Raw genomic sequence first — 55,908 nt, forward strand, 5'->3', positions numbered from 1 at the left:
CTGCGCTGCGCCTTCGAGGTTGTACAGCCGCACAGCGCTCGTCCAGCGCGCAAGCAGATTCGACAGCGGGGCAGGCAGTGAAGTCGCCAGTGCGGCGTCGCTCAGGCGGTCGTTCATGGGGAAGGCTCTGTGGGGAATGGCCGCGGATTCTGCAGCGCAACACCCCGATCCAACGCCTGAAAACAGTCTCTTACACCCTCACTCGCCCCTCAGGGGGTGCCACCCTCCCCTGGGTGTCGCGAGACCTCAACGGCTCAATGCGCCTGATCCCAATTCGGGCCCACCCCGACTTCGGCCAGCAGAGGCACCTTGAGTGCCGCCACGCCGGCCATCAGGCGCGGGATCTCGATGCGCGCCCATTCGAGTTCGGCCTCGGGCACTTCGAAAACGAGTTCGTCGTGCACCTGCATCACCATCAGCGTGCGCAACTGCTTCGCATCGAGTTCGGACTGCACCGCGATCATCGCGAGCTTGATGAGGTCGGCCGCGGTGCCCTGCATCGGCGCGTTGATGGCCTGGCGTTCGGCGCCGGCTTTGCGCGGGCCATTGCCTCCGTTGATCTCGGGCAGGTAGATGCGCCGGCCGAACAGCGTCTCGACATAGCCAAGGGCCTTGGCCGAGGCCTTGGTGTCGTCCATGTATTGCTTGACGCCCGGGTAGCGTGCGAAGTAGCGCTCGATGTACTGCGTGGCCGCATTGCGTTCGATGCCCAGGCTGGCCGCGAGGCCGAAGGCGCCCATGCCGTAGATGAGGCCGAAGTTGATGGTCTTGGCGTAGCGGCGCTGTTCGCTCGTCACGGACGCGGGCTCGATGCCGAAGACCTCGCTCGCAGTGGCCCGGTGCACGTCCATGCCTTCGGCAAAGGCCTTGAGCAGGTTCGCGTCACCGCTGATGTCGGCCATGATGCGCAGCTCGATCTGCGAGTAGTCGGCGCTGACGATCACATGCCCCGGTGGCGCGATGAACGCCTCGCGCACACGCCGGCCTTCGGCGGTGCGGATAGGGATGTTCTGCAGGTTGGGGTCGTTGCTCGAGAGCCGCCCCGTCACCGCCACCGCCTGGGCGTAGTTGGTGTGCACGCGTCCGGTATGGGGGTTGACCATCAGCGGCAGCTTGTCGGTGTAGGTGCCCTTCAATTTCGACAGCGAACGGTGCTCCAGCAGCTTCTGCGGCAGCGGGTAGTCCTCGGCGAGCTTGTCGAGCACCTCTTCGTCGGTGCTGGGCGCGCCGCTGGCGGTCTTCTTGATGACGGGCAGGCCGAGCTTGCCGAACAGGATTTCGCCGATCTGCTTGGGTGACCCCATGTTGAAGGGCTGCCCCGCGAGTTCGTGCGCCTCGCGTTCGAGTTGCATCATGCGTTCGCCCAACTGGTGGCTCTGCTGTGCGAGCAACTGGGTGTCGATCAGCACGCCGTTGCGCTCGATGCGCTGCAGGATGCCCGCCACCGGCAGCTCGATCTGCTCGTACACGTAGCGCAGGCCTTTCTCCGCCTCGACCTGCGGCCACAGGGTCTGGTGCACCTGCAGCGTCATCTCGCTGTCTTCGCACGAGTACTCGGAGGCCTTCTCGATCTCGACCTGCGCAAAAGGGATCTGGTGCGCGCCCTTGCCGCACACGTCTTCGTAACTCAGGCCGGCGCGGCCAAGATGGCGCTGCGCCAGGCTTTCCAGGCTGTGCGGCTTGTGGGCTTCGAGCACGTAGCTTTCGAGCAGGGTGTCGTGCACGTAGCCACGCACGGTGATGCCGGCGTTGGCTAGCACATGGGCGTCGTATTTGATGTTCTGGCCGAGCTTGGGGGCCTCCGCGTTCTCCAGCCAGGGCTTGAGGCGGGCGAGCACCATCTCCACTGGCAGCTGGTCGGGCGCGCCGGCGTAGCTGTGGCGCAGCGGGATGTAGGCCGCCTCGCCGGGGCTCGTGCTGAGCGAGAAGCCGACGATCTGCGCCACCATGCCGTCGAGCGAATCGGTCTCGGTGTCGAAGGCGGTGAGCGGGGCCGACTCGGCCTTCTTCGCCCAGGCCTCCAGCTCATCCAGCGTCAGCACGGTGGTGTAGCTGCGGTTGATGGCCTGCGGCGCGAGCATCGGCGTGGGGTTGTCGAGCATGGCAGCGGCTTCGCCCGCCGGCGCCGGAGCGCTCATCGACCCTTCGAGCTCGCGCTTCATGGTCTTGAAGCCATACCGCGTGAAGAACTCGAGCAGCGACGCCTTGTCGATCGGCTTGAGCGACAGAGCGTCGAACGATGGCCAGCCGGCCACGTGCTCGGCGAGATCGCAATCGGTCTTGACCGTGACGAGCTTGCGCCCGGTGGGCAGCCAGTCGAGTGCCTTGCGCAGGTTCTCGCCGGCCACGCCTTTCACCTTGTCGGCGGCGTCGATCACGCCATCGAGCGAACCATGCTCGGCGATCCATTTGGCGGCCGTCTTGGGGCCGACCTTCTCGACGCCCGGCACGTTGTCGACCGCATCGCCCATCAGGGTGAGGTAGTCGACGATGCGCTCGGGCGGCACGCCGAACTTCTCGGTCACGCCGGCCACGTCGAGCCGCTCATTGCTCATGGTGTTCATCAGCGTGACGTGCGCGTTGACGAGCTGCGCGAGATCCTTGTCACCGGTGCTGATGACGACTTTCTGCCCGGCCTTGGCAGCCAGTTCGGACAAGGTGCCGATCACGTCGTCGGCCTCCACGCCCGGCACGGTGAGCACCGGCCAGCCCAGCAGCTTGACCACCTCGTGGATCGGATCGATCTGCTTGACCAGGTCTTCGGGCATCGGTGCGCGCTGAGCCTTGTACTCCGGGTACCAGTCATCGCGGAAGGTCTTGCCCTTGGCATCGAACACGCACACCGCGTGCGAGGGCTTCACGTCCTGCAGCGCCTTTTTCATCATCGCCACCATGCCGTGCAGCGCCCCCGTGGGCACGCCCTCGGGCCCGCGCAGATCGGGGAGCGCGTGGTAGGCGCGGTAGAGGTAGCTGGAGCCGTCGACCAGCAGCAGAGGGCCGTCTGCGGGTGCGTCGTTGGGCAGGGTGGCATCGTTCATGGCGGCGATTGTCGTGGAAGCTTGTTGCCGCATCACCCGTGTGGGGGCTGCACCCGTCGGTGGGCTGTTCGGCGCGCTGCGGCAACCTTAGCCTGCGGACTTTCTTGTCGACAGACTGAACCCCATGTACGTTCCAAGCCGCCGCGCATTCCTGCTTGTTTGTGGTCTCACGCAATGGGTGGCCGCCCCGGCAATCGCAGGCGGCCGGCCACTGATGCTCGCCAACATCTACCGCACCGGATTGCCTCTCGACGACTACTGGGTCAGTGAGAAGTACGACGGCGTGCGCGCCTACTGGGATGGCCAGCAACTCTGGTCACGCCAAGGCCACCGTATCGCCACCCCGGCATGGTTCACTCGCGGCTGGCCTGCGCAGGCGCTCGACGGTGAACTCTGGGCGGGCCGCGGCCGCTTCACGGCCGCAAGTTCGGCGGCGGCGCGCGACGGCGCAGACATCGCGGCCTGGCGCGAACTGCGCTACATGGTGTTCGACCTGCCGTCGCACCCGGGCACCTTCAACGAGCGCCTGGCCGCCCTGCGCAGTTTGCTCGCCAATCCCGCGACGACGACGCTTCAACTTGTCTCGCAGCGCCGCGTGGCAAACGACGCAGCCCTGCAAGCGCTCATGCATGAGACGGTGAAAGCGGGCGGCGAAGGCCTGATGCTGCACCGCGGCGCGTCGTTCTACCGCGGCGAACGCAGCGACGACTTGCTCAAACTCAAGCCCCAGCTCGACGCCGAAGCGCGCGTGGTCGGCCATCTCCCCGGCAAAGGCAAGTACGAGGGCCTGCTTGGCGCGTTGCAGGTCGAGACACCGCAGGGTATGCGCTTCAGGCTGGGCAGCGGGTTGAGCGACGCCGAGCGCCGGTCACCACCGCCCATTGGCAGCGTCGTCACCTACCGCTACCGCGGCATGCACCCGAACGGCACGCCTCGCTTCGCCACGTTTCTGCGAGTCCACAGCTAACGTCAGCGCCTGCCCACCAGCCGCGGCACGACCGCCAGCACGCCAAGCGCGAGCACGGTGCTGATCAGCGCGGTCAGTTCACGGCCCAAGCCGCAGGCGAGGCCGATGGCCGCCGTCATCCACACGCCGGCGGCCGTGGTCAGGCCCTGCACCTGCTCTTCGGAGCGGTTCTTGATGATCGCGCCTGCACCGAGAAAGCCGATGCCAGCCACCACACCCTGGATCACGCGGCTCATGTCCGCCACCTGCATGCCGGCCTGCTGAGGCACGAGCACAAAGAGCGCGGCCCCCATCGCCACCAGCATGTGGGTTCGGATACCGGCGGCCTTGCCCTTGTGCTCGCGTTCGTAGCCCAGCGCACCGCCGAGCAACGCGGCCAGCAACAGGCGCAGCAGCAGCCGGGTGACGTGTTCCACATCGGTGATGTCCGAGAACTCCGCCTGGAGGGTATCGAGCACGCGTTGCCATTTGGTCATGCCGGTCACGTGGCATACGGCGTGCCATGGACAACGCCGCGTTCGCACCAGGCCTGCTGCCTACAATCGTCGACCATGAATTCCCCGCAACCGACCCTCGGCCTCACGCTGTACTGGCGCTGACATGGCAGTTTTTACTGAAGTCTCTTTCGACGAGGCCGCCGAACTGGTCGGCCGGCTGGGGATCGGCAACCTGAGTTCGCTCAAAGGCATCGCCTCGGGCATCGAGAACACCAACTACTTCGTCGACACCACCCAGGGCCGCTACGTGCTCACCGTGTTCGAGCGCCTGACCTTCGATCAGCTGCCGTTCTACCTGCACCTGATGAAGCACCTGGCGCACCACGAGATCCCTGTTCCAGACCCGCAGGCCGACGACCGTGGCGAGATCCTCCACAGCCTGCACGGCAAGCCCGCCGCGGTGGTGAACCGTCTGGCCGGCAGCCACCAGTTGGCGCCTGACGTGAGCCATTGCGAAAGCGTGGGCGCCATGCTCGCGCGCATGCACCTGGCGGGCATCGACTACACGCGGCACCAGCCCAACCTGCGCGGTCTCGGCTGGTGGACCGAGACGGTGCCGGTGGTGGCGCCGTACCTCACCGCAGACCAGCGCGCGCTCATCGAGAGCGAACTCGCCTTCCAGCAGCAACTCGGCGCTTCGGCGGCCTATGCCGCACTGCCGCGCGGCCCTGTGCACGCAGATCTGTTCCGCGACAACGTGATGTTCGAGGGCCACCAGCTCACCGGCTTCTTCGACTTCTACTTTGCGGGGGTCGACACCTTCCTGTTCGACATCGCCGTGTGCCTGAACGACTGGTGCACCGATCTGGAAAGCGGCCGCCTCGTCGAAGACCGCGCCATGGCCTTCGTTGCCGCCTACGACGCAGTGCGCGCGCTCAGCTCCGGCGAGCGCCGGCTGATGCCCGCCCTCATGCGGGCGGCGGCACTGCGCTTCTGGGTCTCGCGGCTGTGGGATTTCCACCTGCCGCGCGACGCCTCCATGCTCAAGCCACACGATCCCACGCACTTCGAGCGCGTGCTCACGCACAGGGTCGCTGAACCCTGGCACCCTGCCCTGGTCTGACGCCCCATGCAACTTCGCATCGTTCCTGCCAACCGTGGCGCACAGTGGGTGCGCCAGGGTTTTCGCATCTTCTTCTCGCGGCCGCTGTCGTTCATGGGCCTGTTCGGCGTGCTGCTGCTGGGCATGATCGTGTCGCAGTTCATCCCATGGGTCGGGCCGCTGCTGTTCTCGGCCTGCCTGCCGATCATCTCGCTGGGCTTCATGATGGGCACGCACCAGGCGCTCCAGGGCGGCTACCCCACCCCGCGCGTGTTCGCCGAGGTGCTCAAGGGCCCGCAGGCGCGCACGCTATGGAAGCTGGGCGCGATGTACGCGGCGTGCATGCTGGTGGTCTCGCTGGTCTATGCCGGCATCGATGGTGGCCGCATGCAGGCGCTGCAGGAGACCGCCATCGAAGGCAAGGCCTCACCCGAAGCCCTGGCCCAGCACTTCGCCGACGGGCGCCTGCAACTCGCCTTCCTGTGGTTCGCTGCAGCCACCGGCCTGCTCAGCGTTCCGTTCTGGCACGCGCCGGCGCTGGTGCACTGGGGCAGCCAGTCGGTGGGCAAGGCGATGTTCTTCAGCACCGTGGCCTGCTGGCGCAACAAAGGCGCGTTCCTGATGTACGGCCTGACCGGCGTGGGCCTCGTGATGGGCTTCGCGCTGGCGAGCTCGCTGGTCTTCTCCCTGCTGGGCTCGCCGGGCCTCGCCTCGATGGTGATGATGCCCGCCGTGCTCATGTTCACCGCCGTGTTCTACGCCTCGCTGTACTTCACGTTCACCGATTGCTTCGAGCCCGCACCCGTCACCGCACCACCCCCACCCGCCTTGCCCCCAGAGGAGCCCGCCCCATGAGCGCCACGCCGCAGAAGATCGCCCTCGTCACCGGGGCAGGCACCGGGATCGGCAAGGCCACCTCGCTGGCCTTGCTGCGCGCGGGCTACGGCGTGGTGCTCGCCGGGCGGCGCGCCGAGCCGCTTGAAAGGGCCGTGGCCGAGGCTGGCGCCCTGGGGGCCCACGCCTTGGCCGTGCCCACCGACGTGGGCCAACCCGAGTCGGTGAAGTCGCTGTTCGCGCAGGCCCATGCGCGCTTCGGGCGTCTCGACCTGCTGTTCAACAACGCCGGCAGCGGCACGCCCCCCATGCCGCTCGAAGACCTGAGCTACGAGCAATGGAAAGCGGTGGTCGATGTCAACCTCACCGGCGCGTTTCTGTGCACGCAGCAAGCCTTCAAGATCATGAAGGCGCAGACACCGCGAGGCGGGCGCATCATCAACAACGGCTCGATCTCGGCGCACGCACCCCGGCCGTTCACCGCCCCCTACACCTCCACCAAGCACGCGATCACGGGCCTGACCAAGGCGACCTCGCTCGACGGCCGCGCCTACGACATCGCCTGCGGCCAGATCGACATCGGCAATGCCGCCACCGACATGACCGAGCGCATGACCCGCGGCACCCTGCAGGCCAACGGGCAGATGATGGTCGAGCCGCGCATGGACGTCGAGCACGTGGCCGACGCCATCGTGCACATGGCCGCGCTGCCGCTCGAATCGAACGTGCAGTTCATGACCATCATGGCCACCAAGATGCCCTACGTCGGCCGGGGCTGATCGCCCATCGCACAAAAAATAGGCCGCGGGCTTGCGCCTGCGGCCAAAGCTCTTCTACTCTCGTTGTCCGGGCTCATCGCCCACGCAAAGCATAGGTTCCAGATTTGTCAGCCGCGTGACGGTGCCGATCTGCCCTCATACTTGTGCGTGGCCCGCTGAGGCCCCCCTCAACCTGGAGAAGGACTCGATGAGCAGCATTCACTTCATCGGCGGCGAAAAAGGCGGCGTCGGCAAATCCTTGATGGCGCGCGTGCTGGCCCAGTACATGATCGACAAGCAGCTGCCCTTCCTCGGGTTCGACACCGACCGCTCGCACGGCGCGCTGATGCGCTTCTACGCAGGCTACGCCTCGCCGGTGGTGGTGGATCGCTACGAGGCGCTCGACGCCATCATGGAGGCCACCGTCGACCAGCCGCAGCGCCGCATCCTCGTCGACCTGGCCGCGCAGACGCACGACCCGCTGGTGCGCTGGATGGACGACTCCGGCGTGCTCAACCTCGCCGATGAGATGGGGTCGAGCATCCACTACTGGCACGTGATGGACACCGGCAAGGATTCGGTCGACCTGCTCAAGCGCTTGCTCGACCGCTTCGGCCCGGCGCTCAAGTACGTGCTGGTGCGCAACCATGTGCGCGGCAGCGACTTCAGCGTGCTCGAGCAGTCGGGCGAGCAATCACGCGCCATGGCGCTGGGTGGCCAGGTGGTTTCCGTGCGCAAGCTGCACGACTCCGTGATCAACAAGATCGACGCCAGCAGCTCCAGCTTCTGGAAGGCCAAGACGCCCAGCGAAGTCGAAGGCCCCGCCGCGCTCGGCCTGATGGACCGCCAGCGCCTCAAGATGTGGCTGCGCGACGTCTACCGAGAAATCGACGAAGTCGAGATCTGAGCCGCCGTGAGGGATTAGCCCCGCGTGCGGCGCGGGGTGCGTGGCACGGCGTGGTCACCTCCCCCGCTCGATAACTCCATCCACTGCAGCGCCTCGACGTGCGCCATGAAGGCATCGAGGTAGGCCGGTGACAAGCCATGCAAGGTCTGCAGCGCGCGGCTGACGATGTGCGCCGAGTTCAGCGGGCCGGCCTGCGCGGGCACCTGGGCCAGCGCCTGGCGCAGGCGCTGTTCCACCCGCAGGCGTGACCAGGTGCCCTGGAACGCGACCACCGACTGCAGCGGCTTGGGCAGGGCCATGCGTGCACCTGCGGCCGGTGCGCCGCCCGGGGTGCGATCCAGGCGATGCACCAATTGCGACAGCGCTGACAGCGCCGACGCCTCAGGTTGTGGAGGTGCAGCTTGCGCGGCGCCAGCGTCCGACGCCTCGGCCAACAGGGCCTCCACGCGCTCGATCATCAATCGCCGCGCCTCTCCCTGCTGAGAAGCCACGCGGCCCGCCAACGCCGTGACCACACGGTGACGCACCGGGGGCATGTGCGGGCGCGCCGACTCCACGCGCGCCAACAGGTCGTCGCCGCTGCTCAGGGTCACTTGGGCGGCCCTTTCAGCGGGCCCTTCGGTGCCGGCATCGGCGCAATCTCGACGCGGCGGTTCAGCGCCCGCCCGGCCGACTCCTGATTGGAAGCGACAGGCCTTTCCGAGCCGAAGGCCGCCGCGAACACCGCGTTCGACGGAACGCCCGCGTCGATCAGACCGCGTGTCACGGTCAGGGCCCGCTGGGCCGACAGCTCCCAGTTGTCGGCGAACTTGGCGCGGGTGGTCTCGCGCATCTGCCGGTCATCGGTGAAGCCGCTGACCATCAGCACTTCTTCTCGCGCCACCAGGTAGGCGGCCAAGGGGCCGGCCAGGCTTTGCAGCAGTTGATGGCCTTCTGGCTGAAGCTCGGCCGAGTTGAAGGCGAACAGCACGCTGCCGCTGATGGCAATGCGCCCGTCGGTGAGGCTCACGCGGCCTGCCGCCAGCGGGATGGCCAAAGCGCGCTCCAGCGCCTCGCGCCGCTGCTGCTCGGCCTGGCGCTGCGCCACTTCGCTCTTGAGGCGCTCGGCCAGGTCGAGCTGTGTCGCCATCACAAAGACCAGGATCAGCACGAACGCGCCCAGCAGCCCGGCCATCAGGTCGCCGAACACGGCCCAGACCGTGCTCGTGGAGCCGCCTTCGACTTCGTCGAACTCATCGCGCACGGGGTCGTCGTCCAGCGTCATGCTGCGTCGGCCTCGGCGGGGCTGGCATTCGCCACCGGCGCGCGCCCGATCTGCTGCAGGTCTTCGACGATCTGCTTGTGCGAGCCGAGAGTGAGATCGACGATCTCGCGCGCCTGGGCCACGTAGTACGCGAGCTGCTCGTCGCTGCGCGCCATGCTCTGGCCGAGCGCGCCTTCGACGCGCTGCAACTGCGCCATCAACTGTTCACTCGAACGGCTGAAGTGGTCCACCGCCGCGCTGAAGCCTTCGCCCAGGCTCGCAACCTCGGCCGCGCCGACGGTGACTTGCGCTGCCACCTGCTCCAGCGAGCGCGACTCGGCCGCCACCGTCTCCTGGAAGCGCGCGCCGACGCGCTCGATCACGTCGGTGGTGCCCGACACCAACGCATCGATCGCGCTGCGTTGCTCGGTGCTCGCGTGGTTCACGGCATCGAGCAGGCCCGACAGCGTGGCCAGCAGGCGGTTGCGCTCTTCGATGGCGGCGTTGTCGCGCACCAGGCTGTCGCTGAGCGCGCCGCGCAGTTCGCCGATGACCTCGGCCGCAGCACGCGGGGCCTCGGAGGCCGATTGCACCAGGCGGCTGATCTCTTCGATCGTGGCCCGCGCGTGTGCCTCGGCTTGCGCGGTGATCGCCTGGGCCGTCGATTCGAGCGTGGTGCAGATCTGCTGCTGGCGCTCGGCCAAGGCCTGCTCACTGCGCTCGGCCTGCCGGCTCAGGGTGCCCGTGGTGGCCGCCAGGCCGTCGTGGAAGGCGGCGAGGCGTTCACGCTCGCGCGCCGTGGCATCGGCTTGGGCGGCCGCTTGCGCATCGGCCACGCCTTGCAGCAGCGCGGCTGCATGCGCCTCGAACGCCTTCTGCGTGCCCGACCAGCCGGATCGCGTGTGCTCGATCAGCGCCCCATGATCCTCGCGCTGGCGGGCCATGGCCTCGCCCCACGCGGCGCTCCAGCGGGCGGTGCTGTCGTCGAGCCGCGAGGCCACGCCATCGACCAGCGCGTCGGAACGGGTGGCGAAGGTCGATGCCACCTTGTCGAGTGCAGCCTGCAGGTCGCGGGCCGCCGCGGCGCCCTGCTCGCGCTGCGCGTCGAGCGCGCTCTGCCAGCGCGCTGCCATCGTGTCGCGCAGCGTGCCGGCCTCTCGCGCCAGGCCTTCCATCGTGGCCTGTACGGCGGGTTCGATGGCCGCGCCGGCGAGGCGAGCGCTGTCGGCCAGGCTGGTCTTCAGCGATTGATCGACCGAGGCGGCCAGGTCCCGATAGGTACGTTGCGTCTCGTCGTGGAACTTGCCTTGGCTCTCGAGCAAGCGCTCGTGCATGGCCTGGCCCTGCTGAGTGAGTTGCTCGACCAGGCCTTGCAGTTGCGATACCACCGTGGGCATCACGTCGGCCTGCGCTTGAAGCAGGCGCAGCGATTCGTCGCGCTGAATCGCCTGCCGGTGCGCCTGCGTGAACGGGTGCAAGGGCCCAGCCACCAACGCATCGAATTGCTGCACGCAACGCGCCCGTTCGCGCCGCGCCAGGGCCGACATCAGCCCGAGCATGGCGGAAGCCGCCACACCCGCGACCGAGCAGCCGAACGCCAGGCCCAGGCCCTGCACCGGTGCGGCCAGCGAGGCACGAATCGCCTCGACGTCAGTAGCGTGTTCGAGCGCAAGACCGGTTCCCTTGAGCGTCACCACCATGCCCAGAAACGTGCCGAGCATGCCCAGCAGCACGAGCAGGCCTGACAGGTAGGGCGTGAGCGCCGGGCCGGGGAGCGCCGCGCGGCCGCCCTCGACGCGCAGGCGCACGCTGGCATGCAGGCTCGGGTGGATCGGCGACAGCCATTCGGCCAGCGACGCAGGTGCCGGCGTGGCCGCCCGGATCGCCGCGCCCAGGCTGTCGCTCGCCTGCTGATAGCGATGCAGTTCGAACGCCCCGAGCAGGTAGAAGGCGCCGATCAACAGCACCAACGACAAGGCCAGCACGTGGCCGGGGAAGTAGCCCGCGCCCACCCAGGCCACGGCGATCAGGCCGGCTGCGAAGGCGGTGTGATGAAGAAGTCGGTTCATGGGGTCTCTTGCGGTGTGACCAGGCTGTCGAGCAGGCCGCGCGCAGGCATCAGGCGGTGCGCGAGTTCTGCCAGGAGGACACGTTCCATGTCCTGCCGGAAAGCCTGTGGCCAATGGGTGTCATCGGCGCCGGCGGCGGCGCGCGCCATCCGGTCGAAGTGGGATTGAAGCCGCAGCGGCACGAGGCCCAGCAGCGTGCGTTCGTGGGCGCTGAGCGCGCGGTCCATCACGGCGTCGATCGCGGCGAGTTGCGCGAGCGCTGGCGAGCGCTGCGAAAGCGCATCGCGCAGGCGCACGCGCAACGCGGCGATCGCGTCGTGCATTGCCTGTTGCTGCCCGTGGCAGTGGCGGCGGTGCGGGGCGAAGTCGGTCGGGCTCGAACCGGCGTCGTCGGGGCCTGCAGCGATCGATGCCGCCAGCGCCGCGCGTACGCGTTGGAAATCCGCCTCCTCGCTGACCGATGTGCTCGCTGCCGGGCTGCCATCGACACGGGCCGGGGCAGCATTCAGCGCGGTGGACAACGAGATCGCGTCTGCCCAGCCAAGCCAACGGCCCAGGCGCTCGGCAAAGGCCGGTGCGGTGTCGGGAGGAGGCGTCTCGGCCAGGCGGGCCAGGAGGCGGGTGAGCTCCGAACCGACCACGCCCGCGCGGGGAGACCCTTGCAGCATGGGTGCCAGTCGAAGTGCCTTGGAAAGGGGGCGCAGTTTACTACGCCCCCTCGCCCTCCCCCTGTCTGGGAGCACCCTTGCAGGGCCATTGCGGCGATGGCGGCGCGGCAACGCCCAGCCGTCGATTCGTGCCCTGCCACAAATGACCAAGGGGCCGCAGTCTCCTGCGGCCCCTTGGCGGCCCTTAGATCGGTTGACGGCTCGGCATCAGCTGCCGATGCGCCCCCCGTCGTTCTTGGTGATGGCGACGGTGGCCGAGCGCGGTCGCGCCGTCGTGGTACCTGCGGTGTCCTGGTAGCCGACATTGGCTGGCCAGTGGCTGCGGTAGCTCGCCGGGTTGGCCACGTTGGCCGCGGTGATCGTCTCGCCCGGGTGCTGAATGTTGGCGAACACCGTCAGGCCGTCGGGTGTCTCGGTGCAGCCCGTGAGTTCGCAATCGCCGGGGCCCACCAGGAAGCGCTTGAGCGTGGTGGCGCTCGGCCGCGTGCCGACGTAGGTGCGCACGTCCACATTCGCAGCGCCGGCCACGGGGTAGCTCAGCGTGGCCGCCGCGCCGTCGCCCACGGTGCCAGGCACGCCGATCAGCATCATGCAGTTCGTCGCGTCGGTATAGGAGCCGTCGTCGGTCTGGATGTACAGCAGCTTGGTGTTCTGGCTGAACCACAGGCCGTCCGGGCTGGAGAAGTCCTGGTCGTCCGTCAAGCCCGAGATGTTGACGCGGGCTGCGTACTCGGCATCGGTGAGCGTGGTGTTGGCGGCATCGCGTGCAGCCTGGGCGCCGAAGAGGTAGACGTCCCAGTTGAACCCGGTCGCAGCGGGTTCGCCGCCGCTCTCGCGCAGCCGGATGATGTGGCCGTTGACGTTGCCCGGCGACCCGGGTGCAGCGCCGGCGCGCGAGTCGGCGTAGCTGCGCGGGTTGGGTCCGTCCAGGCCGAGCTGCGTGCCGGTGGGCGCGAGCTTGCGGTTGCTGTTGTTGGTGAGCGTGTAGTAGATCTCGCCGCTCACCGGGCTCACGGCGCACCACTCGGGGCGGTCCATCTTGGTGGCGCCCACGGCGTCGGCCGCGAGGCGCGCGTTGATGACCACGTCGCCCTGGTCGGCGAAGGCGTAGCCCGCGTAACCGGCGATCGCGGCATTGGCGATGTTCAGTTCGATCCAGGTGCCGGTGCCGTCGGCGTTGAAGCGCGCGACGTACAGCTTGCCGCTGTCGAGGTACTTGTCGCCAGCGGCGATGCGGTCGGTGGCGTTCGCGTCGGCGGCGTCCCAGTTGGTGGCGGAGACGAACTTGTACATGTACTCGCCGATCGAGTCGTCGCCCATGTACACGGCCAGCGGCTTGCCCACCACGGGCTTGCCAAACGAGGCGCTCTCGTGGGCAAAGCGGCCCAGCGAGGTGCGCTTCTTGATCGCCTTGGTCTTGTCGTAGGGGTCGATCTCGACGATGTAGCCGTAGGTGTTCAGCTCGTTGCGGTAGTCGTCCACGCCATCAGCCGACGCACCGGTCTTGCTGATGTCCCAGCGGCGGTACTTGTCGTCGGCGCCCGAGGTCTCCCAGCCGTGGCGGCTGGCGGCGCCCTGCGCGCGGCCATACCGGTTGAGCGAGGCCACGCTCTTCGCGTCGCGCGCGGCGTTGTCGGCGGCGCCGCGGGTGAAGTAGCCGGCCCAGTTCTCCTCGCCGGTGAGGAAGCTGCCCCAGGGCGTGTAGCCCGTGCCGCAGTTGTTGATGGTGCCGCGCCCTCCCGTGCCGGCGGGCGAGTAAAGGGTGCGCATCAGCGCGTGGCCGCGAGCCACGCCCGACAACTGCACCGGCGTGAGCGGTGTCACGCGGCGGTTGTAGGCCGAGTCCTTGGCGTAGGCCCACTGCGTGCCGGTCTTGCGCACTTCGACCACCGACACGCCGTGCGCCGGGATCTCCTTGTCGGACTCCGACGCCGGGCGCGGGCGCGGGCTGCTGCCGTTGGCGTGGAGGAAGTTGTCGGTGAGCGCTTCGTGGTTCATGGCCAGCAGGCCGCGCGTGGACCCGTTGGCGTCGCGAGCGGTGCCCGCGGCGTTGAGGCCGAAGTACTCCATGCCGTCGTGGTGGTCGCCGGCGCGGTTGTCGTAGTCGGTGTCGGTGCCGTCGTTCTTGAAGGCCGGCGTGGTGGCGGTGAGCGGGTCGCCCAGCGCGTAGATGGCCGCGGCGGTGTAGCCGGCGGGCACGGTCACGGTGTCGGCCGTGCTCTTGGCCACGGCGGCGAAACCGAGCGAGGTGATGGCCGAGGGAGCCGCAGGTGCAGGCGCCGGTGCGGGTGCTTCCTCGTCATCGTTGCCGCCACAGGCCGCCAGGCTCCAGCTGCCCAGCACAGCCGTCGCGGCGGTGCCGACACCGCCGCGCAACAGATTGCGGCGGCTCAGGCGCGCATCGAGCACGCTCAGGAAACTCGGGTTCGCGCTGGTGTTGAGGTCTTCGTCGTCGGAGTGGGCCGCGGCGGCCGCGATGTGGCCCTCGTAGGGTTTGTTCAAGGTGTCCTCACAGGGTGTCTGAGCGATGCAATTTCTGCCAGCAGGCAGGCCGGCGGCAGCATATGAAGCGGGCATGTCGAAGCCATGACGAGAACGTGTCAGCTTCGTGACGCCGCTCGGCTGTGCCGCGCGGCCCCGTGCAGATCGGCCCGCGCGCTTCCCCGGCACGCAACGCGCCGGGGAGCGGACCCTCGAAGTGAATGCCTCAGGCGCCGACAGGCTTGCCGTCGGTGCGCCGCACGACGATCGTCGCCGAGCGCGGAGGCAGGGTGTTGCCCTGCACGTTCGAGGGCCAGGTGCCGCCCGGGTGCTGGATGTTGATGAAGAACGTGGTCAGATCGGGCGTGTAGGCCAGGCCTGTGATCTCGCATCCATCGGGCCCGACCAGGAAACGCGTGGAGCGCTTGGTGGCCTGGTCCACGTAGTACATCGCGTTGTTGCCGAAGGTGTTGGTGATGCTGGTGCCGGTGCCGGCGTCGGTCTGCACCCACAAGCGGCCCTGCGGGTCCACGCGGATGCCATCGGGGCTGGAGAAGCTGTCGCCGTTGATGTTGCCCTTCTGGTTGGCAGGTGTGAAGCGCGAGTCACCGCCCAGCAGGAACACCTCCCAGTTGAACGTGGTGGCCAGCGGCGAGTCACCGGTTTCCGCCCACTTGACGATGTGGCCGTGCGGGTTGGTCGCGCGCGGGTTGGCCGCGTCGGTCACCTGGCGGCTGCCGTTGTTGGTGAGCGTGACGTAGATCTTCTTGTCGGGCCCGACGGTGATCCACTCCGGGCGGTCCATCAGCGTCGCACCGGCCACGCGCGCGGCGGCCTTGGTGTTGATGAGCACATCGGCCTGCGTCGCGAAGTCGACGGTGCGCGGCGTCTGTGGGCCCTGGGTCACGTTGCCCGGGTCGGTCGCGCCAGGCACCAGGCCGTTCTGGCCCTGCACCAGTGCCACCCATTCGCCCGTGCCGTTGGCGTTGAACTTGGCGGCGTAGAGCGTGCCGCTGTCGAGCAGGTTGGCGTTGGCCGCGCGATCGTTCGGGTTGTACTTGGCCGAGCACACGAACTTGTAGATGCAGCCCGGCGTGCCGTCATCTCCCATGTAGATCGCCACGTCGTTGGCCGGGCTCAGCATGTAGGCCGTGTTCTCGTGGTCGAAGCGCCCGAGCGCCGTGCGCTTGACGGGCAGCCCGTTGAGCTGCGCCTGCGGGTCGATCTCGACCACCCAGCCGTAGCCTTCTTCGGGCTGCGTGGGATCGAGGTAGTTGTCGGTGGTCTCCTCGCACGTGAGGTAGGTACCCCACGGCGTGTTGCCGCTGGAGCAGTTATTGAGCGTGCCGACCACCGTGGGGCCCACGACCGATGCCGCCGGGCCACTCACGTTGAAGGTGGTGTTGCCGGTGTAGCGGCGGTTGTAGGCGGACCCTGCCTTCACGCGCCAGGTTCCGTTGGCAAGTTCGACCTCGATCACCGAAACGCCCACCGACGACAACACGATGCGCGTGGCTTCCGGCGTCACCGGGTTGGGCAGGGTGCCGCCCGCGAACAGGATGGCCGCGTCGGGCGCCTCGTGGTTGATGGCAAGCAGGCCACCGCGCTGCGGGTCGACGCCAGGGATGGCATAGAAGTGCATGCCGTCATGCTGGCCACCGGCAAAACGCTCGGTGCCGGCCGAATCCTGGAAGCTGCCGTTGAAGGCCACGGCGCCGGCGACGACTGCATCGCCCGCGCAGAACATCACATCGGCGGTGTAGCCAGTGGGCACCACAACCTGGTTTCCGGTGGTGGCCGAAACCTTGTCGAAGCGCACGCTGTAGTCCTGCGCTGCAGCGGCAGGCGCCGGGGCGGCATCATCGTCCCCGCCACCGCAGGCCACGAGCGGCAAGGCACCGAAGGCCGATGCGATGGTTGCGCCCAAGCTGCCCCTGAGCAGCGAACGGCGTTGCACGGTGGCCTTGTTCAAGACGTCTTCGAACATCTGGCCTGGCACATGGTCGACTTCGACACGGCCACGTGCGCGCGCCGCTTCGGCGCGAAGTCGATCGGTGATGTATGACATGGAAAGCTCTCCGGTTGAAAACCGGCGGATGCTAGGAACACGACGTGACGAAGGCGCGTCGGTTTCGTGACCGCCTTGTCACGCGCAGCCACAAGCCAGCGCTCACGCTTCAGCGATCCGGTGGCGCCCCTTGGTCGCACTTTCGGCACGGCAGCGATCGCCCGAGCACCGCCACGCGGCCCTCAGGCGTCACGACCCAGGGCCGGTTCTGCCAGGGCGGGTCGTGGCGCACATGCTGGTTGTGACCGCACTCCAGCTCGGCCACCCAATGCTGCTCGTCGTCTTGATGAAAGCCGGTGATCCTGCGATCCATCGGCTGAGCGCTACTCGATCGGCGTGAGCTTGGCCACGCTCAGCGCCAGCCACTTCATGCCGTGGCGGCCGAAGTTGATCTGCGCTCGGGCGTCGGCCCCTGTCCCTTCGAGCGTGACGATCACACCTTCACCGAACTTGGCATGGAACACCGACTGCCCGGTGCGCAGGGCCACGCCGTCCGAGGTCTGCACCTTGGGCGCCATGCTCCTGGGCACGGCCGGCGGGTTCGCGCCCGCGCCCACCATCGACTTGAGGCCCGATCCGCGCTCCCAGGCCGACTGGTATTCGCGCGCAAAGCCCGAACCGAAGCCCTGGTTGCGCGGTGTGATCCATCGCAGCGCGCTCTCGGGCAGCTCGTCGAAGAAGCGGCTCTTGATGTTGTAGCGGGTCTGGCCGTGGAGCATGCGCGTCTGGCTGAAGCTCAGGTACAGCCGCTTGCGCGCGCGGGTGATGGCCACGTACATCAGGCGGCGCTCCTCTTCCAGGCTCTTCAGGTCGGACATGCTGTTCTCGTGCGGGAACAGGCTTTCCTCCAGGCCGGTGATGAACACCGCGTCGAACTCCAGACCCTTGGCCGCGTGCACCGTCATGAGTTGCACCGCGTCCTGCCCGGCCTGCGCCTGGTTGTCGCCGGCTTCGAGCGATGCGTGCGTGAGAAAGGCCGCCAGCGGCGACATGATCTCGCCCGTTTCGGCATCGGGCGCCATCTCGACAGCCGCAGCTTCGCGGTGCTCGTCGATCGGCAGCGCGACCGCGTCCTTGCCGAACCCCTCTTGCGTGACGAAGGCCTCGGCCGCGTTGACGAGTTCCTCCAGGTTCTCGATGCGGTCCTGGCCTTCCTTGTCGGTCTTGTAGAAGTCGAGCAAGCCACTCTCATGCAACACGTGCTCGATGATCTGGCGCAGGTTGAGGCCCTTGGTCGCCTCGCGCATCGCATCGACCCGCGCAACAAACGCCTGCAGGTTGGCGCCGCCCTTGGCTGGCACCGCCCCCACGCTTTGCGCGAGGCTGCGCCCGCTCTGGCGCGCCACATCCTGCAATTGCTCGATGGTGCGCGCACCGATACCCCGCGTGGGGAAGTTCACCACCCGCAGAAAGCTGGTGTCGTCGTTAGCGTTCTCGATCAGGCGCAGGTAACTCAGCGCGTGCTTGACTTCGGCGCGCTCGAAGAAGCGCAGGCCGCCATACACCTTGTAGGGAACACCGGCATTGAAGAGCGCGCTCTCGATGACGCGGCTCTGCGCGTTGCTACGGTAGAGCACGGCGATGTTGCTGCGGTCGGTGCCATCGCGGTGCAACTGGCGCGCCTCGTCGACGAACCACTGCGCCTCGGAGAAATCGCTCGTGGCCTCGAACACGCGCACCGGCTCGCCCGGGCCGGCTTCGGTGCTCAGGTTCTTGCCGAGTCGATCGGCGTTGTGCGAGATCAGCTCGTTGGCGGCATCAAGAATGTTGCCGTACGAGCGGTAGTTGCGCTCCAGCTTGATCACCTGCTCGACGCCGAACTCCTGCTCGAAGGCCTTCATGTTGCCCACCTGCGCACCGCGAAATGCGTAGATGCTCTGGTCGTCGTCTCCCACCGCAAACACCGCCGTGTGCGGGCCGGCGAACATCTTCAGCCATGCGTACTGCAGGCGATTGGTGTCCTGGAACTCATCGACGAGGATGTGCCGGAACCGCATTCGGTAGTGCTCGCGCAGCGCAGCGTTGTCGCGCAGAAGCTCGTAGGTGCGCAGCATCAGCTCGGCGAAGTCGACCACGCCTTCGCGCTGGCACTGCTCTTCGTAGGCCTGGTAGACCTGCACCAACACGCGGCTCTGTTCGTCGCGCACCTCCACGTCCTTGGGGCGCAGGCCTTCTTCCTTGCTACCGGCGATGAACCAGGTCACCTGCTTGGGTACGTAGCGCTCTTCATCGAGGTTCATGCCCTTGATGACGCGCTTGACGGCGGAGAGTTGATCGCTCGAATCGAGAATCTGAAAGCCCTGCGGCAGGTTCGCGAGCCTCCAGTGCGCGCGAAGAAAACGGTTGCACAGCCCGTGGAAGGTGCCCACCCACATGCCGCGCACTGGCACGGGGAGCATGGCGCCCAGACGCGTAAGCATCTCTTTCGCAGCCTTGTTGGTGAAGGTGACGGCCATCACACCGCCTGGCGTGAGTTGTCCGTTCTGTATCAGCCAGGCGATTCGCGTGGTGAGCACGCGGGTCTTTCCCGATCCGGCGCCGGCGAGGATGAGCGCCGGCCGAGCCGGCAGCGTCACCGCGGCAAGTTGTTCGGGGTTCAGGCCGCGCAGCAGCGATGACCCGGTGGCGGCGGTTGTTTCTTCAATGGCAGACATCGCCGGATTCTAGGAACCCGGGGAACCAGCGTCTGTCAGGTGGGTTCAGGGGCGAGCCACGGCCTGCGCGAGCCGCCTGCGACGTGCCGCAGGTAGTCGGCACCGCCGGCGGGCAAGGTGACGTTGAAGCAGGCGCCTTCGCCGGGCCTGCCCTCGGCCGTCACCTGGCCGCCATGGCGCTCCACCACCCGGCGCACGATGGTCAGGCCCAGGCCGTGGCCTTCATAGCGCGCGCCGTGCAGCCGCACGAAGGGCGAGAACATGCCCTCGGCCGACGACGGATCGAAGCCCGGGCCGTTGTCGCGCACATGCAGGCGCACCACCTTGCCATCGCCGCTGCCGGTGATCTCGACCCGGGGCGCACTCGACTTGTGGCTGAACTTGAGTGCGTTGCCCAGCAGATTGCACAGCGCCACACGCAGCATGGCCTCGTCGGCCTGCACCTCGGGCAACGCAGCCACATTCACCGCCACGGGCGCGAGGCGCGGGTCGGCAAGCTTGAGTTGCGCCACCACGTCATCGACCAGCGGGCCCAGCGCGACCCGCGACAGCAACGGCGCCGCGCCCGACACGCGCGCCAGCGACAGCAGCGCGCCCATCATGCTCACCGACACCTCGGCCTGCTGCGTAATGGCCGGCAGCATGCGAAGTACGGCCGAGGTGTCACCGCGGCGCAGAGACTCGTCGGCCAATCGCGAGAGCTGAGCAATGCTGCCCACAGGGCCGCGCAAGTCATGCGCCACGTTGCGATTGAACGCGTCGAGCGCGTCGACCATCTGGCTCAACTCGTTGGTTCGCGTGGCCACTTGCGACTCGAGCGTGTTGTTGAGGACGGTCAGTGCCTCTTCGGCCCGCGCTCGGCGCTGCACCTCGCCTTCGAGGCTGCGGCGCCGCCGCAGCAGGCTCACGGTCAGCAGGGTCTGGCCGATCAGGGTGACGGGGAAGAGGCCCATCTGGCGCAGCAAGGTGGAGTTGGGGTCGACAACGAGATTGAACACCGCCAACCCAGGCATCGTGAGCAAGGCCAGGCCCAGCAGGCCGTGGCCCGCGCCGGGCTCGCGCCGCGCGCACCAGAATGACAGCAAGGCCAAGCCCAGCACATCGAGCATGAGAAGCAGGTTCGCCCAAGCCCGCGGCACCTGCAGCCATTGCTGCGAGACCGCGAGCACGAGCGACGCGGACATGGCCAACGGCAACAGCAAGGCCGGCAGCAACTTCTGTCGCAGGCTTGGCGCAAGCGGCAGATAGGCGACGAAGCCCGCACAAAGAAACGCCAGGCCCGCGATCACCATCAGCGGCCACAGGTTGTCCTCCATCTTCGGCCCGGTCGGCAGGTGCGGCGCGTCCAGTACGGCCCAGGCGGCAATGAACAACATCGAGAGCGAGAACGCCCCCATGCCGCGCTCGTGGTCCCGCCACCACAGCACCGCGTTCAGCACCCCCAGTAAGGCGAGCACGAAGGCGAACACATCGGGCCCGGTGTAGGTGAGCGTCTGGGGCATGGATGGAGCGGGTGGGTAGGGAGCCAAGCTTGCAAGCCATTGGTGGGGGCGTCAAGCGTGCAACTCCTTCCCTCTTTCACGGCGTTGACAGCACAGCCTGCGGGTCAGCGAAAGGCCGCCGCGAGGTGCGGCAGCTCGCGCGCGAAGGCGAGCCAACCTCGCATGAACCGTGGTCTTTGCCCTCTGCGCTCATGCTGCGCTTGCGTAGAATGCGTCACCGGGCCCAAATTTTGGTGCCCGGTTTTTTGTGCCCGCCCCATCCCCGCCGATGGGCTTCAAGGGCCACCGGGTTCCAAGTCAAGCGCTCGCAGCCATTGGGCCGCGCACTGCGTCTTCTTCGACATCAACGCGCCGCTCCTTCGATCTGTGACCTACACGTGTCCTTGACGACACAGGAGCCTGATATGGAAATCTTCGACTACGACAACATCCTCTTGCTGCCGCGCAAATGCCGCGTGGAAAGCCGCTCCGAGTGCGACGCCTCGGTCGAGTTCGGCAGCCGCACCTTCAAGCTGCCCGTGGTGCCGGCCAACATGAAGACGGTGGTCGACGAGCCCATCTCCGAATGGCTGGCCGCCAACGGGTACTTCTATGTGATGCACCGCTTCGACCTCGACAACGTGGCCTACGCGAAACGCATGCGCGAGAAGGGGCTGTTCGTGTCGATCAGCTCAGGCGTGAAGGCCGAGGACTACAAGGTCATCGACCGCCTGGCCGCCGAGGGCGTGGGCGCTGACTACATCACCATCGACATCGCACACGGCCACGCCGAGACGGTGCGCAAGATGATCGAGCACATCAAGCAAAAGCTCCCCAGCACTTTCGTGATCGCCGGCAACGTGGGCACGCCCGAGGCGGTGATCGACCTGGAAACCTGGGGGGCGGACGCCACCAAGGTGGGTATCGGCCCGGGCAAGGTATGCATCACCAAACTCAAGACCGGCTTCGGCACCGGGGGGTGGCAACTCTCGGCGCTCAAGTGGTGTGCTCGCGTGGCCACCAAGCCCATCATCGCCGACGGCGGCATCCGCGATCACGGCGACATCGCCAAGAGCGTTCGCTTCGGCGCCTGCATGGTGATGATCGGCTCGCTATTCGCCGGCCACGAAGACTCGCCCGGCAAGACGGTCGAGGTCGACGGCAAGCTTTTCAAGGAGTACTACGGCTCGGCCAGCGACTTCAACAAAGGTGAATACAAGCACGTCGAGGGCAAGCGCATCCTGGAGCCGGTGAAGGGCAAGCTCGCTGACACGCTGCGCGAGATGCGCGAAGACGTGCAAAGCTCCATCAGCTACGCCGGTGGCACGCGGCTCGCCGACATCCGCAAGGTGAACTACGTGATCCTGGGCGGCGACAACGCCGGCGAGCACCTGCTGATGTGATCGGCCCGATGGGGCTCGACGAAAGGTGGTGGCGCCCGCGCCCTGCTACAGGGCCACCGGGCCCGCCACGGCGGCCTTGCCGGCGCCTCGCGCCGGCTGCTGGCGCAGCCGCTCGACCGCCTGTTCGCTCAGTTCGATCTGCGACTTCATGAGGCTGTCGTTGCGACCCATGACCTCGCCGGCCTGGGTGCGGAAGGCGAGAACGGCGTCGACCGCCTTGTCGAACTGATCGAAGGCCTCGCGGATCTTGTCGATGCCGAGTTGGGGGTTGCTCGCGATTCGCGCGGTGTCGTCATCCTGGCGCCCCGCAACCGCTGCGCCCTCTGGCAACCAGTTGCGCCATGACGAGCCGGCGCCCTGGAGCGTCTCCATGGCGTCGAACGAATGCCCGGTCGCCCGGGCCACCGTCTGAACGACACCCAGCGTGCCGATCACGGTGCTGGCGACGCGGCCGCACCCGTTCATCAATTCGCGCCCGGTTTTCTTGAGCCCTTCGAGCGAGCGATAGCCGTTCACGCATACCGCCTGCTGGGCAAGGATCTGCGACAGCTTTTGCCTGGCGGGGCCGAGCACGTGCTCGCGCACCGTATCGGCTCGCGCGGGATCGGCGAGTTGGATATCGCCCAACTGGGCACTCAGCCGCGCCAGCATCACGCTCGTGAAATGGGCCGCCGCCGCCAGTTGCTGCATCGCCTGCCACAGCCTGGCGCGTGCCCCCTCGATGGAGACCACTTCGCGCTGCATCGCCTCTCGCGCGGCATGCAAGCGCGCCAGCCCTTGGTTCAAACGGGACCCGGCCTGCTCGACCTGGCGAAAGTACGGCTTGAGACGCGTGCCCGACGAAATCACGCCGAGGATCTTGTGCGGCGCCAACAGATCGCCCGCATGGCGAGGGTTCAACTTGCCGAACTCGGTACACATCTCGGTGATCGCGACGAACGCGGGTTCGTCGGAATCTCCCACGAACCTGCGCTGCGGCATGCGCCCCTGGATCAGGCGCGCGGCATGCGAGATCTCGGCGCGGCCGAGGGCCGCCACGCTGTCCAGCAGCAGTTGGAACGGTTCGCCGCCCAGCTCTGCCGCAAGAAGTGCTTCGACAAAGCGCACGACCTGGTCCTCGACGGCCACCACCGCACCTACCTCGAGCGGCACGGCCGCGCCGGCAGCTTCCGTCGACACTGGAACCACCGCCTCGGGCAGCGCCAGCTGGAAGTTGGGCACCTGTGGCGTGGCCACGGTGGGCGTGTCGTCAAAGTTGGCCATCGGGCAAGGTCTCTGTTGGAGCTCATGTTAGGGGCTGAGGTGTGCCGAGCGTGCGTTGCCCCCAGCAATTGCCGGGGTGACGGTGACGAACCTCACGGACATGTGTGCCCACGCGCTGCGCACCGCGGCCATCGGAGGCCGCCGCCTACAATTCCCGACTCCCCGCCCTATGCCTCACGGCGCCCTTGTCGCGCGCCCGAAGTCCGCCATGACCGAACTCGCCAAATCGTTTGAACCCACCGCCATCGAAGCCAAATGGGGGCCCCTGTGGGAGCAAAGCGGTGTCTACTCGCCGACGCTCGATCCGGCCAAGCCGTCATTCAGCATCCAGCTGCCGCCACCCAACGTCACCGGCACGCTGCACATGGGGCATGCGTTCAACCAGACGATCATGGACGCCCTCACGCGCTACCACCGCATGCGCGGCCACAACACGCTGTGGGTGCCGGGCACCGACCACGCCGGCATTGCCACGCAGATCGTGGTGGAGCGGCAACTGCAGGACAAGGGCAAGAGCCGCCACGATCTCGGCCGCAAGAATTTCGTCGCCAAGGTGTGGGAGTGGAAGGAAGCCTCCGGCTCGACCATCACCCAGCAGATGCGTCGCATGGGCGACTCGGTGTCGTGGCAGCACGAGTACTTCACGATGGACGAGAAGCTGTCGAAGGTGGTCACCGACACCTTCGTCAAGCTGTATGAAGAAGGCCTGATCTACCGCGGCAAGCGGCTGGTGAGCTGGGATCCGATCCTGAAGTCCGCAGTGTCGGACCTCGAGGTCGAGAGCGAAGAAGAAGACGGCTCGCTGTGGCACATCCGCTACCCGATCGAAGGTTCGGATGAATCGCTGGTCGTCGCCACCACGCGCCCCGAGACCATGCTCGGCGACACCGCGGTGATGGTTCACCCGAAAGACGATCGCTACACGCACCTCATCGGCAAGCAGGTGAAGCTGCCCATCACCGGCCGCCTGGTGCCGGTAATCGCTGACGACTACGTGGATAAGGAGTTCGGCACCGGCGTCGTGAAGGTGACGCCCGCGCACGACACCAACGACTACCAGGTGGGCCTGCGGCACAAGCTGCCCATGCTCACCATCTTAACGCTCGACGCGAAGGTGAACGACGAAGCCCCCGAGGCGTATCGCGGGCTCGATCGGTTCGTGGCCCGAAAGAAGATCGTCGAACAACTCGAAGCCGAAGGCCTGCTGGTCGAGGTCAAGAAGCACAAGCTGATGGTGCCGCGCTGCGCACGCACCGGCCAGATCATCGAGCCCATGCTGACCGACCAGTGGTTCGTGGCGATGACCAAGGCAGGCGCCCCTAAGGATGGAAGGCCGGGCAAGAGCATCGCGCAGGAAGCCATCGAGGCCGTGGAAACGGGCGAGGTGAAGTTCGTGCCCGAGAACTGGGTCAACACCTACAACCAGTGGATGAAGAACATCCAGGATTGGTGCATCTCGCGCCAGCTCTGGTGGGGCCACCAGATCCCGGCCTGGTACGGCGAGAACGGCGAACTCTTCGTGGCGCGCAGCGAAGACGAGGCAAACGCCAAGGCAAAGGCCGCTGGCTACACCGGCACGCTGCGCCGCGACGAAGACGTGCTCGACACCTGGTACTCGTCGGCACTCGTCCCCTTCTCCACGCTGGGCTGGCCGGAGAGGACGCTCGAGCAGGATCTCTTCCTGCCGTCTTCAGTGCTCGTCACCGGCTACGACATCATCTTCTTCTGGGTCGCCCGGATGATCATGATGACCAAGCACTTCACGGGCAAGGTGCCGTTCAAGCACGTCTACATCCACGGCCTGGTGCTCGATGCCCACGGCAAGAAGATGAGCAAGAGCGAGGGCAACGTGCTCGACCCGGTCGACCTGATCGATGGCATCGCGCTGGCACCGCTGCTCGACAAGCGGACGATCGGCCTGCGCAAGCCCGAGACCGCCCCAAAGGTGCGCAAGGCCACCGAGAAGGAGTTCCCGGACGGCATCCCCGGCTACGGGGCCGACGCACTGCGCTTCACTTTCGCCACGCTGGCGACCCTCGGCCGCAGCATCAATTTCGACAGCAAGCGCTGCGAGGGCTACCGCAACTTTTGCAACAAGCTCTGGAACGCGACCAAGTTCGTCTTGATGAACACCGAGGGCCACGACTGCGGCCTGAAAGAACACACCAAGGCCGAATGCGCGCCGGGCGGTGCGGCCCACGGGTACATGAGCTTCAGCCAGGCCGACCGATGGATCGCCAGCGAATTGCAGCGTGTGGAAGCCGCGGTCGCACAGGGCTTTGCCGAGTTCCGCCTCGACAACGTGGCCAACGCGCTCTACCAGTTCGTGTGGGATGAGTACTGCGACTGGTACATCGAGATCGCCAAGGTGCAGATCCAGAACGGCAACGAAGCGCAGCAACGCGCCACACGGCGAACGCTGATCCGCACGCTGGAAGCCACGCTGCGCCTGCTGCACCCTCTTGCGCCGTTCATCACCGCTGAGCTGTGGGACAGCGTGGCCACGATCGCCGGCCGCAAGAACGCCGAGACCATCGCCAGCGCCACTTACCCCGAAGCGCAGATCGATCGAATCGATGCCGCGGCAGATGCCTGGATGACTCAGTTGAAAGGCCTGGTGAGCGCGTGCCGGGCGCTGCGCGGCGAGATGGGGCTGTCACCCAGCGACCGTGTGCCGCTCTACGCCACGGGCGACAAGGATTTCCTCGACCAGGCAGCCCCGTTGCTCAAGACGCTGGGCAAGTTGGCCGAGGTCAAGGTGTTCGACGACGAAGCCGCCTTCAACGACACCACCAGCCAGTCACCCGTGGTGGTGAGCGGCGGGTCGCGGCTCGCGCTTCATGTGGAGATCGACGTGGCGGCCGAATCGGAACGCCTGGGCAAGGAGATCAAGCGCCTGGAAGCCGAGCTTGCCAAGGCACAAGGCAAGCTGTCGAACGAATCGTTCGTGGCGCGTGCACCGCAGGCCGTAGTCGATCAGGAGAAGCAGCGCATCGCCGATTTCACGGCTGCATTGGCTCGGCTGAAAGATCAGTTGGCACGCCTGGGTCGGTCGACCTGAATTCGCGCGGCGCTGGCGGCGTGGCCGCCAGCAGTTCGTCGATGCGCCGCGCCACGGCCCAGGCGCTGCGCAAGCGCGACTCCCGCGTGGTGCTTGCCACGCGCGGCGTGATCTGCAGGTTGTCCACGCCATTCAGCGGGCGCCCTTCGTCCAGCGCACCGGGCTCGAGGCTGTCCAGCCAGACCGCGGCCAGACGGCCGGCGTTCAACACGTCGGCCAGCACGCGCTCGTCGAACACCCCGGAGTGGGCCACGCTCACGATCACCTGGTTCGGTTTGCAGTAGGGCAGGAATCGCTCGCCCAAAAGCCCGTGGTAGCGGCTGAAGTAATTGAGTTGCACGCACACGGCGTCGCTGGTCTCGATCGACTCACGCAGGCTCAGTGGTGTCACGCGCCAACGGTCCCACACGCCGTCGCTCGCATGCAGGGACGGGTCGTATCCCACCACGCGTGAGCCAAAGCCACTCAGCATCTGCACCATGGCCTTCGCAGCCGGTGGCATGCCGATCAGCCCGACCGTGCACGCACCGAGCTCGCGGCCTACGCGCATGCCGTCGGCCCCTTCGACGGGCACGCGGCGCAACAGCGAGAGCAGCGCGCCGATCATGAACTCGGCCTCGGCCTGCGCCGTGGCGGTGAGGCTGCGAACCACTTCGACACCGGCACGCGAGCACGCGTCAAGATCGATGTTCTCGGCACCACCACTCACACGGCCCACCGCGCGCAGCACCGGCGCGTAGTGCAAAGTTGCGGCATCGACTGCTACGTTGGATGGCAGCACAAGAGCACGGACGTTGTAGAGCTGCTGCCGGAACTCGCGCGCGTCGCGGCTCAGCTCGGGTGCATACCGAACGGCGTGGCGCGAGGCGAGCCAGTGCACGACCTCGTCATCAAGCGCTTCGATGATCAGTACGTCCATGCCCCACTCATCCCCGGTGTGCGCCTCGGGCATGCCGAATGCCACAATGAATTCGAGAGACTTCGAGAACCTTCCCTAATCCCCAACTTTGATTGTAAGCAGATGTTAGTCACCAAAGCGATCTTCCCCGTGGCGGGTCTTGGGACCCGTTTCTTGCCTGCCACCAAAGCTCAACCCAAAGAGATGCTGCCAGTGGTCGACAAACCGCTGATCCAGTACGCCGTCGAAGAAGCCTATGCAGCAGGCGTGCGCGAGATGATCTTCGTGACCGGCCGCCACAAGCGCCCGATCGAAGATCACTTTGACATGACCTTCGAACTTGAAGTAGCCCTCGAACAAGCGGGCAAGCAAGATCTGCTCGACGTGGTGCACTCGGTCAAGCCAAAGGACATGGAGTGCATCTACGTTCGCCAGCCGCAGGCACTCGGCCTCGGGCATGCGGTTCTGTGCGGGCAACGCTTGATCGGCAACCACCCGTTTGCCGTGCTGCTGGCCGACGACCTCATGGTCGGCGACAAGCCGGTGCTGCAGCAGATGACCGAGCAGTTCGACGAATGGCGCGTGTCCATCCTGGCCGTGCAGGAAGTTCCTGCCGAGCACACCCGCCGCTACGGCATCGTCGATGGCACACCCGTCAACGACGTGCTGATGGATCTGAGCCGCATCGTCGAGAAGCCCGCTCCTGAGAATGCGCCCTCACGCCTGGGCGTGGCCGGTCGCTACATTCTCACGCCGGGTGTGTTCCATGAAATCGCGAACCAGCCTCGCGGTGTGGGCGGCGAGATCCAGCTCACCGACGGCATCGCCGGCTTGCTACGCAGAGAGAAGGTGTTCGCTTACCGCTACGACGGCAAGCGCTACGACTGCGGCAGCAAGGAAGGCTTCTTGCAAGCCAATGTGGAACTCGCCCTGAAGCACCCGCAACTCGGCGACGGTTTCCGCGAGTACCTGCGTTCGCTGGATATCTGAGCAATGCGGGTCGAGCCCGCTCCCAAGCGCCGTTGAATGCATGGGCCAACGCAGGTCGGCCCATGCGTACTTACCGTCGTCTCAGGTAGTGAATGAACTCGTCGTTGGCAGACGACTGCTCGACGAGTTCATTGCCCGTCTGGCGAGCAAACGCCTGGAAATCGCGCGTCGAACCCGGGTCGGTGGCAACCACCTTGAGCACTTCGCCGCTGTGCATGTCGGCCAGCGCCTTCTTCGCCTTCAGGATGGGCAGCGGGCAGTTCAGCCCGCGGGTGTCGAGTTCCTTGTGGAAATCCATCTCAGTCCTCCGCGCTGGGCCGGCGCGCCGGGAGATCCATCCATTGCGGCGTGATCCCGCACGATTTCAGCCAATCAGCCATCGCCTGGCCGGTGCCAGCGGGCCAGCACTTCACCTCGGCGGGCGGGATGATCTTGTACTCGGCCAGCTCGGGTGACAGCACGATCTCGCCGCGCGCCACCGCGTGGTAGGCGATGATCACCTGGTTCATGCGCTGGAAGTCGTAGACGCCGATCAGCTTGAGCGCATCGACCTGCAGCGAGGTCTCTTCGGCCACCTCGCGCGCGATGCCGCCTTGCGGCGTTTCACCGGCCTCCATGAAACCCGTGATGAGGCCGAAGAAGCGGCCCGGCCATGCCGCATTGCGGGCCAGCAGCACATGACCATCACGGTCTGCCAGTTCGATGACAGCGGCGAGTACCGGTGTCGGGTTGTTCCAGTGCGTCCACTGGCACGCCGGGCAGCGCGTGCGCAGCTTGGGGCCCCCGTCTTCGTCGAGGGAAAGCTGCTGCAGCGGTGTGGCGCAGTTGGGGCAGTAGTTGTACGCGTGCTTCATGGGCTTCAGGCAGGAAAGACGCCGGTTGAGAGATAGCGATCGCCGCGATCGCAAACCACGAATACGATGGTCGCGTTCTCGACTGTCTTGGCGATCTGCAGCGCCACGCAACACGCACCCGCTGCGGAGATGCCGGCGAACAGGCCCTCTTCGCGGGCCAGCCTGCGGGCCATGTCCTCGGCCTCGTCCTGCCCCACATTGACGGTTTCGTCGATGTAGGTCGGGTCGTAGATCTTGGGCATGTAGGCCTCGGGCCATTTGCGAATGCCCGGAATGCGCGAGCCCTCAGCCGGCTGCGCGCCAATCACGCGAACGGCTGCGTTCTTCTCTTTCAGGTAGCGCGAGGTGCCGGTGATGGTGCCTGTGGTGCCCATGGCGCTCACGAAGTGAGTGACGCGCCCGGCGGTGTCTTCCCAGATCTCGGGGCCGGTGGATTCATAGTGCACACGCGGGTTGTCGCCATTGGCGAACTGATCCAGCACGCGGCCCTTGCCATCGCGCTGCATCTGCTCGGCGAGATCGCGGGCGTACTCCATGCCGCCGCTGCGCGGGGTAAGGACGAGTTCGGCACCGAACGCCTTCATGGTCTGGGCGCGTTCGATGGACAGGTCCTCCGGCATGATCAACACCATGCGGTAGCCCCGAACGGCCGCGGCCATCGCGAGCGCAATGCCAGTGTTGCCGGAGGTCGCTTCGATGAGGGTGTCGCCCGGCTTGATGTCGCCGCGCTCTTCGGCACGCCGGATCATGCTGATGGCCGGGCGGTCTTTCACGGAACCACCGGGGTTGTTGCCCTCGAGCTTGCCGAGGATGACGTTGCCGCGCATCTCGTTGTCGGCGCCGGGGATGCGCATCAGGCGAACGAGCGGCGTGCGCCCGATCGCGTCTTCGATCGTCTTGTATTGCACCATGGTCTCTCCTGGCCTGATTGTGGCAGGGCCGATGGACGGGTGCAGTGAAGGGGAAGAAGGGGTGGTGCCTCGGGTCGGAATCGAACCGACACTCCTTGCGGAACGGGATTTTGAGTCCCGCGCGTCTACCAATTTCGCCACCGAGGCCGGTGAAGCAGAGGGCGCGATTTTGCCACAGCGTTCGATGGGCTCTTGATCAAACCGGGTACGCTTGCGGCTTTGTTCCTTCAGCAGTTCGCCGCATGCCCCCGATTCCACCCATCACGCAGTTCCTGATGCTGGCCTGCACCGCCATCTTCTGCCTGCAGCAGGTTTTCATGCCCGTGCAGTATCTGTTTGCACTGTTCCCCGTCAACAGCGGGCTGTTCTGGCCCTGGCAGGTTCTGAGCTACGCCTTCCTTCACGGCAGCGTCCTGCATCTGTTCTTCAACATGCTGGGCCTGTGGATGTTCGGCGCCGAGCTCGAAATGCTCTGGGGCCGTAAACGCTATCTGAGCTTGCTGGCGATCGGCGCCATCTTCGGCGGCCTGACCTTCGTGGTGGCCACCTGGTCGGGCGGCAACACGAGCCTGGTGGGTGCGTCGGGGTCGATCTACGCGCTGCTGATCGCAACCGCGATGTATTTCCCCGATCGCACAGTGATGCCGCTCTTTCCACCCATCCCGATGAAGATGAAGGTCTTCGTCGTGGTCTTCGGCGCGCTGGCATTGCTGATGAGCTGGAATGGCGACCTCGGCTCGCTCGCCCACCTCGGCGGCATGCTCGGCGGGTGGCTGACGATCCGCTACTGGCGCGGGCTCGCGCCCTTCAGTCGCAGGCGCTGACGAGCCCCTCGCGCACCGTCGGGTAGCGCAGTTTCAATCGCAGCTCGGTCTTGAGGCGCCGGTTGTCGAGCCGGCGCGACTCACTCATGAACGTCAGCTGCACCGGCGACAGCACAGCAGCCGCTTGGTCACGCGCGACGCGCGGTGGCCGTGGCAGGCCACACAGGTCGGCGGCGAGATCGAAGTAGTCACCCATCTTCATCTCGGTGTCGTCGCTCGCGTGCAGCACGCGTTGCGGCAAGCCGCGGTGGAGCGCAGCTACACAGGCACGCGCAAGGTCGTCTGCGTGGATGTGATTGGTGTAGACGTCGTCCTCGGGCGCAAGTACGGGCGTGCCGCGCTGCAGCCGCTCACGCGGGTGACCACCTCGCCGATCCGTGGCGTAGATGCCAGGGATTCGCAAGACCGTGGCCCTCACTCCACAGGCCAGCCCGTAGTGCAGGACCAGGCGTTCGGCATCCACCCGGCGCCGCGCACGATCAGTGGCTGGGCATACCGCACGTGTTTCGTCGAAGCGAGCGCCTTGCGCGTCGCCATACACACCACTGGTGCTTGCGTAGACGATGCGTCGCACCTGACCCTTGCGCGCCAACGCCTGCAGCAAATGAGCAGTGCGCGTGTCGATTGCGCCCTGGCCCGGGGGCGGCGCCAGATGCAACACCGCCTCAGCCAACCCCGCCAGACGGCCCAGGGTGCCTGGCTCGTCCAGATTGCCCAGCACAGGCACAGCACCTGATGCGCGCAGTTCGGGCACTCGATCAGGCGAGGACGTGAGCGCAAGCACGCGCCAATGCGCACGCAGGAGCCGCAGCACGCGCAGCCCCACATCGCCACACCCGATGATCAAGACCGAAGGACGTTTGAAGCGCGAGGTGCGCTGAGAGTGCAAGGGCATGAGGCAAGCGGGCAAAATCGCCGACTGTGCAATTGAGAAGTGTGGCTTGAGGTTATCCCATGACGTTTACCGTGACCGTGCTGCCCAGCGGCGTCAGTTTCACAGTCGATCGCGATGAGCCGATCCTCACCGCAGCCATCCGCCAAGGCGTGGGCCTGCCGTACGGCTGCCGCGACGGCGCATGCGGCTCTTGCAAGTGCAAGTTGGTCGCAGGGCGGGTGATCCATGGCACGCACCAGGTCAAAGCCCTGAGCCCCGCCGAGGAGGAGGCCGGTTTCACCCTCACCTGCCGCGCAGCGCCGCAAACCGATGTGACGCTCGAGGCGCGAACGGTGGCGGGCGCAGGTGAGTTTGCCGTGCGCAAGATGCCTTGCCGAGTCACGACGATCACGATGCCCGCCCCCGACGTGGCCGTGCTGCAGATGCAGCTGCCCGCAAACGATGCGCTGCAGTACCGGGCCGGTCAGTACGTCGAATTCGTTCTTCGAGATGGGCATCGCCGCAGCTACAGCATGGCCAACGCGCCTGGCACGCGCACCGACAAGCCGGGCATCGAACTGCACATCCGCCACATGCCCGGCGGGCTGTTCACCGACCATGTGTTCAGCGCGATGAAGGAGAAGGAAATCCTGCGCCTCGAAGGCCCGTTCGGCAGCTTCTTCTTGCGAGAAGACAGCGACAAGCCGATCGTGCTGCTGGCCAGCGGCACCGGCTTCGCGCCGGTCAAGGCCATCGTCGAGCACATGCAGCTCAAGGGCATCACGCGGCCCGCAGTGCTGTACTGGGGCTGCCGCAGCAAGACCGATCTCTATATGCACGACTGGTGCATCGAGGCAGCGAAAGCAATGCCCAATCTTCGCTACGTGCCCGTGCTGTCCGAGCCGCAGCCGCAAGATGCGTGGACGGGCCGCACCGGCTTCGTCCACCAGGCGGTGATGGCAGATCTGCCCGATCTTTCGGCGCACCAGATCTACGCCTGCGGCGCGCCGATCATGGTGGAGTCGGCCCAGCACGACTTTGTCGCGCATTGCAACCTGCCGCTCGACGAGTTCTTTGCCGACAGCTTCACCTCCGAAGCCGACAAGCATGGGGCGTGAGGCGCCCCGCCCTTCTCGCCTCGCCTACTCGCCGAGGTAGGCCGCGCGCACCTTCGGGTCCGCCAGCAGGTCAGCCGCCGGGCCGGCCATGGTGACCTCACCCGACTCCATCACGTAGCCACGGGTGGCAAGTTGCAGCGCGCGGCTCGCGTTCTGCTCCACCAGCAAGATGGTCACGCCCTGCTTGGAAAAATCGGCGACGACCTCGAAGATCTTGTCGACCATGATCGGAGACAGCCCCATCGACGGCTCGTCCATCAGCAGCAGTTTCGGGCGCGCCATCAGCGCACGGCCCATGGCAAGCATCTGCTGTTCCCCGCCCGACATGGTGCCCGCCAGTTGGTTGCGCCGCTCCTTGAGCCGCGGGAAGATGCCGAACACCTTGTCGATGTCAGCCTGCACCTCGTTGTCCTTGCGCACGAAGGCTCCCATCAACAGGTTCTCGGTGATCGACATGCGAGTGAAAGTGCCACGGCCTTCCGGCACCATCACCAGGCCTTGTTTCACCAGGTCCCACGCGCCCTGCCCCTTGATCGATTTGCCCAGGTACTCGATCTCGCCCGCAGCCACCGGTTGCAGCCCGGTGATGGCCTTCAGCGTGGTCGTCTTGCCAGCGCCATTGGCACCGATGAGGCTCACGAGCTCTCCCTCGCGCACCTCGAACGACACGCCCTTGACAGCCTGGATGCCCCCATAGGCGACCTTCAGGCCGCTCACCTTGAGTAGTGTGCTTGTCGTCATGATGTTCGTTCAGTGCGCCTTGTGGCTGGCGCCGAGGTAGGCCTCGATCACCTTCTCGTTGCGTTGCACCTCGGCCGGCGTGCCTTCGGCGATCTGCTTGCCGTAATCGAGCACGGTCACGCGGTCGCACAGGCCCATCACGAGCTTCACGTCGTGCTCGATCAGCAGGATGGTTCGGCCGTCCTTGCGGATGGTGTCGATCAACTCACGCAACACCACCTTCTCGGTGGCATTCATGCCCGCCGCGGGTTCGTCGAGCGCGATCAGCTTGGGATCGGTGGCGAGTGCGCGGGCGATTTCAAGGCGGCGTTGGTCGCCGTAACTCAGCGTGCGCGCCTTGAACTCGGCGTACTTGCCAATGCCCACGTAGTCGAGCAGTTCCTGGGCTCGCTTAGCGATGGCGGCTTCCTCGGCCTTGAAGCTGCTGGTGCGGAACACCGCGCCCACCAGGCCCGAGGCGGTGCGAACATGGCGGCCGACCATCACGTTCTCGAGCGCCGTCATCTCGGCGAAGAGGCGGATGTTCTGGAACGTGCGCGCGATGCCCGCCTTGGCCACCTCGTGCACGGCACTGGGCTTGTAGGGCTTGCCACCGAGCTCGAAGCTGCCCGAGTCGGGCGTGTACAAGCCGGTGATCACGTTGAAGAAGGTGGTCTTGCCGGCGCCATTGGGGCCGATCAAGCCGTAGACCTGGCCTGCAGCAATGTCGATGCCGACATCCGAGAGTGCCTGCAAACCACCAAAGCGCTTGGAGACCCCGCTGACCTTGAGAACGCTGCTGCTTGTCATGGCGGCGCTCCTCAATTGCCTTGCGGCGTGGGCGCCGCCTTGCCGTGCTCGGGCGTCGGCCACAGCCCACGCGGCCGGGCCAGCATGATGGAAATCATCGCAAGCGCGATCAGCAACTGCCGCAGGATGGCCGCATCAAGCCGCCCGTCGGTCATTTGCTGCAGGGGGCCTGCGACATAGCGCAACACCTCAGGCAAGGCCGCGAGCAGCAAGGCGCCGAGCACCACGCCCGGGATGTGCCCGATACCACCGAGCACGACCATCGCCACGATCATCACCGACTCTTGCAGGCTGAACGACTCCGGCGAGACAAACCCCTGGAAGCTCGCGAACAGTACGCCCGAGACCCCGCCGAACGTGGCGCCCATGCCAAAAGCGAGCAGCTTCAGGTTGCGGGTGTTGATGCCCATCGCTTTCGCGGCGACCTCGTCTTCGCGGATGGCCATCCACGCCCGCCCGATGCGCGAGCGCTCGAGCCGGTAACAGATCAGCACGCTCACGATCACCAGCACCAAGAAGAAGTAGTAGTAGCTCGTCACGCTCGGCAACTCCATGCCGAACACCGAGTGGCTCTTGGCCAGGTCGTAGCCGAAGAACTTGACCGAGTCGATCTGGTTCAGGCCCTTCGGGCCGTTGGTGATGTTGACCGGAGCATCGAGATTGGTCAGAAATACGCGAATGATTTCGCCGAAGCCCAAGGTCACGATGGCGAGATAGTCACCCCGAAGCTTGAGCGTGGGAGCGCCGAGCATCACACCGAAGCCGGCAGCCACCAGCGCACCCAAAGGCAGGGCAACCCACCAGGGCACGTGCAACCCATTCGGGAACGCCGCGGCAAACGCCGGGAAGGTCTCGATCAGGTGGGGTGACGCCACCAGGCCCATCATGTAGGCACCCACCGCGTAGAACGCCACATAGCCCAGGTCGAGCAGGCCGGCGTAGCCCACCACGATGTTCAGCCCCAGCGCGAGCAACACGTACAGCAGTGCAATGTCGAGAATGCGCACCCACGCGTTTCCGAACTGCTGCGCGATCAGCGGCACCAGCAGCAGCAAGACGCCAGCGACGAGAAAGACGACGAGCTTGTTCTTTTTCAAGTCCATGTGCAGCTCCCGGGTCAGGCTCGGTCGGCCACGCGCTCGCCCAGCAGGCCCTGAGGCCGCAAGGTGAGCACGAGGATCAGCACGATGAAGGCGAAGATGTCCTGATAGTGGCTGCCCAGCACACCCCCTGTCAGGTCACCGATGTAGCCCGCCCCCATGGCCTCGATCAGGCCCAGCAACACACCGCCCACCATGGCGCCCGCCAGGTTGCCAATGCCGCCGAACACGGCTGCGGTAAATGCCTTGAGGCCGGGCAGGAAGCCCATGGAGTGCTGCACCGAGCCGTAGTTGGCCGCGTACATCACGCCGGCCAGGGCCGCGAGCGCCGCACCGATCACGAAGGTGGCCGAGATCACCATGTCGGGCCGCACGCCCATCAGGCCAGCCACGCGTGGGTTCTCGGCGGTGGCCCGCATCGCTCGGCCAAGCTTGGTGCGATTCACCAGGTACATCAGGCCAGCCAGGGTGACGGCCGTGGACACGAGGATGATGATCTGCACGGTGTTGATCACCGCGCCGCCGATGAAGAACGGCTCTGAGGGCAGCAGGATCGGGTACGGTTTGGGGTTGGGCTTCCAGATGATCATCGCGAGCGTCTGCAGCAGCAATGACATGCCCATGGCAGTGATCAGCGGAGCCAGGCGCGGCGCATTGCGCAGCGGCCGGTAGGCCACCTTCTCGATGCTGAAGTTGAGCACCGCGCAGACGATGATCGCGGCAGCCAGCGAGATCAGCAGCAGTAGCCAGCCGGGCCACCCGGTGCCGGACAAGGCGCTCACGACCGTCCAACTTGTGAGGGCCCCCACCATCAACACCTCGCCGTGGGCGAAGTTGATCAGATTGATGATGCCGTAGACCATCGTGTAGCCAAGCGCCACCAGCGCGTACACGCTGCCGAGCACCAGACCATTGATGATCTGCTGGATGAAAGTGTCCATCGAGGAATCTCCTGGAAATCTGAAGCGGCCGGTCTTTTGGACCCCGCCATGCTCTCTAGCAAAAAACCCGCCGTGGTGGTGCCGATGCGGGTTCTGCTCTGGGTTCTGGTTCGGGCTGAGGGATTCTAGGGGCCGGATTGCACCCTGCAGCGTGGGCGCTTCTCCCTAGAGCACTGGCCTGGCGCTGGTGTAGCTCTGGGGTGTTCGCACGCAGGCGGGTCCCACTCAGCCCCGCTTGCCCGGCGCGCCCGCACGGGCTTCGTCGTTCAGGCGGCGCAATTCATCGAGCCGTTCGCCGATGCGGATCTCCAAACCGCGTGGCACGGGCTCGTAGAAACGTGGAGCCTTCAGCCCATCGGGCCAGTAGTTCTCGCCGGCGGCGAAGCCACCCGGCTCATCGTGCGCGTAGCGGTAGTCGCGCCCGTAGTCCAGCTCCTTCATGAGCTTGGTCGGTGCGTTGCGCAAGTGCAGTGGCACCGGGCGGGTGCTGTCTTTGGCGACGAAGGCCCGAATCGCGTTGTAGGCCTTGTAGACCGCGTTCGATTTGGGCGCCATTGCGAGGAACACGACCGCCTGTGCCAAGGCGAGTTCGCCTTCGGGTGAGCCCAGCCGCTCGTACGTCTCCGCTGCGTCGAGCGCCATGCGCAAGGCCCGCGGGTCGGCTAGGCCGATGTCTTCACTGGCCATGCGCACGATGCGCCGCGTGGCGTAGCGTGGGTCGACGCCGCCGTCGAGCATCCGCACGAACCAGTACAACGCAGCATCAGGGTCGCTCCCGCGAACCGCCTTGTGCAAGGCCGAGATGGTGTCGTAGAACTGCTCGCCGCCCTTGTCATAGCGGCGCAACTGCTCGCCGAGCGAGCGCTCAAGCTGCGCCTCGTCGATTTCGGGCACATCCCCCGCCATACGCACCAGGTTGTCATAGGCGTTGAGCAGTCGACGGGCATCACCATCGGCGTAGCCGACCAGGCGGTCCCGCGCCGCATCGCTCAACGCGGGCGCAGACAGGAGTTCGCGCCCGCGCTTCAGCAACTCGGCCATGTCGCCGTCGGTGAGCGACTTCAGCACATGGACCGTGGCGCGAGAAAGCAGCGCAGAGTTGACTTCGAACGACGGGTTCTCGGTGGTGGCGCCGATGAAGGTGAAGAGACCCGACTCGACATGCGGCAGGAAAGCATCCTGCTGCGCCTTGTTGAAGCGGTGCACCTCGTCGACGAACACCACGGTGCGCTTGCCGCTGGACTGCGCGACTTGCGCGCGCTCAACGGCCTCGCGGATGTCCTTCACCCCTCCCAAGACCGCCGAGATCTGGATGAACTGGGCATCGAACCCGTCGGTCATCAGCCTCGCAAGTGTCGTCTTGCCGACGCCTGGGGGCCCCCAGAGGATCATCGAGTGCAGCCGCCCCGAATCGAACGCGACGCGCAACGGCTTACCCTGCCCGAGCAGGTGCTGCTGGCCGATCACATCGGCCAGCGTCTTCGGGCGCAGGCGCTCGGCCAGCGGCGCCTGGGGGTCGTCGTCTCCGAGGGGCAGCGGCAGAGATTCCATCGCGGGATTGTCGCAGCGGGGGCTTGCGACTCGCGCGGGGTCAACTACTGCTCGATCACATCCGCGCCCTTGGGCACGGTGAAGACAAAGGTCTCGGGCCCGATGGGCTCGTTGGCCGTGAACTGCTTGAACTGCAGCACCGACCGCTGCCCGAAGGCATCGGTGACTTCGATCGTGTCCAGCGTCTTGCCCTTGAAACCCACGCGCACGGATTTGAAGCTGCCGTCCTTCGCCTTGGGTGTTGCCTCCACCCAATCGAGGCCCTCCTTGGTGGGCTGGGCAGCGAGGTCGAAATCTTTCTCCAGCGAACCGCCGGCAAGCAGCGCTGCGGGCGTGGCGCCCAATGCCTGGCTGAACTTGCGCGAACTGGCCTGGTTCAAGTCGGCGTCGTAGATCCATACCTTCTGGCCATCCGCCACGATGGTCTGCTCGAAGGGCCTGAGGTAGGCGAAGCGAAAGCGGTTGGGGCGCGAGAACTCGAACTTTCCGCTCGACGTCTTCTTCTTGGCGCCATCGGGCGATGTCACCGTCTGCGTGAACTCGGCGCGGCCCGTCTTCACGTCACGCACGAACTCCTTCAAGGTGTCGACGGACGACTGGGCATTGGCGGACGCGGCAGCAACCGTCAGCAACATCGAGAAAAACAGCTTCTTCATTCGCTACGCGCCGGGACGATGATGTCGCGGTTGCCGTTGGTGGACATACCGCTTACGAGCCCGGATTTCTCCATTTGTTCCAGCAAACGGGCCGCACGGTTGTAGCCGATGCGCAAATGGCGCTGCACGAGCGAGATCGAGGCGCGGCGGTGCTGGAGCACGACCGCCACGGCCTGGTCGTACATCGGGTCGGATTCACCATTGCCGCCGCCGGGCATGTCGGAGGTGCTCACATCGCCCTCGCCGTCGAGCGTGCCGCCTTCGAGAATGCCTTCAATGTAGTTCGGCTCGCCCTGCTGCTTGAGGTAGTCGACGACGCGGTGCACTTCGTCGTCGCTCACGAAAGCGCCGTGTACGCGAACTGGCAAGCCCGTGCCGGAGGCCATGTAGAGCATGTCTCCCATGCCAAGCAGCGCTTCGGCACCCATCTGGTCGAGGATCGTGCGGCTGTCGATCTTGCTGCTGACCTGAAAGCTCAGTCGCGTGGGAATGTTGGCCTTGATGAGGCCGGTGATCACGTCCACGCTAGGGCGCTGTGTGGCAAGAATCAGGTGAATGCCGGCGGCGCGCGCCTTTTGAGCAAGGCGGGCGATCAGTTCTTCGATCTTCTTGCCGACCACCATCATCAGGTCGGCCAATTCGTCGATGACCACCACGATGAAGGGCAGGCGCTCGAGCGGCTCGGGCTGCTCCGGCGTGAGGCTGAAGGGGTTGGGAATGCTCTCGCCCCGCTCGACGGCTTCGGCGATCTTCTTGTTGTAGCCGGCCAGATTGCGCACGCCCAGCTTGCTCATCAGCTTGTAGCGGCGTTCCATCTCGCCCACACACCAGTTGAGCGCGTTGCCCGCCTGCTTCATGTCGGTCACGACCGGCGCGAGCAGGTGCGGGATGCCTTCGTACACGCTCATCTCCAGCATCTTCGGGTCGATGAGGATGAGGCGCACATCGCGCGCCTCGGCCTTGTAGAGCAGCGACAGAATCATCGCGTTGATGCCCACCGACTTGCCCGATCCGGTGGTACCGGCGACCAGGCAGTGCGGCATCTTGGCGAGATCGGCGACAACGGGCGCGCCGATGATGTCTTTGCCCAGGCCCATGGTGAGCTGCGAGGCCGCGTCGTTGTAGACCTGCGACCCGAGAATCTCGGAAAGGCGAATCGTCTGCCGCTTGGCGTTGGGCAACTCCAGCGCCATGTAGTTCTTGCCTGGGATCACCTCGACAACACGGATGCTCACCAAGCTGAGCGAACGGGCCAGATCCTTGGCCAGGTTGACGATCTGCGCGCCCTTCACACCTGTGGCCGGCTCGATCTCGTAGCGGGTGATCACCGGCCCTGGCGAGGCAGCGACCACGCGCACTTCGACACCGAAGTCCTTCAGCTTCTTCTCGATCAGCCGAGACGTCATCTCCAGCGTCTCGGGCGCGACGGTTTCCTGGCGGCCCTGGGCGGCATCGAGCAAGTCGACCTGCGGCAACTTGGTGTCGGTCAGCTCGGTGAAGAGTGGCTTCTGACGCTCCTTCACAACTCGCTCGGATTTCGGCACCTCGATGATTGGTGCCTCGATCACGATGGGCACATGTTCTTCATGCAACTGGTGCTCGACCTCGACCACGTGGTCACGCTCGCGCGCGGCACGCTCGCCGATGCGCTGATCTTCCGCGCGCTCGATGCGCTCGACACGCCGCTCGCGCAGCGAATCCACCCATCGGCCAATACCTTCTGCGGTGCGCATCCAGGAGAACCGGAACGCGAGCGCCAGGCCCGCCACAAGCACCGCGATCCACAGCACGCCCGACCCGGCGAAACCCAAGAGACGTTGGCTCACGGGCCCCAGCAGGTAGCCCAACACACCGCCCGCATGGCCACCGGCCACACCACCTTCGAACTGATAAAGGCGCGTCCACTCCAGCGCACAGCTGGCGCTCAAAACGCACGCCACACCAACCCAGAACATCCAGAGTGGCGCATTTGCGCCTTGTGGCTGAGGCGCATCGGCCCCGCGCAGCGCGCGCGCCAGTGAGCCCAGCCAAGCACGCAGCGCCATGGCCATGCCCCACCAAGCTGAATAGCCAAAGAGGAGGAAGACAAGATCGGAAAAATAGGCGCCCAGCGCGCCAATCTTGTTGATCGACTGCGTCGCCGAGCCGGAGGTGGTGAACGCTGCATCGGCCGGGCTGTGGGTGATCAACGCGATCAGCGCCAGCAACCACACCACGCCGCCCACCAGAACACCGAACCGCGCGCGCAGCCCCATAGGCGCTAACGGCGGAAGATGGTTCACCCCTGTCACCCCACCCCGAGAGTGAGAGCCAGAAGCCGATGCCGAAGTACCGGCATCGGATCGCAGCGATCCAAGCGGAAAAGTCATGCGGCCATTGTGGCCGAAGCCATCAGGCGCCAGGCAATGGGCAGCAGGGTGGGCTGTATCAGCCTGTCAATCGTTCCTTGATGATGACCGAGCCGTTTTCCTGCGTCTCGACCATGCCTCGGTCTTCGAGGTCCTTCATCACGCGGCTGACCATTTCGCGCGAGGCGCCCACGATCTTGGCCATGTCCTGGCGAGAAACCTTGTTGCGGATGATCTTCACCTCGCCGTCGTCCTCTGCCATGTCGAGCAGCGAACGTGCCACGCGGCCATAGACGTCCAGCAGCGCAAGCGATTCGATCTGGCGGTCAGCGCTGCGCAGGCGCTGCACCAGACCACGCATGATGGCGTACGAGAGGCTGGAGTTCTCGGGCAGGCAGCGCGCGAACTCAGCGCGGCCCAGGATCAGCATGTCGGTCTGCACCTCAGCGCGAACCGTGGCCGAGTGCGGTTCGTTGTCGATCAGACTCATCTCGCCGACGTAGTGGCCGGGGTGCAGGACGGCGAGGATGACTTCCCTCCCACGTGAATCCGACGTCAATACCCGCGCGCGGCCGGTCAACAAAATGAAGAGCGCGTTCGACTTCTTGCCGTGTTCAACCACAATCTCGCCGCGGCGGAAGCGCCTCTTTACCACGCTGTCGGCGATCGCTGAAGCCTGCTCGTTGGTGAGCAGGGAGAACAGCGGCACGCGCCGGATCAAGTCCAAGTTGGACAACATGGCCATCGGAGAACCTCCTTTGTTGGTCGATTGTGCAGATGCGGATTCAAACGTGGAAAACTAACGATCCCGATAATTATCGATATTGTCACCATTACACGAATTGATGCCAGTCGGCGTCAACCCCATGTCAGACTGGCGCGAGCTACTCGCATTCGTCCACATTTTTTCTGCTCAGTTTCTCCATGACGCAATCTACGCAACACGCCCAAGTACTGATTCTGGGTTCGGGCCCCGCTGGCTATACCGCAGCTATTTATGCCGCACGCGCCAATCTCAAGCCGATGCTCGTCACTGGGATTGCCCAGGGTGGTCAGTTGATGACGACGACCGAAGTGGATAACTGGCCCGCCGACGTCATGGGCGTGCAAGGCCCTGAGTTGATGCAGCGCTTTTTGCAGCATGCCGAGCGCTTCAACACGCAGATCGTCTTCGACCACATCAACCAGGTCGACTTCAGCAAGCGCCCGTTCACGCTCAAGGGCGACTCGGGCACCTACACCTGCGACGCGCTGGTCATTGCGACGGGCGCATCCGCCAAGTACCTCGGGCTGCCCTCCGAAGAAGCCTTCATGGGGCGCGGCGTCAGCGGTTGCGCGACCTGCGACGGATTCTTTTACCGCGACCAGGATGTGTGCGTGGTCGGCGGCGGCAACACCGCCGTCGAAGAGGCCCTCTACCTGTCGAACATCGCACGCAAGGTTCATCTCATTCATCGCCGCGACAAGTTCCGCGCCGAGGCCATCTTGATCGACAAACTCATGGAGCGCGTCAAGGCCGGAAAGATGGAACTCCACCTGTGGCAGACGCTTGATGAAGTGCTGGGCGATGCCTCTGGCGTCACCGGGGTCCGCTTGAAGAGCACTCAGGACGCCACGACGAGCGAACTCACGGTGAAGGGTTGCTTTATCGCCATCGGCCACCAGCCGAACACCGATATCTTCAAAGGGCAGTTGGAGATGAAGGACGGCTACATCGTCACCCGAAGTGGCCTCGGCGGGATGGCGACCATGACCAGCGTGCCTGGTGTGTTTGCGGCCGGTGACGTTCAAGACCATGTGTATCGGCAAGCCATCACCAGCGCGGGCACGGGGTGCATGGCCGCACTCGACGCGCAGCGTTTCCTGGAGCTCTGAGCTCAGGCATAGCCATCGGCTCAAAAGCGGGCTATAATCGTCGTCTTTGCCGAAAGCGGGCCGCAAGCGCTGTGTGCGTCTCGAGCCTCAGTGCCCCGTTCGGCCCTATGTCTGAAACGAGATCACACGGAGAAGCGTCATGGCACGCGTCTGTCAAGTCACGGGCAAGCGCCCGATGGTGGGCAACAATGTTTCCCACGCCAACAACAAGACCAAGCGCCGTTTCCTCCCGAACCTGCAATACCGCCGGTTCTGGCTGGAAACTGAAAACCGCTGGGTCCGTCTGCGCATCAGCAACGCCGCGCTGCGCCTGATCGACAAGGTGGGTATCGAGCAAGTCGTCGCTGACTTGCGCGCCCGCGGCGAAATCTGATTTAGGAGCCGATCATGGCAAAAGGTGGACGCGAAAAGATCAAGCTGGAATCGTCAGCCGGCACCGGTCACTTCTACACGACCGACAAGAACAAGAAGACCACGCCCGAAAAGATCGAGATCATGAAGTTCGATCCCAAGGCTCGCAAGCACGTGATGTACAAGGAAACCAAGCTGAAGTGATTCGGCTGAGGCCCTGAGGGCATCAACAAGAAACCCGCTCGGATTGCATCCCAGCGGGTTTTTTGTTGCCTGCGAGATTCTCTACCCGCACACACTGCAACGCGGTCAACACGCTCACAGAGTCCAGTCGCACAAATGAAAAGGGCCCGCTACTGCGGGCCCTGAGATCGATCCGGCTCTTGTTTAGCTATGCCCTTATCAGGCGTGCTGCGCCGCGCGAAGCTTCAGCGCGAACTCCTGCAACGCGGCGATCCCGCTCTCTTCGGCCTTCTTGCACCAAGCCTGGAGGTCGGCAACCAGTTGCTCGGCGGATACGTTCGTGCGGGTCCACAGCAAGCGCAGCTCCTCGCGCATGGCCACCAACTTCACGAGCGCGGGGCTGAGGTCACGGGCGCTATCGACCTGGGCGCGCAGATGACTCGGGATCTTGTCTGCGTCGCGATGCAACCAACGGCGCGCCAGGCGCATGTCGGCCAGCTTCTTTGTGCCGTGCGCACCCTCCGCCTTCAGGCGTTCAACTTCGCCGCGGCAGGTTTCACGAAGACCACGAGCGTACTTGGCCATGACCTCGTAGCGATTCGCGATCAAGGCCTCCAGCGTCTTGGAGTCGGCAACCGCCTTCACATCACCCAGCTTGAGCGTCGGGGCCGTCTTGCGCACCTTGGCAAGGCCGAGCATTTCCAGACCGCGGATGTAGACCCAGCCAATATCGAACTCGTACTTCTTCACCGACAGCTTGGCGGAGGTGGGGTAGGTGTGATGGTTGTTGTGCAACTCCTCACCACCGATCAGGATGCCCCAGGGCGAGATGTTGGTGCTGGCGTCTTGCGCCTCGAAATTGCGATAGCCCCACCAGTGACCCAGGCCGTTGATGATGCCGGCGGCGGTGATCGGGATCCAAAGCATCTGGACGGCCCAGACCGTCAGGCCGATGGCGCCAAACAGCATGAGGTCGATGATCAGCAGGATGCCGACACCTTGCCAGCTGAAGCGGCTGTACACGTTGCGCTCCATCCAGTCGTCCGGCGTACCGTGACCGAACTTGGCGAGCGTTTCCTGGTTCTTGGCTTCGGAGCGATAAAGCTCGCTGCCGGTGAGCAAGACCGTCTTGATGCCGTGGGCGACCGGGCTGTGGGGATCATCGGCCGTCTCGCATTTGGCGTGGTGCTTGCGGTGGATGGCGACCCATTCCTTGGTCACCATGCCGGTGCTCAGCCAGAGCCACAGGCGGAAGAAGTGCGACGGTGCCGCGTGCAGATCGAGCGCTCGGTGAGCTTGCGAGCGATGCAGAAAGATCGTGACAGAAGCGATCGTGATGTGGGTCGTTGCGAGCGCGAACAGCAATACCTGCCACCACGTCGCGTCGAGCAGGCCATTGGCCAACCAGTTGACCAAGCCATTCCACAGGGACATCAATTCGTTCATCAAATAGCCTCTAAGCCGCAGAAGAAACGGCGTTGTTCATTGTAGGTGACGGCTCACCGTCAATCCCCCAAAAACCGTGGTGTTCGGGACCACTGATCTCGCAAGCTTGTGCCGTATGTCGGCAAAACAATCCTCAGACCCGCTCCCAGGCAGCGGCGAAAAACGCGTCCGTGCCGTGCCGGTGTGGCCACAGCCGCAGGAAATCGCCCCGAACCAACTCGCCCGATTGGGCCACGTGCGCCTTCTCAAGGAGTGGAGCCACCGGCAAAGGCTTGAAGTCACGGCCGTGCGCCTCGGTGAAGGCGGCGGCAATGTCTTCGTTCTCGGCATCCAGCAGGCTGCAGGTGGCATAAATGAGGCGACCGCCCGGCTTGAGCAAGCGAGCCGCACTGGCCAGGATTGCTGACTGTTTGGCGCGCAATTCCTCGATCGATTCGGGCGATTGACGCCATTTCAGATCAGGATTGCGGCGCAAAGTTCCCAGACCGGAGCAAGGGGCATCGACCAACACCCGGTCGATCTTGCCGGCCAGGCGCTTGATCCGCTCGTCGCGCTCGTGGGCGATCTGGACCGGATAGACGTTCGACAGGCCACTTCGGGCCAGGCGAGGTTTCAGCGCCGCCAGACGGTGGCCGGAGGTGTCGAAGGCATAGAGGCGGCCCGTATTCCGCATTGCAGCACCAAGCGCGAGGGTCTTGCCGCCAGCGCCAGCGCAGAAGTCGACCACCATCTCGCCACGCTTCGCATCGGTGAGCAGCGCCAGCAGCTGGCTGCCTTCGTCCTGAACTTCGACCTCACCCCTGGTGAAGGTATCGACCCGGTTGAGCGCCGGCTTGCCCTGCACGCGCAGGCCCCAGGGAGAGTACGGGGTGGGTGCCGCCTCGATGCGGGCGTCTGCCAGCGCTTTCTGAACATCGTCGCGCTTGGCCTTGAAGGTGTTCACGCGCAGATCGAGCGCCGCGCCTTCGTTGAGGCTGTTCACCAGCGGCCAGAACTCGTCGCCCAAGGCTGGCTTGAGCGTCTCGGCCAACCACTCCGGAAGGTTGTGGCGCAGTTTCTCGGGCAGCGCGTTGCGGTCGATGCCCTGCACCTGAGCAAGCCACTGCTGCTCGGGCTCGGACAGCGCAGCACGCAAAAACCCCTCATTGCCTTGCCAGCCCAACAGGGCGAGTCGGCGCTCCATCTCACCCTTGCCCGATTGCGCCAGATGCTGGAAGAGCGCCCGCTGGCGCAGCACGGTGTAGGTGGTTTCGGCGAGTGTGTGGCGCTCGCGCTGGCCGAGCGCACGGTTGGCACGGAAGAAATCGGACACGACGCGGTCGGCCGGGGAGTCGAACTGCAGAACCTTGTGCAGCAGATCGGTTGCGAGTTCGAGCAAGGCGTTGGGATGCATCGGGCGATTATCCTTTCCCGATGAGCGAAGACACCCTGCCCCCTCTGCCTGAAACCCCTCTCGGCCGCTACCGGCACTACAAGGGCGGTGAATACGAAGTCATTGGCGTGGCCCGCCACAGCGAGACACACGAGCCCTTGGTGGTGTACCGGCCGCTCTACAACCAAACGGGATGGTGGGTGCGCCCCCACGCGATGTTCTTCGAGTCGATCGACCTGGGTGCCGGGCCGCGGCCACGCTTCCAGCGCATCGACGCCGCCTGAGGCCTCAAATCAACTGCGGCTCTCCACTGCTGTGGGTGACGATGCCGTCGTTCACCCGCAGCAGGCCTTGAACCAGCCAGCGCACCGCGCGCGGGTAGATCAGGTGCTCTCGCGCGAGCACGCGCGCCGACAGCGTGGCCTCGGTGTCGCCCGGCAGCACAGGGACCACGGCCTGCGCAATGATGGGCCCGTGATCGAGTTCGGCCGTCACGAGGTGGACGGTTGCACCCGCCAGCTTGCAGCCGGCTTCGATCGCCCGCCGATGCGTATGCAGGCCGGGGAAGGACGGGAGCAGCGATGGATGCACGTTCACCATGCGCCCCTCGAACTGCTTCACGAACCCCGGCGTGAGGATGCGCATGAAGCCGGCCAGCACGACCAGGTCGGGCGAATGGCGCTTCAGCACACGCGCCAGCTCGGCATCGAACTCATCGCGCCCGGCGAATCCCTTGTGATCCACCACGTCGGTCGCAATACCGCGCTCGCGTGCGAACTTCAATCCGGCGGCATCGTGGCGGCTGCTGACGACGGCCGCCACGCGCGCGGGCCAGCCCTCGGTGGCGCAGGCCTGCACGATCGCCTCCATGTTCGACCCGCGGCCCGAGATGAGGATGACTATGTTTTTCATCGGGCGGCAAGTGTATGTCGGTGCCCCCGCCGCTTCGCTGCGCCGAAGGCCCGGCAGGCGCCAGTTGCTTGGGCCTTGCTTGATAATCCGCATCCCCTGCGAGAGACACCATGACCGACCGCGCAATCCAACGTGTTCTGACCGGCATCACCACCACCGGCACGCCGCACCTCGGCAACTACGTGGGCGCGATCCGCCCGGCCATCAAGGCGAGCCAGGAGGCCGGCGTTGAAAGCTTCTTCTTTCTCGCCGACTACCATGCGCTGATCAAGTGCGATGACCCGGCGCGCATCGAACGCTCGCGCCTGGAGATCGCCGCCACCTGGCTCGCCGCGGGGCTCGACACCGAGCGCGTCACCTTCTACCGGCAAAGCGACATCCCCGAGACACCCGAACTGACCTGGATCCTCACCTGCGTGACGGCCAAGGGCCAGATGAACCGCGCGCATGCCTACAAGGCCGCCACCGATGCCAATGAAGCGGCAGGCGAAGACATCGACGCCAACATCAGCATGGGCCTATACAGCTACCCCATCCTGATGGCGGCCGACATCGTGCTCTTCAATGCCCACCGCGTACCGGTCGGGCGCGACCAGGTGCAGCACATCGAGATGGCGCGCGATGTGGCGCAGCGCTTCAACCACCTCTTCGGCCAGGGGCGCGACATCTTCGTGCTGCCGCGCGCCGAGGTCGAGGAAGACGTCGCCATGCTGCCCGGGCTCGACGGACGCAAGATGTCCAAGAGCTACGACAACACCATCCCGTTGTTCGAAGGTGGCGCCAAGGGCTTGAAGGACGCTATCGCGCGGATCGTCACCGACTCGCGCGTGCCCGGCGAACCCAAAGACCCGGACAGCTCATCGCTCGTCACCATCTACGACGCCTTCGCCACGCCAGAACAAAAGGCCGCCATGCGCGCCGACCTGCGCGCCGGCCTGGGCTGGGGCGACGCCAAGCAACGCACGGTCGATCTGATCGAATCGCACGTCGGCCCGATGCGCGCGCGCTACGAAGAACTGATGGCTCACCCCGAGCGCGTCGAAGAGGCCCTGATGGCTGGGGCCGCCAAGGCGCGCGCCGTGGCCGCGCCGCTGATGAACGAAGTCCGCATGGCGGTGGGCCTGCGCAAGATGGTCGCGGCCGCACGGCCAGCAACGGCTGACACCTCGGCCACCAAGACCGCCCTGCCCGTCTTCAAGCAATACCGCGAGGCCGACGGCCGCTTCTACTTCAAGCTCACCGCCGCCAATGGCGACGTGCTGCTGCAAAGCGAAGGGCTGGCCGACGGCCGCGAAGCCGGCAGCTGGGTGAAGCGCCTCAAGACCGAAGGCAGCCAGGCCCTGGCCGGTGCGCCGGTGGCATTCAGCGACCGAGGCGCGCTCGAAGCGGCCCTGGCCGACCTGCAGGCCGCGGCACTCGCCGACGCCAAGGCCTGATGAGGGCGGCAAGCTGAGCACCGAGGCCCGCATGGCCGGCATCCACATCACCGACATCGAATCCGCCATCAACTGGTGGCGCGAGCGTTCGCCCTCGCCCGACGGCATCACCGCGTGCAAGGAGGTGCTCGCGCTGGCCGAGATCTATGCGCTGATGGTGTACTACCACGAGTCGGAGTGCGACGAAGACTCGATGCCGCCCAAGGCGCGCGACGCCTGGCTCGCCTGGTACGCAACTACACCCGATGCGCCGTGCATCGCCATCTGCTCCACCAGCCAGGGCGACGACATCTGCAAGGGCTGCGGCCGCACCTTTGACGAAGTGCAGCACTGGACGGTGATGAGCCCCGCCGAGAAGCGCCATACCTGGCGGCGCATCACGATGGACGGCACGGCCTGGCGCTTCAACCGCTACAGCGAACGCGCCGGCACGCCACCACCCGCCTCCGGCGCGCCCGAGGAACCGGCTTGACCAGAGCGCGCGCCCTGCTGCACAGCGCGCGCCGCATCGCCCCGCTCGCCTGGCCGGTGTTCATCGGCCAACTGGCCGTGCTGGGCTTCAGCACGGTCGACACGATCATGATCGCGCGCTACGCCGCGGTCGATCTCGCCGCGCTGGCCGTGGGCGCGGCGGCCTACATCACGGTGTTCATCGGCTTCATGGGGATCGTGCTCGCCATCGGCCCGATCGCGGGCCAGTTGTTCGGGGCGCGCAGGCTGCGTGAAGCCGGGCAGCAGTTGCACCAGAGCATCTGGGTCGCGCTGGGTCTCTCGCTGATCGGCAGCCTGCTGCTGTGGTTTCCGGAACCGTTTCTGTTCGCGGCCAAGGCCTCGCCCGAAGTGGCCGAAAAGGTTCGCGGCTACCTCGGCTACCTCGCGCTCGCCTTGCCGCCGGCGCTGCTGTTCCAGGCATTCCGTGGCTTCAACACCGCGGTCTCGCGGCCCAAGATCGTGATGGGGCTGCAACTCGTCGGCCTCGGCTGCAAGGTGCCGTTGAACGCACTGCTGATCCATGGCCTGCCGGCCTGGAACCTGCCCGCCATGGGGGCAGCCGGTTGCGGGCTGGCCAGCACCATCGTGATGTGGCTCCAGCTGCTGCTCGCGTGGTGGGTGTTGCGGCGCGATCCGTTCTATGCGCCTTTCGGCTTGCATGTCACGCACCTCGATCGCCCGCACGCGCCGAGCTTGAAAGAACTTCTGCGCCTGGGGGTGCCGATGGGCCTGTCGATCCTGATCGAGGTGACCGGCTTCACCTTCATGGCCATCTTCATCTCCCGCCTGGGTGCCACGGCCGTGGCCGGCCATCAGCTCGCGGCCAACCTGGTGGCGCTGATGTTCATGATGCCGCTTGCGATCGCCAACGCCACGAGCACGCTGGTGGCCCAGTCGATCGGTGCCGACCAGCCCGGTGACGCGCGGCGGCTCGGCTGGCACGGCCTGCAGATCGGCGCGCTGATCGCCGCCGGGCTCGGCGTGCTCGTGTACCTCACGCGCGAGAGCGTGCTGCGCGCCTACACCGACAACCCCGCCATCCTGGCCGCCGCCATGCCACTGCTCGCGTGGGTAGCGGTGTTCCACCTGGCCGATGCCACGCAGACCATCGCAGCCTTCGTGATGCGTGCCTACCGCGTGGCCACCTTGCCGATGGTGATCTATGCCGTGGCGCTCTGGGGCGTCGGGCTGGGTGGCGGTTGCGTGGTGGCGTTCAATCTCACTGGGCTCACGCCTCCTTCGCTCCAGGGCGCGCCCGGGTTCTGGTCAGCGGCCGTGACGGGGCTCGTGCTCTCGGGAGTGGGCCTGTGTGCGCTGATGGCGTGGGTGTTGAAGCACAAGCACGGCGGCGCGCAGGCCGCGTAGCGCTGGTGTTCAGGCGGTCGGCAGGCGCAGCTCGAAGCAGCTTCCGCCGCCCACACGTGCAAGGCAGCGCACGCTGCCGCCGTGACGCTCTGCGATCTGCTTGACGAGGCTCAGCCCAAGGCCCACGCCCCCGGCCTGCTCGGCATGGCCGGGCATGCGATAGAAGGGCTCGAAGATGCGCTCGCGCTGTGCCTCGGGCACGCCAGGCCCGCGGTCGCATACCTGCACGCTCACGTCCTTGCCTTCTTTTCCAACCAGCGCGGTGATCTCGCCGCCCCCGTAGCGGCGTGCGTTCTCCAGCAGGTTGCGCAGCGCGCGGCGCAGCAGGCGCTCGTCGCCAGCCACGATGGTCGGCGTGCCTTCGACGGCGGCGTCCACCCGCGCGCCCTCCTCGGCCGCGAGCGCCAGCAACTCCACCGGGCCGTGCCGCTCGACGTGCCTGACGGCATCGAGCCGGCTGGCGAGCAGAACCTCCTCGACCAGGGCATCGAGTTCGGCCACATTGGTGTCGATCTCGCGCTTGAGGCGCGCCTGCTGTTCGGGTGACGCCTCGTCGAGCATCGATACCGCCATCTTCATGCGTGCGAGCGGCGAGCGCAGTTCGTGGCTCGCGTTCGCCAGCAGCGACTGATGCGAACGCACGAGTGTCTCGATGCGTTCGGCGGCCTGGTTGAAGCTGGCAGCGACTGCCGCCACTTCATCGCGCCCGGACACTTCGACACGGTGATGCAACTCCCCCGCGCCGAACTGCTCCACCCCCTTCTTCAACGCCTGCAGGCGGCGGGTCAGGTGGCGCACCGCGGGCCAGGCACCGATGGCCACGGCCACGAACAACAGGCCCAGCACGACCACCGGGCCGATGCCCTGCTGCCAGGCCGAGGGCACAAAGGCCATCGACGGGCGTGGCGGCGGGCCACCCGGCTCGCGGGAGGGTGGCGCGCCGCTCACCGCGCGCGACATGGGCCGGAAGCCCGGCCGCATCACCCACAGCACGCGCCCGTCGTCCAACGACACGGGAAAGCCGCGTGCGCCGGTCTCGGCCTGGCGGCGCTGAAACGACTCGGATGCTCCGATGCGTACGCCATGGCCATCGTCGAGCGCCAATGGCATGCGCAGGCGCTGCGACCACTCGGCCAGGGACGCGGCCTGCTCGGCCGCTGGCGCCTCGGGCGGAGGGAGCGAGCGCTGGAGCAAGTCACCCCAGGCCGACATGCGCTCGACAAGCGTGGAATCGGCCGCGCGGCGCTCCAACTCGATGTGGTGCTGGAAGAACCAACCGGAACCGAACGCGAACAGCAGCAGCACGGCCACCACGGTCAGGTAGATGCGCAGGGTGAGCGTTCTCATGTCATGACCACCCCTCGCCCGACGCGTACGTCGGACGATCCCCCAAGGGGGTGCGTACCAGCTCGGGAGCGGCCCGGCGCTCGACCCACCGTGTGTGTCTCATCCATCATTCGTCGTCGTCCGCGTCCTGCTTCTTGGCGAACACGTAGCCGGCGCCGCGCACGGTGAGCACACGCCGCGGGGCCTTCGGGTCGTCTTCGATCACCGCGCGGATGCGCGAAATGTGAACGTCGATGGAGCGGTCGAAGGCTTCGAGCGGGTGGCCTTTCAGGCTGTCCATGATCTGGTCGCGCGAGAGCACGCGACCGGGGCTTTGCGCCAGGACCACCAGCAGATCGAACTGGTGGCTGGTGAGATCGCACGGCTGGCCGTTCAGGCGGGCCACGCGTGCGCCGAGGTCGATCTCCAGGCGACCGAAGCGCAACACCTCGTCGGCGGCGACTTCCGGCGTGGCACGGCGCAACAGCGCCTTCACGCGGGCCAGCAGTTCGCGCGGCTCGAAGGGCTTGGGCAGGTAGTCGTCGGCACCGAGCTCCAGCCCGACGATGCGGTCCATCGGCTCGCCACGGGCCGTGAGCATCAACAGCGGCAGCTTGCGCGTGCGCGCGTTGTTGCGCAGTTCGCGGCAGAGGTCGAGGCCGTCGCCATCGGGCAGCATGAGGTCGAGCACGAGAGCGTCGTAGGCCTCGGCGGCCAGGCGCTCGCGGCCTTGCGCGAGCGAGCCGGCCACCTCGACCCTGTAGCCGGCCGAGCCCAGGTAGTCACCCACCATCGTCGAGAGGCGGGCGTCGTCGTCGATCATCAACAAGCGGGCACTCATTGCAGATGCTTCTCCAGGACCAGCGCGCGGCACCGGATCGTGCCGCGCGGCCAGGGTCGAATCAGAACACAAGGCCGGCCCCGATTCACTGGGCGGGGGCGCTTGCACCGGGCTTGCGGTGCTCCATGCGTTTCTGCATGCGGTCCTTCATGTGCTGCTCGCGCTTCTTGATGCGCTCGCCGAGCTTCACGCGCTGATCGGGCGTGAGCACGTTGCTCACATCGAGCATCGCCTGGCTGACGCGCTTGCTCACCTGATCGTGCTGGGCCATGCGTTGCTGGCGCAGGGCTTCAACGGCACGGGCGTCGACCACCGGCGCGGTGAAGACCGCCAGAGCCTGGTCACGCTGACCGCGGTTGGCGTCGTGCAGGGCCTTCAGGTCGGCCGATGCCGCTCGGGCGATCTGCTTGATCTGGGCGCGCTGTGCGTCGGTGGCGTTCAAGCCGTCGAGCATGCGGTCGACACCGCGGTCGGTGCGCTCAGCCGGGCCGAACAGCATGCCCGGCGCGCCGAACTCGGCGTGGGGGCCACGCGGGCCGCCATGTGACGGCTGCGCCCAGGCCGTGACGGCCACCGAGCCCGCCAGCGACATGACCAGGCCGATCACCACTCGCTTCATGCCCCGGGCGGCGCTGTTAGCGGCCGGGGTTTGGGTCGTCTTTGTTGCAAACATCACGAATCTCCTTGCAGTCGTGGACACGTTCATCCACGACGTCATGGTCGCGTCGGGGGGTGAAGCCGCCGTGGCTGGGGGGTAAAGATCTGTGAACAGCGACTGGCCGTCAGCGCACGCCAAGGAGCCGCCGCCTCAAGCCGGCGGGTGAGTGGTCGATAACCGGGAAACCGCTTGGTCGAAACACCCGGCCGCGGCCTACCCGAATGTCGAAGCCCACCGCCACCATCGACAACGTCGTCCTGCTTCGGCGCGCCAGCGCGCCAGGGCCGGCTGTCGCTGCGCCCCTGCCCACGCCTCCGCGGCCCGGGCAGCAGGGCGCCGATGGTGCGCGCGAAGACAGAGTCGAGGAAGACGGCAGCGAGGACGAAGGCCAAGCCGCCGCCAGCGAGCGCACCAGCGACCAGCGCGGCGAAGGACGCCGCCGCGCCTGGCAGCGCGAGAACTGGGCGATCGCCGGCAGTTACGTGCTCAATGGCGTCTTCCTGGAGGCGTTCGCGTATGTCGGTTCGCTCTCCTGGGCCGCCGGCCTGCTGTATGCCATTCCCGGGCTCGTCTCCAGCGCGATCGCGGCCTGGCTGATCGGTACGCGGCGCACGGAACACCTGCGCGACCCGAGCCTGTCGGCGCTGCACGCCGTGGTCAGCGTGTCGGTCGGCCTGATCGGTGTGGGGCTCTTCCCGCAACTGGCGTTCGCCTACGCGCTGATGCTTTTCACTGCGTTCATCACCGCCACCTACCGCATGCCCAAATGGCAAGTGCTGCTGATGCTCGGGGTCACTGCCAGCATGTTCGCCCTGCTCACCGTGGGCCAGGCGCGATGGTTGCGCATCTCCAACCAGTCGGCCGCAATCCAGTTCGTGAACTGGCTTTTCTTCGTGAGCGCGCTGGGCCGCTGCGTGCTGCTCAGCGTGATCAACGCCAGAAACAACCGCCTGCTGCGCGACCGTGGGCTGCAGATGAAGGCCACGCTCGCCCAGATCGAGCGATTGGCCAATCATGACGAACTGACGGGCGTGCTCAACCGACGCCGCCTGCTGCAGATCCTGCGTGAAGAGATGGACCACACCGACCGCAACGGCACGCCGGTGAGCGTGGCGCTGTTCGACCTGGACCACTTCAAGACCATCAACGACACGCTCGGCCACCACACCGGTGACCTGGTCCTCAAACAGTTTGCCGCCGCCGTGCAGGCGCAGGCGCGTACCACCGACCGCTTCGGCCGCTACGGCGGCGAGGAGTTCCTTCTCGTGCTGACCGGCGCAGACATCGAGCACGCCCACCGTGCCGTGGAGCGCACGCGCAACGCGCTGAGCCTCGTCGACTGGGGCGCGATCGCACCCGAGCTGCGCGTGACCTTCTCCGCCGGCATCGCCACCTACCGTGATCGCGAGAGCCTGGAGCTGCTTCTGGGCCGCGCCGACCTGGGCCTGTACGAGGCCAAGCACGACGGCCGCAACTGCACCCGCGCCGCCTGAGGACGCCACCCCATGCACACAGCCGCCCTCGCCACGCCCCAAGACGTCTCGGCCCTCCAGGCCGCGCGCGATGCCGAGCGCAAGAAGACCGCGCATTGGGTGCGCAACTGCCACCTCATGGCCTTCAGCTACGTGCTCGACGGCTTGTTCCTCGCGTTGTTCTACCTGGCCGGCACCATCGGCTGGGAGCCGGTGCTGATCTACACGCTCGGCGGGCTCGCGATCAGCCTGGGCACGGCCGCGCTCATCCGCACTGGCTGGACCCACCGGTTTAAGGACCCAGGCATCACCATCGCGCAGACCATCGTCTCGCAGGCGATCCAGCTAGCCTTCATGCACTACGTGCCCGAGGTCGGGTTCATGTTCGTGCTGCTGCTGTTCGTCATCTACTCCACCGTGGCGATGCGGGTCGAGGTGCGCGAGGCCATTACGGCCTGGGTGGTCATCAGCGCGGCCATGGGCCTCGTGCTGATGTTCAGCAGCCAGCCTCCGCGCGTCCCCGCGTCGAGCCTCGCCGAACAGGTGATCGCCATGGGGTTCATCGCACTGACGCTGTGGCGTTGCGTGTGGCTCGGTTCTTACAACAGCAACATGACGGCGCTTCTCAAGAAGCGTGGCCGCGAGCTCGCCGAGCTCACCAAACGTGTGGACATGATGGCCCATCACGACGAACTCACCGGTGTGCTCAACCGCCGCAGCCTGCTCAATGCGCTGCGCGACGAACAGCAGCGCGCCGACCGCCAGAAGCAGCCGCTGTGCGTGGCGCTGCTCGATCTCGACAAGTTCAAGTCTGTCAACGACACGCTGGGCCATCTGGCCGGCGACAAGACGCTGAAGATCTTCGCTCGCACGCTCACCGAGCACACCCGCCGCTCCGACCGTTTCGGGCGCTACGGCGGTGAAGAGTTCCTGCTGATCATGACCAACACCGACCGGGACAGCGCCCTGGTTCCCATTGACCGCATGCGTGAGGCATTGGAACGCGCCGACTGGAACGAGGTCGCGCCTGGCTTTGGCATGACTTTCTCGTGCGGCGTGGCCTGCTATCAGCCGGGCGAAAGCGTCGAGGCGGTTCTGCAGCGTGCCGACGAGGCGCTCTACCGCGCCAAGGACGACGGCCGCAACTGCA

Annotated in this window: 50 protein-coding genes and 1 tRNA gene (1 of these 51 only partly in view); 19 read left to right on the top strand and 32 right to left on the bottom strand. The window is 66.1% G+C overall.

Features of this window, described 5'->3' with window-relative positions; all coding sequences use genetic code 11:
* Positions 1-254: 254 nt before the first annotated feature.
* A complete protein-coding gene (polA, locus tag AC1KAR_RS11785) occupies positions 255-3,038 on the bottom strand; it encodes a DNA polymerase I (RefSeq protein WP_480317855.1) in 2,784 nt (927 codons plus the stop codon).
* A 124-nt stretch (positions 3,039-3,162) separates the two neighbouring features.
* Here polA and AC1KAR_RS11790 point away from each other — a divergent pair, with 124 nt between their 5' ends.
* Positions 3,163-4,005, top strand: coding sequence for a DNA ligase (locus AC1KAR_RS11790; RefSeq protein ID WP_480317857.1), 843 nt, complete (start codon positions 3,163-3,165; stop codon positions 4,003-4,005).
* Positions 4,006-4,007: 2 nt separating this feature from the next.
* Here the strand turns inward: AC1KAR_RS11790 and AC1KAR_RS11795 are convergent, their stop codons facing one another.
* Positions 4,008-4,481 carry an MgtC/SapB family protein gene (locus AC1KAR_RS11795; protein ID WP_480317858.1) on the bottom strand — a complete coding sequence of 158 codons (474 nt, stop codon included), beginning with the start codon at positions 4,479-4,481 and terminating at the stop codon, positions 4,008-4,010.
* Between the two features lie 124 nt (positions 4,482-4,605).
* On the opposite strand from AC1KAR_RS11795, the gene AC1KAR_RS11800 reads away from it, so the two are divergent.
* The 4 genes from AC1KAR_RS11800 (at position 4,606) to AC1KAR_RS11815 (ending at position 8,043) form a co-directional block, all read left to right on the top strand.
* Positions 4,606-5,565 carry a homoserine kinase gene (locus AC1KAR_RS11800; RefSeq protein WP_480317860.1) on the top strand — a complete coding sequence of 320 codons (960 nt, stop codon included), beginning with the start codon at positions 4,606-4,608 and terminating at the stop codon, positions 5,563-5,565.
* 6 nt (positions 5,566-5,571) lie between these two features.
* The gene (locus tag AC1KAR_RS11805) at positions 5,572-6,399 is read left to right on the top strand and encodes a BPSS1780 family membrane protein (RefSeq protein ID WP_480317861.1); all 828 of its coding nucleotides are present in this window, start codon (positions 5,572-5,574) and stop codon (positions 6,397-6,399) included.
* Positions 6,396-7,157, top strand: a complete 762-nt coding sequence (locus tag AC1KAR_RS11810) for an SDR family oxidoreductase (protein WP_480317863.1) — start codon at positions 6,396-6,398, stop codon at positions 7,155-7,157. Before AC1KAR_RS11805 ends, AC1KAR_RS11810 begins: the two co-directional genes overlap by 4 nt.
* A gap of 187 nt (positions 7,158-7,344) precedes the next feature.
* Complete coding sequence (locus AC1KAR_RS11815; RefSeq protein ID WP_480317864.1) at positions 7,345-8,043, top strand: P-loop NTPase family protein; 699 nt, start codon at positions 7,345-7,347, stop codon at positions 8,041-8,043.
* 14 nt (positions 8,044-8,057) lie between these two features.
* On the opposite strand, the gene AC1KAR_RS11820 is transcribed toward AC1KAR_RS11815, so the two are convergent.
* The 9 genes from AC1KAR_RS11820 to AC1KAR_RS11860 form a co-directional block, all read right to left on the bottom strand.
* On the bottom strand, positions 8,058-8,636 hold the full coding sequence (locus AC1KAR_RS11820) for a DUF2894 domain-containing protein (RefSeq protein WP_480317866.1): 579 nt from the start codon (positions 8,634-8,636) through the stop codon (positions 8,058-8,060).
* Positions 8,633-9,307, bottom strand: a complete 675-nt coding sequence (locus AC1KAR_RS11825) for an OmpA family protein (protein WP_480317868.1) — start codon at positions 9,305-9,307, stop codon at positions 8,633-8,635. The genes AC1KAR_RS11820 and AC1KAR_RS11825 overlap by 4 nt, the downstream gene beginning before the upstream one ends.
* Entirely contained in the window at positions 9,304-11,355 is a 2,052-nt protein-coding gene (locus AC1KAR_RS11830; protein ID WP_480317869.1) for a DUF802 domain-containing protein, read from the bottom strand. The genes AC1KAR_RS11825 and AC1KAR_RS11830 overlap by 4 nt, the downstream gene beginning before the upstream one ends.
* Positions 11,352-12,023 carry a DUF3348 family protein gene (locus tag AC1KAR_RS11835; protein WP_480317871.1) on the bottom strand — a complete coding sequence of 224 codons (672 nt, stop codon included), beginning with the start codon at positions 12,021-12,023 and terminating at the stop codon, positions 11,352-11,354. The genes AC1KAR_RS11830 and AC1KAR_RS11835 overlap by 4 nt, the downstream gene beginning before the upstream one ends.
* Before the next feature lie 207 nt (positions 12,024-12,230).
* Positions 12,231-14,525: a PhoX family protein gene (locus tag AC1KAR_RS11840; protein WP_480317873.1), complete on the bottom strand. Its 2,295-nt coding sequence runs from the start codon at positions 14,523-14,525 to the stop codon at positions 12,231-12,233.
* 205 nt (positions 14,526-14,730) lie between these two features.
* Positions 14,731-16,572, bottom strand: a complete 1,842-nt coding sequence (locus tag AC1KAR_RS11845; protein ID WP_480317875.1) for a PhoX family protein — start codon at positions 16,570-16,572, stop codon at positions 14,731-14,733.
* Positions 16,573-16,681: 109 nt separating this feature from the next.
* Positions 16,682-16,885: a DUF3565 domain-containing protein gene (locus tag AC1KAR_RS11850; protein WP_480317877.1), complete on the bottom strand. Its 204-nt coding sequence runs from the start codon at positions 16,883-16,885 to the stop codon at positions 16,682-16,684.
* A 10-nt stretch (positions 16,886-16,895) separates the two neighbouring features.
* Positions 16,896-19,226, bottom strand: coding sequence for a UvrD-helicase domain-containing protein (locus AC1KAR_RS11855; RefSeq protein WP_480317879.1), 2,331 nt, complete (start codon positions 19,224-19,226; stop codon positions 16,896-16,898).
* Between the two features lie 35 nt (positions 19,227-19,261).
* Positions 19,262-20,728: a sensor histidine kinase gene (locus tag AC1KAR_RS11860; protein WP_480317881.1), complete on the bottom strand. Its 1,467-nt coding sequence runs from the start codon at positions 20,726-20,728 to the stop codon at positions 19,262-19,264.
* 404 nt (positions 20,729-21,132) lie between these two features.
* On the opposite strand from AC1KAR_RS11860, the gene AC1KAR_RS11865 reads away from it, so the two are divergent.
* Positions 21,133-22,110, top strand: a complete 978-nt coding sequence (locus AC1KAR_RS11865) for a GMP reductase (RefSeq protein WP_480317883.1) — start codon at positions 21,133-21,135, stop codon at positions 22,108-22,110.
* Positions 22,111-22,155: 45 nt separating this feature from the next.
* Here AC1KAR_RS11865 and AC1KAR_RS11870 read toward each other — a convergent pair whose 3' ends face one another.
* Positions 22,156-23,373 (bottom strand): toxic anion resistance protein, encoded by a 1,218-nt coding sequence (locus tag AC1KAR_RS11870; protein ID WP_480317885.1) that lies wholly within the window; start codon positions 23,371-23,373, stop codon positions 22,156-22,158.
* Positions 23,374-23,581: 208 nt separating this feature from the next.
* On the opposite strand from AC1KAR_RS11870, the gene AC1KAR_RS11875 reads away from it, so the two are divergent.
* Entirely contained in the window at positions 23,582-26,434 is a 2,853-nt protein-coding gene (locus AC1KAR_RS11875) for a valine--tRNA ligase (protein ID WP_480317887.1), read from the top strand.
* Here AC1KAR_RS11875 and AC1KAR_RS11880 read toward each other — a convergent pair.
* The gene (locus AC1KAR_RS11880; protein ID WP_480317889.1) at positions 26,376-27,353 is read right to left on the bottom strand and encodes an NAD(P)-dependent oxidoreductase; all 978 of its coding nucleotides are present in this window, start codon (positions 27,351-27,353) and stop codon (positions 26,376-26,378) included. The genes AC1KAR_RS11875 and AC1KAR_RS11880 overlap by 59 nt on opposite strands.
* Before the next feature lie 102 nt (positions 27,354-27,455).
* Here AC1KAR_RS11880 and galU point away from each other — a divergent pair, with 102 nt between their 5' ends.
* Positions 27,456-28,322 carry a UTP--glucose-1-phosphate uridylyltransferase GalU gene (gene galU / locus AC1KAR_RS11885; RefSeq protein ID WP_480319407.1) on the top strand — a complete coding sequence of 289 codons (867 nt, stop codon included), beginning with the start codon at positions 27,456-27,458 and terminating at the stop codon, positions 28,320-28,322.
* Between the two features lie 70 nt (positions 28,323-28,392).
* On the opposite strand, the gene AC1KAR_RS11890 is transcribed toward galU, so the two are convergent.
* The 4 genes from AC1KAR_RS11890 to AC1KAR_RS11905 form a co-directional block, all read right to left on the bottom strand.
* Positions 28,393-28,620 carry a sulfurtransferase TusA family protein gene (locus tag AC1KAR_RS11890; RefSeq protein ID WP_480317891.1) on the bottom strand — a complete coding sequence of 76 codons (228 nt, stop codon included), beginning with the start codon at positions 28,618-28,620 and terminating at the stop codon, positions 28,393-28,395.
* A gap of 1 nt (position 28,621) precedes the next feature.
* Entirely contained in the window at positions 28,622-29,176 is a 555-nt protein-coding gene (locus AC1KAR_RS11895) for an NUDIX domain-containing protein (RefSeq protein WP_480317893.1), read from the bottom strand.
* Positions 29,177-29,181: 5 nt separating this feature from the next.
* On the bottom strand, positions 29,182-30,087 hold the full coding sequence (gene cysM / locus AC1KAR_RS11900; protein ID WP_480317895.1) for a cysteine synthase CysM: 906 nt from the start codon (positions 30,085-30,087) through the stop codon (positions 29,182-29,184).
* 62 nt (positions 30,088-30,149) lie between these two features.
* Positions 30,150-30,234, bottom strand: a tRNA-Leu gene (locus tag AC1KAR_RS11905).
* 95 nt (positions 30,235-30,329) lie between these two features.
* On the opposite strand from AC1KAR_RS11905, the gene AC1KAR_RS11910 reads away from it, so the two are divergent.
* Entirely contained in the window at positions 30,330-30,911 is a 582-nt protein-coding gene (locus AC1KAR_RS11910; protein ID WP_480317897.1) for a rhomboid family intramembrane serine protease, read from the top strand.
* On the opposite strand, the gene AC1KAR_RS11915 is transcribed toward AC1KAR_RS11910, so the two are convergent.
* Positions 30,895-31,806, bottom strand: a complete 912-nt coding sequence (locus AC1KAR_RS11915) for an SDR family oxidoreductase (protein WP_480317899.1) — start codon at positions 31,804-31,806, stop codon at positions 30,895-30,897. The two genes, AC1KAR_RS11910 and AC1KAR_RS11915, sit on opposite strands and share 17 nt — an antisense overlap.
* A 59-nt stretch (positions 31,807-31,865) precedes the next feature.
* Between AC1KAR_RS11915 and AC1KAR_RS11920 the strand changes: the two genes are divergently transcribed.
* The gene (locus AC1KAR_RS11920) at positions 31,866-32,903 is read left to right on the top strand and encodes a CDP-6-deoxy-delta-3,4-glucoseen reductase (RefSeq protein ID WP_480317901.1); all 1,038 of its coding nucleotides are present in this window, start codon (positions 31,866-31,868) and stop codon (positions 32,901-32,903) included.
* A gap of 24 nt (positions 32,904-32,927) precedes the next feature.
* Here AC1KAR_RS11920 and AC1KAR_RS11925 read toward each other — a convergent pair whose 3' ends face one another.
* From AC1KAR_RS11925 to AC1KAR_RS11960, 8 genes are all read right to left on the bottom strand, one after another.
* Positions 32,928-33,644 (bottom strand): ABC transporter ATP-binding protein, encoded by a 717-nt coding sequence (locus AC1KAR_RS11925; RefSeq protein ID WP_480317903.1) that lies wholly within the window; start codon positions 33,642-33,644, stop codon positions 32,928-32,930.
* A 9-nt stretch (positions 33,645-33,653) separates the two neighbouring features.
* A complete protein-coding gene (locus tag AC1KAR_RS11930) occupies positions 33,654-34,433 on the bottom strand; it encodes an ABC transporter ATP-binding protein (protein WP_480317905.1) in 780 nt (259 codons plus the stop codon).
* An 11-nt stretch (positions 34,434-34,444) separates the two neighbouring features.
* The gene (locus tag AC1KAR_RS11935; RefSeq protein WP_480317906.1) at positions 34,445-35,536 is read right to left on the bottom strand and encodes a branched-chain amino acid ABC transporter permease; all 1,092 of its coding nucleotides are present in this window, start codon (positions 35,534-35,536) and stop codon (positions 34,445-34,447) included.
* A 14-nt stretch (positions 35,537-35,550) separates the two neighbouring features.
* The gene (locus tag AC1KAR_RS11940; RefSeq protein ID WP_480317908.1) at positions 35,551-36,474 is read right to left on the bottom strand and encodes a branched-chain amino acid ABC transporter permease; all 924 of its coding nucleotides are present in this window, start codon (positions 36,472-36,474) and stop codon (positions 35,551-35,553) included.
* A gap of 225 nt (positions 36,475-36,699) precedes the next feature.
* Positions 36,700-38,025 (bottom strand): replication-associated recombination protein A, encoded by a 1,326-nt coding sequence (locus tag AC1KAR_RS11945; protein WP_480317910.1) that lies wholly within the window; start codon positions 38,023-38,025, stop codon positions 36,700-36,702.
* A gap of 44 nt (positions 38,026-38,069) precedes the next feature.
* On the bottom strand, positions 38,070-38,681 hold the full coding sequence (gene lolA / locus AC1KAR_RS11950; protein WP_480317912.1) for an outer membrane lipoprotein periplasmic chaperone LolA: 612 nt from the start codon (positions 38,679-38,681) through the stop codon (positions 38,070-38,072).
* The gene (locus tag AC1KAR_RS11955; RefSeq protein WP_480317914.1) at positions 38,678-41,050 is read right to left on the bottom strand and encodes a DNA translocase FtsK; all 2,373 of its coding nucleotides are present in this window, start codon (positions 41,048-41,050) and stop codon (positions 38,678-38,680) included. Before AC1KAR_RS11955 ends, lolA begins: the two co-directional genes overlap by 4 nt.
* A 58-nt stretch (positions 41,051-41,108) precedes the next feature.
* Positions 41,109-41,774, bottom strand: coding sequence for a Crp/Fnr family transcriptional regulator (locus AC1KAR_RS11960; RefSeq protein WP_480317916.1), 666 nt, complete (start codon positions 41,772-41,774; stop codon positions 41,109-41,111).
* 179 nt (positions 41,775-41,953) lie between these two features.
* Between AC1KAR_RS11960 and trxB the strand changes: the two genes are divergently transcribed.
* The 3 genes from trxB (at position 41,954) to rpmG (ending at position 43,459) form a co-directional block, all read left to right on the top strand.
* Entirely contained in the window at positions 41,954-42,904 is a 951-nt protein-coding gene (trxB, locus tag AC1KAR_RS11965; RefSeq protein WP_480317918.1) for a thioredoxin-disulfide reductase, read from the top strand.
* Between the two features lie 139 nt (positions 42,905-43,043).
* Entirely contained in the window at positions 43,044-43,277 is a 234-nt protein-coding gene (rpmB, locus tag AC1KAR_RS11970; RefSeq protein WP_480317920.1) for a 50S ribosomal protein L28, read from the top strand.
* Positions 43,278-43,291: 14 nt separating this feature from the next.
* The gene (gene rpmG, locus AC1KAR_RS11975) at positions 43,292-43,459 is read left to right on the top strand and encodes a 50S ribosomal protein L33 (protein ID WP_047498832.1); all 168 of its coding nucleotides are present in this window, start codon (positions 43,292-43,294) and stop codon (positions 43,457-43,459) included.
* A 198-nt stretch (positions 43,460-43,657) separates the two neighbouring features.
* Here the strand turns inward: rpmG and AC1KAR_RS11980 are convergent, their stop codons facing one another.
* Positions 43,658-44,884, bottom strand: a complete 1,227-nt coding sequence (locus tag AC1KAR_RS11980) for a DesA family fatty acid desaturase (protein ID WP_480317923.1) — start codon at positions 44,882-44,884, stop codon at positions 43,658-43,660.
* 133 nt (positions 44,885-45,017) lie between these two features.
* Positions 45,018-46,277, bottom strand: a complete 1,260-nt coding sequence (locus AC1KAR_RS11985; protein WP_480317924.1) for an RsmB/NOP family class I SAM-dependent RNA methyltransferase — start codon at positions 46,275-46,277, stop codon at positions 45,018-45,020.
* A gap of 20 nt (positions 46,278-46,297) precedes the next feature.
* Between AC1KAR_RS11985 and AC1KAR_RS11990 the strand changes: the two genes are divergently transcribed.
* A complete protein-coding gene (locus AC1KAR_RS11990) occupies positions 46,298-46,540 on the top strand; it encodes a DUF1653 domain-containing protein (RefSeq protein ID WP_480317926.1) in 243 nt (80 codons plus the stop codon).
* A 4-nt stretch (positions 46,541-46,544) separates the two neighbouring features.
* On the opposite strand, the gene purN is transcribed toward AC1KAR_RS11990, so the two are convergent.
* On the bottom strand, positions 46,545-47,168 hold the full coding sequence (gene purN, locus AC1KAR_RS11995) for a phosphoribosylglycinamide formyltransferase (protein ID WP_480317928.1): 624 nt from the start codon (positions 47,166-47,168) through the stop codon (positions 46,545-46,547).
* Positions 47,169-47,278: 110 nt separating this feature from the next.
* Here purN and AC1KAR_RS12000 point away from each other — a divergent pair, with 110 nt between their 5' ends.
* The 3 genes from AC1KAR_RS12000 to AC1KAR_RS12010 are packed head-to-tail and all read left to right on the top strand — an operon-like array spanning position 47,279 to position 50,461.
* Entirely contained in the window at positions 47,279-48,604 is a 1,326-nt protein-coding gene (locus AC1KAR_RS12000; RefSeq protein ID WP_480317930.1) for a tryptophan--tRNA ligase, read from the top strand.
* Between the two features lie 31 nt (positions 48,605-48,635).
* Entirely contained in the window at positions 48,636-49,076 is a 441-nt protein-coding gene (locus tag AC1KAR_RS12005; protein ID WP_480317932.1) for a DUF3717 domain-containing protein, read from the top strand.
* Positions 49,073-50,461: an MATE family efflux transporter gene (locus AC1KAR_RS12010; protein WP_480317934.1), complete on the top strand. Its 1,389-nt coding sequence runs from the start codon at positions 49,073-49,075 to the stop codon at positions 50,459-50,461. The genes AC1KAR_RS12005 and AC1KAR_RS12010 overlap by 4 nt, the downstream gene beginning before the upstream one ends.
* Positions 50,462-50,470: 9 nt before the next feature.
* On the opposite strand, the gene AC1KAR_RS12015 is transcribed toward AC1KAR_RS12010, so the two are convergent.
* The 3 genes from AC1KAR_RS12015 to AC1KAR_RS12025 form a co-directional block, all read right to left on the bottom strand.
* Positions 50,471-51,808 carry a sensor histidine kinase gene (locus AC1KAR_RS12015; RefSeq protein WP_480317936.1) on the bottom strand — a complete coding sequence of 446 codons (1,338 nt, stop codon included), beginning with the start codon at positions 51,806-51,808 and terminating at the stop codon, positions 50,471-50,473.
* 106 nt (positions 51,809-51,914) lie between these two features.
* A complete protein-coding gene (locus tag AC1KAR_RS12020; protein WP_480317938.1) occupies positions 51,915-52,628 on the bottom strand; it encodes a response regulator in 714 nt (237 codons plus the stop codon).
* An 85-nt stretch (positions 52,629-52,713) separates the two neighbouring features.
* Positions 52,714-53,301 (bottom strand): Spy/CpxP family protein refolding chaperone, encoded by a 588-nt coding sequence (locus AC1KAR_RS12025; protein WP_480317940.1) that lies wholly within the window; start codon positions 53,299-53,301, stop codon positions 52,714-52,716.
* A 206-nt stretch (positions 53,302-53,507) separates the two neighbouring features.
* Here AC1KAR_RS12025 and AC1KAR_RS12030 point away from each other — a divergent pair, with 206 nt between their 5' ends.
* Positions 53,508-54,779, top strand: a complete 1,272-nt coding sequence (locus AC1KAR_RS12030; RefSeq protein WP_480317942.1) for a GGDEF domain-containing protein — start codon at positions 53,508-53,510, stop codon at positions 54,777-54,779.
* Between the two features lie 12 nt (positions 54,780-54,791).
* Positions 54,792-55,908 carry the 5' portion of a GGDEF domain-containing protein gene (locus AC1KAR_RS12035; protein WP_480317944.1) on the top strand. Its footprint extends 14 nt past the window's final position, so only the first 1,117 of its 1,131 coding nucleotides appear in the window; its start codon is at positions 54,792-54,794; its stop codon lies beyond the right edge, outside the window.

This window comes from Piscinibacter sp. PDB1-1, assembly GCF_056675995.1.

Bases quoted from the DNA above. Each gene is read 5' to 3' on its own strand.
- AC1KAR_RS12020 (WP_480317938.1), bottom strand. From the start codon at position 52,628: ATGAGTGCCCGCTTGTTGATGATCGACGACGACGCCCGCCTCTCGACG.
- polA (WP_480317855.1), bottom strand. From the start codon at position 3,038: ATGAACGATGCCACCCTGCCCAACGACGCACCCGCAGACGGCCCTCTG.
- AC1KAR_RS11810 (WP_480317863.1), top strand. From the start codon at position 6,396: ATGAGCGCCACGCCGCAGAAGATCGCCCTCGTCACCGGGGCAGGCACC.
- AC1KAR_RS12025 (WP_480317940.1), bottom strand. From the start codon at position 53,301: ATGTTTGCAACAAAGACGACCCAAACCCCGGCCGCTAACAGCGCCGCC.
- AC1KAR_RS11850 (WP_480317877.1), bottom strand. From the start codon at position 16,885: ATGGATCGCAGGATCACCGGCTTTCATCAAGACGACGAGCAGCATTGG.
- purN (WP_480317928.1), bottom strand. From the start codon at position 47,168: ATGAAAAACATAGTCATCCTCATCTCGGGCCGCGGGTCGAACATGGAG.
- rpmB (WP_480317920.1), top strand. From the start codon at position 43,044: ATGGCACGCGTCTGTCAAGTCACGGGCAAGCGCCCGATGGTGGGCAAC.
- AC1KAR_RS12015 (WP_480317936.1), bottom strand. From the start codon at position 51,808: ATGAGAACGCTCACCCTGCGCATCTACCTGACCGTGGTGGCCGTGCTG.
- AC1KAR_RS11830 (WP_480317869.1), bottom strand. From the start codon at position 11,355: ATGAACCGACTTCTTCATCACACCGCCTTCGCAGCCGGCCTGATCGCC.
- AC1KAR_RS11935 (WP_480317906.1), bottom strand. From the start codon at position 35,536: ATGGACTTGAAAAAGAACAAGCTCGTCGTCTTTCTCGTCGCTGGCGTC.
- AC1KAR_RS11930 (WP_480317905.1), bottom strand. From the start codon at position 34,433: ATGACAAGCAGCAGCGTTCTCAAGGTCAGCGGGGTCTCCAAGCGCTTT.
- AC1KAR_RS11945 (WP_480317910.1), bottom strand. From the start codon at position 38,025: ATGGAATCTCTGCCGCTGCCCCTCGGAGACGACGACCCCCAGGCGCCG.
- lolA (WP_480317912.1), bottom strand. From the start codon at position 38,681: ATGAAGAAGCTGTTTTTCTCGATGTTGCTGACGGTTGCTGCCGCGTCC.
- AC1KAR_RS11915 (WP_480317899.1), bottom strand. From the start codon at position 31,806: ATGCCCTTGCACTCTCAGCGCACCTCGCGCTTCAAACGTCCTTCGGTC.
- AC1KAR_RS11845 (WP_480317875.1), bottom strand. From the start codon at position 16,572: ATGTCATACATCACCGATCGACTTCGCGCCGAAGCGGCGCGCGCACGT.
- AC1KAR_RS11890 (WP_480317891.1), bottom strand. From the start codon at position 28,620: ATGGATTTCCACAAGGAACTCGACACCCGCGGGCTGAACTGCCCGCTG.
- AC1KAR_RS12030 (WP_480317942.1), top strand. From the start codon at position 53,508: ATGTCGAAGCCCACCGCCACCATCGACAACGTCGTCCTGCTTCGGCGC.
- AC1KAR_RS11865 (WP_480317883.1), top strand. From the start codon at position 21,133: ATGGAAATCTTCGACTACGACAACATCCTCTTGCTGCCGCGCAAATGC.
- AC1KAR_RS11805 (WP_480317861.1), top strand. From the start codon at position 5,572: ATGCAACTTCGCATCGTTCCTGCCAACCGTGGCGCACAGTGGGTGCGC.
- AC1KAR_RS11835 (WP_480317871.1), bottom strand. From the start codon at position 12,023: ATGCTGCAAGGGTCTCCCCGCGCGGGCGTGGTCGGTTCGGAGCTCACC.
- AC1KAR_RS11860 (WP_480317881.1), bottom strand. From the start codon at position 20,728: ATGCCCCAGACGCTCACCTACACCGGGCCCGATGTGTTCGCCTTCGTG.
- AC1KAR_RS12000 (WP_480317930.1), top strand. From the start codon at position 47,279: ATGACCGACCGCGCAATCCAACGTGTTCTGACCGGCATCACCACCACC.
- AC1KAR_RS11795 (WP_480317858.1), bottom strand. From the start codon at position 4,481: ATGACCAAATGGCAACGCGTGCTCGATACCCTCCAGGCGGAGTTCTCG.
- AC1KAR_RS11815 (WP_480317864.1), top strand. From the start codon at position 7,345: ATGAGCAGCATTCACTTCATCGGCGGCGAAAAAGGCGGCGTCGGCAAA.
- AC1KAR_RS11990 (WP_480317926.1), top strand. From the start codon at position 46,298: ATGAGCGAAGACACCCTGCCCCCTCTGCCTGAAACCCCTCTCGGCCGC.
- AC1KAR_RS11920 (WP_480317901.1), top strand. From the start codon at position 31,866: ATGACGTTTACCGTGACCGTGCTGCCCAGCGGCGTCAGTTTCACAGTC.
- AC1KAR_RS11910 (WP_480317897.1), top strand. From the start codon at position 30,330: ATGCCCCCGATTCCACCCATCACGCAGTTCCTGATGCTGGCCTGCACC.
- AC1KAR_RS11925 (WP_480317903.1), bottom strand. From the start codon at position 33,644: ATGACGACAAGCACACTACTCAAGGTGAGCGGCCTGAAGGTCGCCTAT.
- AC1KAR_RS11895 (WP_480317893.1), bottom strand. From the start codon at position 29,176: ATGAAGCACGCGTACAACTACTGCCCCAACTGCGCCACACCGCTGCAG.
- AC1KAR_RS11790 (WP_480317857.1), top strand. From the start codon at position 3,163: ATGTACGTTCCAAGCCGCCGCGCATTCCTGCTTGTTTGTGGTCTCACG.
- AC1KAR_RS11880 (WP_480317889.1), bottom strand. From the start codon at position 27,353: ATGGACGTACTGATCATCGAAGCGCTTGATGACGAGGTCGTGCACTGG.
- AC1KAR_RS11800 (WP_480317860.1), top strand. From the start codon at position 4,606: ATGGCAGTTTTTACTGAAGTCTCTTTCGACGAGGCCGCCGAACTGGTC.
- AC1KAR_RS11960 (WP_480317916.1), bottom strand. From the start codon at position 41,774: ATGGCCATGTTGTCCAACTTGGACTTGATCCGGCGCGTGCCGCTGTTC.
- trxB (WP_480317918.1), top strand. From the start codon at position 41,954: ATGACGCAATCTACGCAACACGCCCAAGTACTGATTCTGGGTTCGGGC.
- AC1KAR_RS11870 (WP_480317885.1), bottom strand. From the start codon at position 23,373: ATGGCCAACTTTGACGACACGCCCACCGTGGCCACGCCACAGGTGCCC.
- AC1KAR_RS11875 (WP_480317887.1), top strand. From the start codon at position 23,582: ATGACCGAACTCGCCAAATCGTTTGAACCCACCGCCATCGAAGCCAAA.
- AC1KAR_RS11955 (WP_480317914.1), bottom strand. From the start codon at position 41,050: ATGACTTTTCCGCTTGGATCGCTGCGATCCGATGCCGGTACTTCGGCA.
- AC1KAR_RS11985 (WP_480317924.1), bottom strand. From the start codon at position 46,277: ATGCATCCCAACGCCTTGCTCGAACTCGCAACCGATCTGCTGCACAAG.
- rpmG (WP_047498832.1), top strand. From the start codon at position 43,292: ATGGCAAAAGGTGGACGCGAAAAGATCAAGCTGGAATCGTCAGCCGGC.
- AC1KAR_RS11855 (WP_480317879.1), bottom strand. From the start codon at position 19,226: ATGTCTGCCATTGAAGAAACAACCGCCGCCACCGGGTCATCGCTGCTG.
- AC1KAR_RS12005 (WP_480317932.1), top strand. From the start codon at position 48,636: ATGGCCGGCATCCACATCACCGACATCGAATCCGCCATCAACTGGTGG.
- AC1KAR_RS11980 (WP_480317923.1), bottom strand. From the start codon at position 44,884: ATGAACGAATTGATGTCCCTGTGGAATGGCTTGGTCAACTGGTTGGCC.
- AC1KAR_RS11825 (WP_480317868.1), bottom strand. From the start codon at position 9,307: ATGACGCTGGACGACGACCCCGTGCGCGATGAGTTCGACGAAGTCGAA.
- galU (WP_480319407.1), top strand. From the start codon at position 27,456: ATGTTAGTCACCAAAGCGATCTTCCCCGTGGCGGGTCTTGGGACCCGT.
- cysM (WP_480317895.1), bottom strand. From the start codon at position 30,087: ATGGTGCAATACAAGACGATCGAAGACGCGATCGGGCGCACGCCGCTC.
- AC1KAR_RS11940 (WP_480317908.1), bottom strand. From the start codon at position 36,474: ATGGACACTTTCATCCAGCAGATCATCAATGGTCTGGTGCTCGGCAGC.